General features: G+C 63.9%; 55 protein-coding genes and 1 other RNA gene (2 of these 56 cut by a window edge). 26 read left to right on the forward strand and 30 right to left on the reverse strand.

Going from position 1 to position 55,315, the window contains the following annotated elements:
* From ACLIJ1_RS06435 to ACLIJ1_RS06460, 6 genes are all read left to right on the forward strand, one after another.
* Positions 1–1,836 carry the 3' portion of a sarcosine oxidase subunit alpha family protein gene (locus ACLIJ1_RS06435; RefSeq protein ID WP_411364642.1) on the forward strand. Its footprint begins 1,176 nt before the window's first position, so 1,836 of the gene's 3,012 nt are visible here — the last part of the coding sequence; the start codon falls outside the window, past its left edge; it ends in the stop codon at positions 1,834–1,836.
* Positions 1,829–2,416 carry a sarcosine oxidase subunit gamma gene (locus ACLIJ1_RS06440; protein WP_411364643.1) on the forward strand — a complete coding sequence of 196 codons (588 nt, stop codon included), beginning with the start codon at positions 1,829–1,831 and terminating at the stop codon, positions 2,414–2,416. Before ACLIJ1_RS06435 ends, ACLIJ1_RS06440 begins: the two co-directional genes overlap by 8 nt.
* 589 nt (positions 2,417–3,005) lie before the next feature.
* Positions 3,006–3,320, forward strand: a complete 315-nt coding sequence (locus tag ACLIJ1_RS06445; protein ID WP_411364644.1) for a VanZ family protein — start codon at positions 3,006–3,008, stop codon at positions 3,318–3,320.
* Between the two features lie 4 nt (positions 3,321–3,324).
* Entirely contained in the window at positions 3,325–4,098 is a 774-nt protein-coding gene (aat, locus tag ACLIJ1_RS06450) for a leucyl/phenylalanyl-tRNA--protein transferase (RefSeq protein ID WP_411364645.1), read from the forward strand.
* A complete protein-coding gene (locus ACLIJ1_RS06455; RefSeq protein WP_411364646.1) occupies positions 4,095–4,835 on the forward strand; it encodes an arginyltransferase in 741 nt (246 codons plus the stop codon). Before aat ends, ACLIJ1_RS06455 begins: the two co-directional genes overlap by 4 nt.
* 37 nt (positions 4,836–4,872) lie before the next feature.
* A complete protein-coding gene (locus ACLIJ1_RS06460) occupies positions 4,873–5,679 on the forward strand; it encodes an IclR family transcriptional regulator (protein WP_411364647.1) in 807 nt (268 codons plus the stop codon).
* A gap of 67 nt (positions 5,680–5,746) precedes the next feature.
* Here the strand turns inward: ACLIJ1_RS06460 and pbpG are convergent, their stop codons facing one another.
* The 6 genes from pbpG to ACLIJ1_RS06490 form a co-directional block, all read right to left on the reverse strand.
* Positions 5,747–6,970: a D-alanyl-D-alanine endopeptidase gene (gene pbpG, locus ACLIJ1_RS06465; protein WP_411364648.1), complete on the reverse strand. Its 1,224-nt coding sequence runs from the start codon at positions 6,968–6,970 to the stop codon at positions 5,747–5,749.
* A gap of 177 nt (positions 6,971–7,147) precedes the next feature.
* On the reverse strand, positions 7,148–8,689 hold the full coding sequence (locus ACLIJ1_RS06470; protein ID WP_411364649.1) for a 2-isopropylmalate synthase: 1,542 nt from the start codon (positions 8,687–8,689) through the stop codon (positions 7,148–7,150).
* 239 nt (positions 8,690–8,928) lie between these two features.
* Positions 8,929–9,738: a CDP-diacylglycerol--serine O-phosphatidyltransferase gene (gene pssA / locus ACLIJ1_RS06475; RefSeq protein WP_411364650.1), complete on the reverse strand. Its 810-nt coding sequence runs from the start codon at positions 9,736–9,738 to the stop codon at positions 8,929–8,931.
* 129 nt (positions 9,739–9,867) lie between these two features.
* Entirely contained in the window at positions 9,868–10,884 is a 1,017-nt protein-coding gene (gene ilvC, locus ACLIJ1_RS06480) for a ketol-acid reductoisomerase (RefSeq protein ID WP_411364651.1), read from the reverse strand.
* 110 nt (positions 10,885–10,994) lie between these two features.
* Entirely contained in the window at positions 10,995–11,486 is a 492-nt protein-coding gene (gene ilvN / locus ACLIJ1_RS06485; RefSeq protein ID WP_411364652.1) for an acetolactate synthase small subunit, read from the reverse strand.
* 119 nt (positions 11,487–11,605) lie between these two features.
* Positions 11,606–13,381 carry an acetolactate synthase 3 catalytic subunit gene (locus tag ACLIJ1_RS06490; protein ID WP_411364653.1) on the reverse strand — a complete coding sequence of 592 codons (1,776 nt, stop codon included), beginning with the start codon at positions 13,379–13,381 and terminating at the stop codon, positions 11,606–11,608.
* A gap of 244 nt (positions 13,382–13,625) precedes the next feature.
* Here ACLIJ1_RS06490 and ACLIJ1_RS06495 point away from each other — a divergent pair, with 244 nt between their 5' ends.
* Genes ACLIJ1_RS06495 through ACLIJ1_RS06505 form a run of 3 tightly spaced genes read left to right on the forward strand, consistent with a single transcriptional unit; the run spans position 13,626 to position 15,185 of the window.
* Positions 13,626–14,198: an RDD family protein gene (locus tag ACLIJ1_RS06495; protein ID WP_411364654.1), complete on the forward strand. Its 573-nt coding sequence runs from the start codon at positions 13,626–13,628 to the stop codon at positions 14,196–14,198.
* Entirely contained in the window at positions 14,195–14,584 is a 390-nt protein-coding gene (locus ACLIJ1_RS06500; RefSeq protein ID WP_411364655.1) for a diacylglycerol kinase, read from the forward strand. Before ACLIJ1_RS06495 ends, ACLIJ1_RS06500 begins: the two co-directional genes overlap by 4 nt.
* A gap of 13 nt (positions 14,585–14,597) precedes the next feature.
* Positions 14,598–15,185 (forward strand): TIGR00730 family Rossman fold protein, encoded by a 588-nt coding sequence (locus tag ACLIJ1_RS06505; protein WP_411364656.1) that lies wholly within the window; start codon positions 14,598–14,600, stop codon positions 15,183–15,185.
* Here the strand turns inward: ACLIJ1_RS06505 and ACLIJ1_RS06510 are convergent.
* From ACLIJ1_RS06510 to ACLIJ1_RS06520, 3 genes are all read right to left on the reverse strand, one after another.
* A complete protein-coding gene (locus tag ACLIJ1_RS06510; RefSeq protein ID WP_411364657.1) occupies positions 15,182–15,520 on the reverse strand; it encodes a P-II family nitrogen regulator in 339 nt (112 codons plus the stop codon). The two genes, ACLIJ1_RS06505 and ACLIJ1_RS06510, sit on opposite strands and share 4 nt — an antisense overlap.
* A 70-nt stretch (positions 15,521–15,590) precedes the next feature.
* The gene (locus tag ACLIJ1_RS06515) at positions 15,591–16,484 is read right to left on the reverse strand and encodes an ion transporter (protein WP_411364658.1); all 894 of its coding nucleotides are present in this window, start codon (positions 16,482–16,484) and stop codon (positions 15,591–15,593) included.
* Positions 16,485–16,506: 22 nt separating this feature from the next.
* Positions 16,507–18,195, reverse strand: a complete 1,689-nt coding sequence (locus ACLIJ1_RS06520; protein WP_411364659.1) for an NAD+ synthase — start codon at positions 18,193–18,195, stop codon at positions 16,507–16,509.
* On the opposite strand from ACLIJ1_RS06520, the gene ACLIJ1_RS06525 reads away from it, so the two are divergent.
* The 6 genes from ACLIJ1_RS06525 (at position 18,194) to ACLIJ1_RS06550 (ending at position 21,844) form a co-directional block, all read left to right on the forward strand.
* Positions 18,194–19,426, forward strand: a complete 1,233-nt coding sequence (locus ACLIJ1_RS06525; RefSeq protein ID WP_411364660.1) for a GNAT family N-acetyltransferase — start codon at positions 18,194–18,196, stop codon at positions 19,424–19,426. The two genes, ACLIJ1_RS06520 and ACLIJ1_RS06525, sit on opposite strands and share 2 nt — an antisense overlap.
* Before the next feature lie 133 nt (positions 19,427–19,559).
* Positions 19,560–19,877 carry a hypothetical protein gene (locus ACLIJ1_RS06530; protein WP_411364661.1) on the forward strand — a complete coding sequence of 106 codons (318 nt, stop codon included), beginning with the start codon at positions 19,560–19,562 and terminating at the stop codon, positions 19,875–19,877.
* The gene (locus ACLIJ1_RS06535; protein ID WP_411364662.1) at positions 19,868–20,332 is read left to right on the forward strand and encodes a bactofilin family protein; all 465 of its coding nucleotides are present in this window, start codon (positions 19,868–19,870) and stop codon (positions 20,330–20,332) included. The genes ACLIJ1_RS06530 and ACLIJ1_RS06535 overlap by 10 nt, the downstream gene beginning before the upstream one ends.
* Positions 20,329–20,916 carry a bactofilin family protein gene (locus ACLIJ1_RS06540; protein WP_411364663.1) on the forward strand — a complete coding sequence of 196 codons (588 nt, stop codon included), beginning with the start codon at positions 20,329–20,331 and terminating at the stop codon, positions 20,914–20,916. The genes ACLIJ1_RS06535 and ACLIJ1_RS06540 overlap by 4 nt, the downstream gene beginning before the upstream one ends.
* Before the next feature lie 7 nt (positions 20,917–20,923).
* Complete coding sequence (locus tag ACLIJ1_RS06545) at positions 20,924–21,436, forward strand: hypothetical protein (RefSeq protein WP_411364664.1); 513 nt, start codon at positions 20,924–20,926, stop codon at positions 21,434–21,436.
* A gap of 3 nt (positions 21,437–21,439) precedes the next feature.
* On the forward strand, positions 21,440–21,844 hold the full coding sequence (locus ACLIJ1_RS06550; RefSeq protein WP_411364665.1) for a bactofilin family protein: 405 nt from the start codon (positions 21,440–21,442) through the stop codon (positions 21,842–21,844).
* 94 nt (positions 21,845–21,938) lie between these two features.
* Here ACLIJ1_RS06550 and ppa read toward each other — a convergent pair whose 3' ends face one another.
* Complete coding sequence (ppa, locus tag ACLIJ1_RS06555) at positions 21,939–22,475, reverse strand: inorganic diphosphatase (protein WP_411364666.1); 537 nt, start codon at positions 22,473–22,475, stop codon at positions 21,939–21,941.
* 302 nt (positions 22,476–22,777) lie between these two features.
* On the opposite strand from ppa, the gene ACLIJ1_RS06560 reads away from it, so the two are divergent.
* Positions 22,778–25,264, forward strand: coding sequence for a sodium-translocating pyrophosphatase (locus ACLIJ1_RS06560; protein ID WP_411364667.1), 2,487 nt, complete (start codon positions 22,778–22,780; stop codon positions 25,262–25,264).
* A gap of 51 nt (positions 25,265–25,315) precedes the next feature.
* Here the strand turns inward: ACLIJ1_RS06560 and ACLIJ1_RS06565 are convergent, their stop codons facing one another.
* Entirely contained in the window at positions 25,316–25,909 is a 594-nt protein-coding gene (locus ACLIJ1_RS06565; protein ID WP_411364668.1) for a TetR/AcrR family transcriptional regulator, read from the reverse strand.
* 107 nt (positions 25,910–26,016) lie between these two features.
* Here ACLIJ1_RS06565 and ACLIJ1_RS06570 point away from each other — a divergent pair, with 107 nt between their 5' ends.
* The 4 genes from ACLIJ1_RS06570 (at position 26,017) to glp (ending at position 29,932) form a co-directional block, all read left to right on the forward strand.
* Positions 26,017–26,841 carry a metal-dependent hydrolase gene (locus tag ACLIJ1_RS06570; protein WP_411364669.1) on the forward strand — a complete coding sequence of 275 codons (825 nt, stop codon included), beginning with the start codon at positions 26,017–26,019 and terminating at the stop codon, positions 26,839–26,841.
* A 63-nt stretch (positions 26,842–26,904) separates the two neighbouring features.
* Positions 26,905–28,020: a GTP 3',8-cyclase MoaA gene (gene moaA / locus ACLIJ1_RS06575; protein WP_411364670.1), complete on the forward strand. Its 1,116-nt coding sequence runs from the start codon at positions 26,905–26,907 to the stop codon at positions 28,018–28,020.
* A 2-nt stretch (positions 28,021–28,022) separates the two neighbouring features.
* The gene (gene mobA / locus ACLIJ1_RS06580) at positions 28,023–28,658 is read left to right on the forward strand and encodes a molybdenum cofactor guanylyltransferase MobA (RefSeq protein ID WP_411364797.1); all 636 of its coding nucleotides are present in this window, start codon (positions 28,023–28,025) and stop codon (positions 28,656–28,658) included.
* The gene (gene glp, locus ACLIJ1_RS06585; protein ID WP_411364671.1) at positions 28,655–29,932 is read left to right on the forward strand and encodes a gephyrin-like molybdotransferase Glp; all 1,278 of its coding nucleotides are present in this window, start codon (positions 28,655–28,657) and stop codon (positions 29,930–29,932) included. Before mobA ends, glp begins: the two co-directional genes overlap by 4 nt.
* An 18-nt stretch (positions 29,933–29,950) precedes the next feature.
* Here the strand turns inward: glp and ACLIJ1_RS06590 are convergent, their stop codons facing one another.
* The 6 genes from ACLIJ1_RS06590 to ACLIJ1_RS06615 form a co-directional block, all read right to left on the reverse strand.
* Positions 29,951–30,814, reverse strand: a complete 864-nt coding sequence (locus ACLIJ1_RS06590; RefSeq protein ID WP_411364672.1) for an alpha/beta fold hydrolase — start codon at positions 30,812–30,814, stop codon at positions 29,951–29,953.
* A gap of 104 nt (positions 30,815–30,918) precedes the next feature.
* Positions 30,919–31,377: a methyltransferase family protein gene (locus tag ACLIJ1_RS06595; protein ID WP_411364673.1), complete on the reverse strand. Its 459-nt coding sequence runs from the start codon at positions 31,375–31,377 to the stop codon at positions 30,919–30,921.
* Positions 31,377–34,469 carry an efflux RND transporter permease subunit gene (locus ACLIJ1_RS06600; protein ID WP_411364674.1) on the reverse strand — a complete coding sequence of 1,031 codons (3,093 nt, stop codon included), beginning with the start codon at positions 34,467–34,469 and terminating at the stop codon, positions 31,377–31,379. The genes ACLIJ1_RS06595 and ACLIJ1_RS06600 overlap by 1 nt, the downstream gene beginning before the upstream one ends.
* 20 nt (positions 34,470–34,489) lie before the next feature.
* Positions 34,490–35,815, reverse strand: coding sequence for an efflux RND transporter periplasmic adaptor subunit (locus ACLIJ1_RS06605; RefSeq protein ID WP_411364675.1), 1,326 nt, complete (start codon positions 35,813–35,815; stop codon positions 34,490–34,492).
* A 133-nt stretch (positions 35,816–35,948) separates the two neighbouring features.
* Positions 35,949–36,383: a ribonuclease HI gene (gene rnhA / locus ACLIJ1_RS06610; RefSeq protein ID WP_411364676.1), complete on the reverse strand. Its 435-nt coding sequence runs from the start codon at positions 36,381–36,383 to the stop codon at positions 35,949–35,951.
* Positions 36,384–36,410: 27 nt separating this feature from the next.
* Positions 36,411–37,223 (reverse strand): class I SAM-dependent methyltransferase, encoded by an 813-nt coding sequence (locus ACLIJ1_RS06615; RefSeq protein ID WP_411364677.1) that lies wholly within the window; start codon positions 37,221–37,223, stop codon positions 36,411–36,413.
* Positions 37,224–37,291: 68 nt separating this feature from the next.
* Between ACLIJ1_RS06615 and gloB the strand changes: the two genes are divergently transcribed.
* Both gloB and ACLIJ1_RS06625 read left to right on the forward strand, forming a co-directional pair.
* Entirely contained in the window at positions 37,292–38,065 is a 774-nt protein-coding gene (gloB, locus tag ACLIJ1_RS06620) for a hydroxyacylglutathione hydrolase (protein ID WP_411364678.1), read from the forward strand.
* 4 nt (positions 38,066–38,069) lie between these two features.
* Positions 38,070–39,827 carry a transglycosylase SLT domain-containing protein gene (locus ACLIJ1_RS06625; RefSeq protein WP_411364679.1) on the forward strand — a complete coding sequence of 586 codons (1,758 nt, stop codon included), beginning with the start codon at positions 38,070–38,072 and terminating at the stop codon, positions 39,825–39,827.
* Positions 39,828–39,845: 18 nt separating this feature from the next.
* On the opposite strand, the gene ACLIJ1_RS06630 is transcribed toward ACLIJ1_RS06625, so the two are convergent.
* The 5 genes from ACLIJ1_RS06630 to dnaX form a co-directional block, all read right to left on the reverse strand.
* Positions 39,846–40,781: an ABC transporter substrate-binding protein gene (locus tag ACLIJ1_RS06630; RefSeq protein WP_411364680.1), complete on the reverse strand. Its 936-nt coding sequence runs from the start codon at positions 40,779–40,781 to the stop codon at positions 39,846–39,848.
* Positions 40,782–41,067: 286 nt separating this feature from the next.
* Complete coding sequence (locus tag ACLIJ1_RS06635; RefSeq protein ID WP_411364681.1) at positions 41,068–41,472, reverse strand: MAPEG family protein; 405 nt, start codon at positions 41,470–41,472, stop codon at positions 41,068–41,070.
* A 36-nt stretch (positions 41,473–41,508) separates the two neighbouring features.
* Entirely contained in the window at positions 41,509–42,114 is a 606-nt protein-coding gene (recR, locus tag ACLIJ1_RS06640) for a recombination mediator RecR (RefSeq protein ID WP_411364682.1), read from the reverse strand.
* A 20-nt stretch (positions 42,115–42,134) separates the two neighbouring features.
* Complete coding sequence (locus tag ACLIJ1_RS06645; RefSeq protein ID WP_411364683.1) at positions 42,135–42,467, reverse strand: YbaB/EbfC family nucleoid-associated protein; 333 nt, start codon at positions 42,465–42,467, stop codon at positions 42,135–42,137.
* A 48-nt stretch (positions 42,468–42,515) separates the two neighbouring features.
* Entirely contained in the window at positions 42,516–44,465 is a 1,950-nt protein-coding gene (dnaX, locus tag ACLIJ1_RS06650) for a DNA polymerase III subunit gamma/tau (RefSeq protein ID WP_411364684.1), read from the reverse strand.
* A 65-nt stretch (positions 44,466–44,530) separates the two neighbouring features.
* Between dnaX and ffs the strand changes: the two genes are divergently transcribed.
* An RNA gene (gene ffs / locus ACLIJ1_RS06655) (signal recognition particle sRNA small type) lies at positions 44,531–44,627 on the forward strand.
* Between the two features lie 115 nt (positions 44,628–44,742).
* On the forward strand, positions 44,743–46,440 hold the full coding sequence (locus ACLIJ1_RS06660; protein WP_411364685.1) for a DUF6538 domain-containing protein: 1,698 nt from the start codon (positions 44,743–44,745) through the stop codon (positions 46,438–46,440).
* Between the two features lie 837 nt (positions 46,441–47,277).
* On the opposite strand, the gene ACLIJ1_RS06665 is transcribed toward ACLIJ1_RS06660, so the two are convergent.
* The 4 genes from ACLIJ1_RS06665 to ACLIJ1_RS06680 form a co-directional block, all read right to left on the reverse strand.
* Positions 47,278–47,685, reverse strand: coding sequence for a hypothetical protein (locus ACLIJ1_RS06665; RefSeq protein WP_411364686.1), 408 nt, complete (start codon positions 47,683–47,685; stop codon positions 47,278–47,280).
* On the reverse strand, positions 47,682–48,254 hold the full coding sequence (locus tag ACLIJ1_RS06670) for a Bro-N domain-containing protein (RefSeq protein WP_411364687.1): 573 nt from the start codon (positions 48,252–48,254) through the stop codon (positions 47,682–47,684). The genes ACLIJ1_RS06665 and ACLIJ1_RS06670 overlap by 4 nt, the downstream gene beginning before the upstream one ends.
* Before the next feature lie 56 nt (positions 48,255–48,310).
* Positions 48,311–48,541 (reverse strand): hypothetical protein, encoded by a 231-nt coding sequence (locus ACLIJ1_RS06675; RefSeq protein ID WP_411364688.1) that lies wholly within the window; start codon positions 48,539–48,541, stop codon positions 48,311–48,313.
* 242 nt (positions 48,542–48,783) lie between these two features.
* Positions 48,784–49,383: a recombinase family protein gene (locus tag ACLIJ1_RS06680; RefSeq protein ID WP_411364689.1), complete on the reverse strand. Its 600-nt coding sequence runs from the start codon at positions 49,381–49,383 to the stop codon at positions 48,784–48,786.
* Positions 49,384–49,580: 197 nt separating this feature from the next.
* On the opposite strand from ACLIJ1_RS06680, the gene ACLIJ1_RS06685 reads away from it, so the two are divergent.
* Together ACLIJ1_RS06685 and ACLIJ1_RS06690 are read left to right on the forward strand one after the other, a co-directional pair.
* Complete coding sequence (locus ACLIJ1_RS06685; protein ID WP_411364690.1) at positions 49,581–50,465, forward strand: competence protein CoiA family protein; 885 nt, start codon at positions 49,581–49,583, stop codon at positions 50,463–50,465.
* A 525-nt stretch (positions 50,466–50,990) separates the two neighbouring features.
* On the forward strand, positions 50,991–52,007 hold the full coding sequence (locus tag ACLIJ1_RS06690; RefSeq protein ID WP_411364691.1) for a hypothetical protein: 1,017 nt from the start codon (positions 50,991–50,993) through the stop codon (positions 52,005–52,007).
* 354 nt (positions 52,008–52,361) lie between these two features.
* Here the strand turns inward: ACLIJ1_RS06690 and ACLIJ1_RS06695 are convergent, their stop codons facing one another.
* The 4 genes in view from ACLIJ1_RS06695 to ACLIJ1_RS06710 are tightly spaced (at most 56 nt apart) and all read right to left on the reverse strand, a layout consistent with a single transcriptional unit that may run on beyond the window.
* Positions 52,362–53,498: a DegT/DnrJ/EryC1/StrS family aminotransferase gene (locus tag ACLIJ1_RS06695; protein ID WP_411364692.1), complete on the reverse strand. Its 1,137-nt coding sequence runs from the start codon at positions 53,496–53,498 to the stop codon at positions 52,362–52,364.
* The gene (locus tag ACLIJ1_RS06700; protein ID WP_411364693.1) at positions 53,495–54,331 is read right to left on the reverse strand and encodes a Gfo/Idh/MocA family protein; all 837 of its coding nucleotides are present in this window, start codon (positions 54,329–54,331) and stop codon (positions 53,495–53,497) included. The genes ACLIJ1_RS06695 and ACLIJ1_RS06700 overlap by 4 nt, the downstream gene beginning before the upstream one ends.
* A 15-nt stretch (positions 54,332–54,346) precedes the next feature.
* Positions 54,347–55,117 (reverse strand): hypothetical protein, encoded by a 771-nt coding sequence (locus tag ACLIJ1_RS06705; protein WP_411364694.1) that lies wholly within the window; start codon positions 55,115–55,117, stop codon positions 54,347–54,349.
* A 56-nt stretch (positions 55,118–55,173) separates the two neighbouring features.
* Positions 55,174–55,315, reverse strand: partial view of a glycosyltransferase gene (locus tag ACLIJ1_RS06710; protein WP_411364695.1) — the end only. It continues 1,331 nt past the right edge of the window; 142 of the gene's 1,473 nt are visible here — the last part of the coding sequence; its start codon lies off the right edge, out of view; the stop codon is at positions 55,174–55,176.

Consider the following 55,315-nt stretch of genomic DNA (forward strand, 5'->3'; position numbering starts at 1 on the left):
GTCCAGGTGCATGCGCTGATGTCCGATGGCTCGCTGGGCCAGGCTTCGGCCCCGCTGACGTGTGACCTGCTGGCAGTCTCGGGCGGTTTCAGCCCGGTCATCCACCTGTTCTGCCAGTCGGGCGCCAAAGCGGTGTGGAACGACCAGAGCGCCTGCTTCGTGCCGGGCGCCTCGTTGCAGGCCGAGCGGTCGGCCGGCGCCTGCCGTGAGCCGATGAATATGGCGTCCTGTGCACTGGACGGCTGGCGTGCCGGCGCTGACGCGGTGCAGCTGGCAGGGTTCGCTGCGACCCAAGGCGCCGCGCCACAGCTGCTGGCCATCGACACCGGGAGCTTGCGTCCGCTGTGGGAGGTGCCGCACCCGGCGGGCACCAGCCGTGCGCCCAAGAAGTTCGTCGACTTCCAGAACGACGTGGCGGCCAGCGACATCCACCTGGCGGTGCGCGAAGGTTTCGAGTCGATCGAGCACGTCAAGCGCTACACCGCGATGGGCTTTGGCACCGACCAGGGCAAGACCAGCAACATCAACGGCATGGGCATCGCGGCGCAGCTGCTGGGCAAGTCGATTCCCGAGGTGGGCACCACCACCTTCCGGCCCAACTACACGCCGGTCACATTCGGTCTGCTGGCCGGCGGAGAGCTGGGCGACCTGTTCGATCCGATCCGCACCACCGCCATCCACGACTGGCACACCGCGCACGGCGCGCTGTTTGAAGACGTGGGGCAATGGAAGCGGCCCTGGTACTACCCGCAATCGGGCGAAGACCTGCACGCGGCCGTGCGCCGCGAATGCCTGGCAGTGCGCAACGCAGTGGGCACCCTGGACGCGTCGACCCTGGGCAAGATCGATATCCAGGGCCCCGATGCCTCGGTGCTGCTCAACTGGATGTACACCAACGCCTGGAGCAAGCTCGAAGTGGGCAAGTGCCGCTACGGCCTGATGCTCGACGAGAACGGCATGGTGTTCGACGACGGCGTGACCGTGCGCCTGGGCGAGAACCACTACCTGATGCACACCACCTCGGGCGGCGCGGCGCGGGTGCTGTCCTGGCTGGAACGCTGGCTGCAGACCGAGTGGCCGCACCTCAAGATCTACCTGACCAGCGTCACCGACCACTGGGCCACCACGGTGGTGGCCGGGCCGAAGGCGCGCGCGGTGCTGGAGAAGATCTGCCGCGATGTGAACTTCGATGAAGCCGCCTTCCCGTTCATGAGCTACCGCGAAGGCACGGTGGCCGGTGTAGCGGCGCGCATCATGCGCATCAGCTTCTCGGGCGAACTCAGCTACGAGGTCAACGTACCTGCCAGCCAAGGCCTGGCGGTCTGGGAAACGATCCAGGCGGCGGGCGCCGAATTCGGCATCACGCCCTACGGCACCGAGAGCATGCACGTGCTGCGGGCCGAGAAGGGATACATCATCGTTGGCCAGGACACCGACGGGTCGATGTCGCCGGTCGACCTGGGCATGGGCGGCATGGTCGCCAAGACCAAGGACTTCCTGGGCAAGCGCTCCCTCAGCCGCAGCGACACCGTGCGCACCGATCGCAAGCAGCTGGTCGGCTTGCGCACGACCGACCCGCAGCTGGTCCTGCCCGAAGGCGCGCAGATCACGGACACCGAGTTCAAAGGGCAGACGCCCCACCCCATGCTCGGGCACGTGACCTCCAGCTACATGAGCCCGATCCTCGGCCACTCCATCGCGATGGCGGTGGTCAAGGGCGGACACCACCGCATGGGCGACACCGTGGTGATTCCGCTGCGCGATGGCCGCAACGTCACCGCCACCATCTGCAGCACCGTCTTCTTCGACCCGCAATCGGAGCGCCAGCATGCCTGAGACCCTGACCCGCAAGGCCCACCAGATGCCGCCGCCCGCCGTTGTCGCAACGGGCCAGCCGCTGCTGGCCCGCCAGACCATCGTTGGCCTGCTGAACCTGCGTGGGAACCCGGAAGATGCCGCCTTCCTGGCGGCGGTGGAGCAGGCCCTGGGCATGCAGCCACCGCTGGTCGCCTGCACCACCATCACCGTTGGTGACCTGCGCATCATCTGGACAGGTCCCGACGAATGGCTGGTGGTGGCCCCCCACGGCCAGGAAGCGGCACTCGCGGCCAGGCTTCGCACGGCCCTGGCCGGACAGCATTGCGCCGTCACCGATGTCAGCAGCGGCTTCTTTCAGGTCGGCCTCTGTGGGCCCCGGGTGCGCGACACCCTCGCCCAGGGTTGTCCGATGGACCTCCACCCCCGCGCTTTCCCGGCCCATCGTGCGGTCGGCACACATTTCTACAAGGTCGGACTGACGCTGTGGCTGACTGCGGAACACGACCGGTTCCAGATGCTGGTGCGCCGCAGCTTCATCGACCACTTCTGGCAATTGATCGACCACGCCAGCCTGGAAAGCGGTCGCACCGACTTCTGATGCGCCTCCAGGTGCTCCGGTCGGTCGAGATCTCCGTCGGGCCTTGATGCCGTCAAGGAAAGAGTCGGTTTGGTTGCCCGGTCTCGGGCTCACTTCCGAGTCTTGTTCACGCACAATGCAATAGCCGAACGATCACACCCACGGCGGTAGCCACCTCATGGGCGACCTTCTCTGGTTACAGACCGAACGCTCCACCGCCTCCGTGAGCTCTCAGGTCAAGCGTCCAGGTTCATGCAGGGAAGTTGGGGCCACAAGCTGGTAGTATTTCTGCACCCCGTCGGTGCCGCCGTGTTTGCGATGTTGTTGGTGCTCAGGCCTTCGGTCGAGTTCGGCTAGCTTCTTCCCACCGCTTGATTTTTATGGAACAAGGTCGGTGGCCGACCCGGGTTCGTATTGAGGTTCGCCACCTGTCAATTCGCAGGTCCCTGGTTCGAGTTCTGGTCGGGGGCCAAAACTCGAGAAGCACTTAGGTCATCAGATCTAAGTGCATTTTTCTTTGGTCTTCTGGTCGTGAGCTGAGTCCATGCCGTTCCAGTCACTCTTCGCTTCTAGGCTCGCCCTCACTGCTTTCTGGGGCGCTTGTGCGACCGTGGGCCTGCTGTCGCTCACCCCTGTGGAGAACCTGCCGTCCCAGATCTTCGACATCTGGGACAAGGCCCAACACGCGGCAGGCTTCGCCGCACTGGCGTTTATCGGCCGGGTGGCCTATCCACTGCGCCTGCGGCGACTGCTCATCGGACTGCTGTTCTATGGAGCGCTGATCGAATTGGCCCAGTCAGCCACAGGTTGGCGATACGGCGATGCCAACGACTGGCTGGCCGATGCGGTCGGCATCGTGATCGGCGTGGGATTGTTCCAGCTGCTTTTTCCGGTGATCCCGCAACAGACAGGCGACGCACAATAGGTGCATGTCCACCACGCCCACGTTTGGTCAGAAACTGCCCTGGTTGGAGCCGGGAGACCGGTTTCCGTCCGTTGAACAGGCGTGGGGAGAGCAGGCGCCTGCACCAGGGCTGCTCGCGGCCGGTGGTGACCTCTCGGTGGCGTCCCTGACCGACGCATACCGCCACGGCATTTTTCCCTGGTATGGCGCAGGCCAGCCAATCCTCTGGTGGAGCACCGATCCACGCATGGTGTTGCGGCCGCAAGCGTTCAGGTTTCATCGCTCGCTCAGAAAAAGCATCCAGAAGCTGCGGTCGGACCAGCGCCTCGACATTCGCTTCGACCACGATTTCGAGCGTGTGATCCGGGCGTGCGCCAACGCTTCACGCAAGGGCCAGAGTGGGACCTGGATCCTCCCGGCCATGGTCCAGGCCTACATTCGCCTGCACAAGGCGGGCTTCGCACACAGCGTGGAAACCTGGGTCGACGGTGAACTGGTGGGCGGGCTGTATTGCGTGAACGTCGGTGCCATGGTGTTCGGCGAGTCCATGTTCAGCCTGCGCAGCGACGCATCCAAGATGGCGCTCTCCGCGCTGGTGGCTTTCTGCCTGGCGTCTGGCATCCCTTTGATCGACTGCCAGCAGGACACACCGCACCTGACCTCCATGGGGGCGAGCCTGATGCCCCGCCACGCCTTCTGTGAACACCTGCGCCAGACCGTCGCCCATCGGCCACCTGCGTGGAAGTTCGAGCCCGTATACTGGAATCAACTCATCCCCGACGACGACGCCAGAGCGTGACGCACCTCAAAGAACTTCCGCTGCAGGCGTTGCAGTTCTACGCCACAGCGCCCTACCCCTGCAGCTATCTCGCGGGCCACCTTGCGCGCTCCCAGGTGGCGACCCCCAGTCACCTGATCCACAACGATGCGTATTCGGATCTGGTGACCATGGGCTTTCGGCGCAGTGGCATGTTCACCTACCGACCGCACTGCGACGGCTGCCAGGCCTGTGTTCCCTTGCGCATCCCGGTCCACGGCTTTGTACCCACGCGCAGCCAGCGGCGGGCCCGCCAGCGCCACGCAACGCTGGAAACACGGGTGCTCGGCCTGTGCTTTGTCCCCGAACACTACGAGCTGTACCTGCGTTACCAGAACAGCCGGCATTCGGGCGGCGGAATGGACCAGGACAGCATTGACCAATACAGCCAGTTCCTGCTGCAAAGCAGGGTCAACTCGCGGCTGGTGGAGTTCCGCGAACCATCCAGGAACGGCGAGCCACCACGGCTGGTCATGGTCTCCATTGTCGATGTGCTTAGCGACGGCTTGTCTGCCGTGTATACCTTCTATGCACCCGACGACGCAGGCGCCAGCTACGGTACGTATTGCATCCTCTGGCAGATTGAGCAGGCACGTCTGCTCGGGCTCTCGCATGTGTACCTCGGCTACTGGATCGCCCAGAGCCCGAAGATGAGCTACAAGGCGGCGTTCGGGCCGCATGAGGTGTTGCGCGACAGTGTGTGGACGCCGGGAATGTGATTTCATCTCGTAAAATAGCCGCAAACTGATTGCGGCCATGACAAAACGATCCGATTCCCTGCCCACCACCCCAACCGTCCAGGTCATTGAACGCATGTTCAACCTCCTGGAGGTCCTCGCTTCAAGAGAAGAACCGGTCTCTCTGAAGGAAATCAGTGAAAAGACCGGTCTGCACCCCTCGACCGCCCACCGCATTCTCAACGACCTGACCATCGGGCGTTTTGTGGACCGCCCCGAGGCTGGCAGCTACCGTCTTGGCATGCGGCTGCTGGAACTGGGAAATCTTGTCAAGGCCCGTCTGAGCGTGCGTGACGCCGCGCTCTCGCCCATGCGGGAACTGCACAAACTGATCCAGCAACCCGTCAACCTGAGCGTGCGCCAGGGCGACGAGATCGTCTATGTCGAGCGCGCTTACAGCGAACGGTCCGGCATGCAGGTCGTTCGCGCCATTGGAGGTCGCGCTCCGTTGCACCTGACCTCCGTCGGCAAACTGTTCCTCGCGGCCGATGAACCCCAGCGCGTGCGCGCCTACGCCACCCGTACCGGGCTGGCAGGCAATACACGCAACAGCCTGACTCAGTTGGCAACGCTGGAGCGTGAGCTCCAGCAATGCCGTCAGGCAGGACTCGCACGCGACAACGAAGAACTTGAACTGGGCGTGCGTTGCATGGCTGCAGGGATTTACGACGACCAGTGCAAGCTGGTGGCCGGCCTATCCATCTCGGCCCCGGCAGATCGCATCGACGAGAACTGGGTGCCCAAGCTGCGCACCACCGCTGCAGAGATATCCATTGCGCTGGGATGTCCCAGAGGATTTGCAGCCCAGCCAGCGGCTCCACGCTGAGCTGGTAATGGAAAACGGCCCCCATGGGCCGTTTTTATTATGGAATGCAATGGGCTTGGCGGAAAACTCAACCTTGGGGCCGAACAGCAGCCTGCTGGTGAGGGCTCTGCACTTCCACCCAGCGCTTGACCCGTTCGGCATCCTGGGCACGTCCCAACTTGCCGGTGGCGTCCAGAAACACCATGATCAGCTGGCGACCGGCCACCCGGGCCTGCATCACAAGGCATCGGCCTGCCTCGCTGATGTAGCCGGTCTTCTGAAGCCCGATGTCCCATTCAGGGTCCCTGATCAGCCCATTGGAATTGCGGAACTCCAGGGTACGGGTTCCCAGATCCAGTTGATGGCTGGGTGACGTCGACAGGCTTCTCAGAATCGGGCGGTGGTAAGCCACCGACACCAGCGTCGCCAGATCGCGTGCGCTGGATTGGTTCTGGCTAGAAAGGCCGGTGGGATCCACATAGTGGGTGTCGCGCATGCCGATTTCCCTGGCCTTCGCATTCATCATGCGGACAAACTGGTCCAGTCCACCAGGATAGGTGCGGCCCAGCGCATGGGCCGCACGGTTCTCACTGGACATCAGCGCCAGATGCATCATTTCGCGGCGGGTGAGCGTGGTGCCCACCGCCAGACGCGATCGGCTGCCCTTGAGGGTATCGATGTCGTCGGACGAAATCGTGATCTGTTCGTCCAGGGGCAGGTTCGCATCGGTCACCACCAAACCGGTCATGAGCTTGGTCAGAGAAGCAATCGGCAGCACCGCCGCATCGTTCTTGCTGAACAGCACTTCATTGGTTTGCTGGTCTACCACCAGCGCCACACTGGAATTCAGATCCAGTGGGTCATTGGCAGAACGCAGGCCCATGCGCTCGCCGTTGGACGAGCGAGGTTCGACAGCCATGGCCTGCATCACGGGAGCAGCCCGGTGGTGAGCCACCAGACGCATTGCACTGCGGTCCGCCCTGGTTTTCGCGACAGGCACATCGCGCGTGGCGTTGCGCGATTTTGCCAATCGGGTGGATGCTTTGTTTCCAGACTGGCGGGCGAGCTTGTCGGTCTCGCGACGGGCCTTGGCCGACACGGCGTTGGACCTCCGCGAATCCTTGGTCTTGGCGACGGCAGAAACGTCGCGGCTCTTCTTGCGAACCACCAACTGAGGTTGCGCCTTGCGACCAGTCTTTGCCGAGTTCTTCTCCCGCGCTTGCACTGCCACCGGAAGCGCCAGCGACGCAAGGATCACGACCGTTGCAAAACCTTGCAAGATTGTGAAAAAGCGTACACGGGGGAAACTCATTGACTCAACTCCAGAAAACAGCGTTTGATGCAGTGAAGTATAGGTCGATGCAAAATAACTAGCAATATCAAACGTTTGTAAAGCTTTCCTCAGTGAACGCCGGAACAACCCCAAAAAGAAGGTGCAATTCCAGCGTCCACCCGAAAATACGTTTACAAGTGCTTGATTTGAAAAGGCTCAACCTTGTGCAGACACGCGGTCAGCTTGACTTTGCAGCTTGTTCAGCGCGCTCAGATAAGCCTTGGCCGAAGCCACAACGATGTCCGGGTCCGCACCGACGCCGTTGACAACGCGGCCGCCGTGTTGCAGGCGCACGGTCACTTCACCCTGGCTTTCGGTCGAACCACTCGTGATGGCGTTGACCGAATACAGAACCAACTCTGCCCCGCTTTTGACGTGGCTTTCGATGGCCTTGAGTGAAGCGTCCACCGGACCGTTTCCGTCCGATGCGCCGCGAATTTCCTTGCCCTCGATCGTGAAGACAACTTCAGCATGCGGACGTTCCCCGGTTTCGCTGCGCTGGGACAGGGAAACCAGTCCGTACCGTTCCTTTTCGGTGGTGACGCTCTCATCGCTGCACAGCGCGAGGATGTCCTCGTCGAAGATCTCGCTCTTGCGATCAGCCAGTTCCTTGAAGGCGGCGAATGCGGTATTGATCTCGCTTTCCGACTCCATCTCGATGCCCAGTTCCTGCAAGCGCTGTTTGAAGGCGTTGCGACCACTGAGTTTGCCAAGCACGATCTTGTTGGCGCTCCAGCCCACGTCCTCGGCCCGCATGATTTCGTAGGTATCACGTGCCTTGAGCACGCCGTCCTGGTGAATGCCAGACGCATGCGCAAAGGCATTGGCACCGACCACGGCTTTGTTGGGCTGCACCACGAAGCCTGTGGTCTGGCTGACCATGCGGCTGGCGGGCACGATCTGCGAAGTGTCGACGCCAACGTCGAGGTTGAAGTAGTCGCGTCGCGTCTTGACCGCCATCACGATTTCCTCCAGCGAACAGTTGCCGGCACGCTCCCCGAGGCCGTTGATCGTGCATTCCACCTGCCGGGCACCACCGATCTTCACGCCGGCCAGCGAGTTCGCGACCGCCATGCCCAAGTCGTTGTGGCAGTGCACCGACCAGATGGCCTTGTCAGAGTTCGGGATCCTCTCCCGCAGTGTGCGGATGAAATCGCCATACAGCTCGGGCACCGCATAACCCACGGTGTCAGGAATGTTGAGGGTGGTTGCCCCCTCATTGATCACAGCTTCCAGAACGCGACACAGGAAATCAATATCGCTGCGGTAGCCGTCTTCCGGGCTGAACTCGATGTCCTCCACCAGGTTGCGCGCAAATCGCACCGACTGCTTGGCCTGCTCAAACACCTGATCGGGTGTCATGCGCAGCTTCTTCTCCATGTGCAGCGAACTGGTGGCGATGAAGGTGTGGATACGTGCGCGGTTGGCACCACGCAAGGCTTCAGCCGCGCGGGCAATGTCGCGATCGTTGGCACGTGCCAGCGAACACACCGTGGAGTCCTTGATGGTGTTGGCGATCGCCTGCACGCAATCGAAGTCACCGTTGGAGCTGGCCGCGAAGCCCGCTTCGATCACGTCGACTTTCAGGCGCTCCAGCTGGCGTGCAATGCGCAGCTTCTCGTCCTTGGTCATGGACGCGCCCGGCGACTGTTCGCCGTCTCGCAAGGTGGTGTCGAAAATGATCAACTTGTCGCTCATCTCAGTTCTCCGGTGTGTGGCCTCGTGGACCACTCTTGAAAAAACCCGCAGTTCCAAAACAAACGGCCCGCTGCGGGTGCAAACGGGCCGTTGTGCTGGAAAACGCGCGCGCTATTCCGCCTGCCCGTGAAGGACACCCAGTAGTAGCGCGAACGAAATGCGATTCATGGCAGGCAATGTAGCACAAAGGTGGCTCTGCACGGATAGAGGAAATCCATGCCCTTGATTGGCATGAGACGTTACTCGTGCAGTCCCCGCTCCTCGGGCTCATCGGTCGAGGTGCTGATCACGCTGGTGGGGCGCCCCTTGGCCTTGCGCCACAGGTAGATGACATAGCCGGACAGTCCGTACAGAACAAACACGCCAAACAGCACCGTTGGAGGATGGATGTTGATCACGGCGATGCCGAGCGCCACCAGAACGATCGCCGCGAACGGCACACTCTTCTTCAGGCTCAGGTCCTTGAAGCTGTAGAACGGCACGTTGGTCACCATGGTCAGGCCAGCGAAAAGGGTAATGGCAAACATCGGCCAGACCAGATCTCCCCTGACCAGTTCCAGTTCATTGGCGAGCCAAATGAAGCCCGAAACCAATGCCGCCGCCGCTGGCGAAGGCAGGCCCTGAAAATAGCGCTTGTCGACTACGCCCGTGTTGACGTTGAAGCGGGCCAGGCGCAAGGCCGCGCAGGCGCAATAGACAAAAGCCGCTATCCAACCCCAGCGGCCGACATCCTTGAGTACCCAGACGTAGGCGACGAGTGCGGGCGCTGCGCCGAAAGACACCATGTCCGACAGCGAGTCCATCTGTTCGCCGAAGGCGCTCTGCGTATTGGTCATGCGGGCCACCCGCCCGTCCAGGCTGTCGAGCACCATGGCCACGAAGATGCCGACCGTGGCAAGGTCAAAGCGGCCATTCATCGCCATCACGATGGCGTAAAAGCCGCCGAACAGCGCTGCCAGCGTGATCATGTTGGGCAACATGTAAATGCCCTTGGGCCGGCGCACTTGGCCTGGAACGTTGTCGATGATGGGATCGGATCCGTCGTGCATGGATGAAGTCGCCTGACCCCTGAAGAGGGGCCGAAGCTGGCAGTGTAAGGGCTGGGGCTTCTGGCGCCAAAACGGACAAAGGCCACCGGAGTGGCCTTTGCTTTGCCAGCGGCCGCGAGGCCGCCTGGATCAGTTGCGGGTCTGGTCGACCAGCTTGTTCTTGGCGATCCAGGGCATCATGGCGCGCAGCTGGCCACCGACCACTTCGATCTGGTGATCGGCGGTGTTGCGGCGGCGGGCCGTCATGCTCGGATAGTTCAGGCGGCCTTCCTGAATGAACATCTTCGCGTAGTCACCGTTCTGGATGCGCTTGAGGGCGTTGCGCATGGCAGCACGCGACTGCTCGTTGATGACTTCCGGACCGGTCACATACTCGCCGAACTCCGCGTTGTTGGAGATCGAGTAGTTCATGTTGGCGATGCCGCCTTCGTAGATCAGGTCAACGATCAGCTTCAGTTCGTGCAAGCACTCGAAGTAGGCCATCTCAGGTGCATAGCCGGCTTCGACCAGGGTTTCGAAGCCCATCTTCACCAGCTCGACGGCGCCGCCGCACAGCACGGCCTGTTCGCCGAACAGGTCGGTTTCAGTTTCTTCCTTGAAGTTGGTCTCGATGATGCCGGCCTTGCCGCCGCCGTTGGCCATTGCGTAGCTCAGGGCGAGGTCGCGGGCCTTGCCTGACTTGTCCTGATGGATTGCCACCAGGTGAGGCACGCCGCCACCCTGGGTGTAGGTGTTGCGCACGGTATGGCCGGGGGCCTTGGGAGCGACCATCCAAACGTCCAGATCGGCGCGGGGCACGACCTGGTTGTAATGAACGTTGAAGCCGTGTGCGAAGGCCAGCGAAGCGCCTTGCTTGATGTTGGGGGCGACGTTGTTGCTGTAGACCTCGGCGATCTGCTCGTCGGGCAAAAGGATCATGACGACGTCAGCGGCCTTCACGGCGTCGTTGACTTCCATCACGGTCAGGCCGGCCTTGCCGACCTTGTCCCAGGATGCGCCACCCTTGCGAAGACCAACCACGACCTTCACGCCGCTGTCGTTCAGGTTCTGAGCGTGGGCGTGGCCTTGCGAGCCGTAGCCGATGATCGCGACGGTCTTGCCCTTGATCAGGCTCAGGTCACAGTCTTTGTCGTAGAAAACTTTCATGTTCAATCCTCTTTGGAATGTTGGTCTACCGTTCGTTCACGAGCCCGTCGAAGGCCCTCGACGGACCCAGCCCGAACGGTGCACTGGCTGAGCCCGAAAAACCCGCAATCTTAAACGCGAAGAATGCGCTCCCCGCGACCAATGCCACAGGAACCGGTGCGGACGGTTTCCAGAATCGCGGATCGGTCGATGGCTTCCAGGAAGGCGTCGTTCTTGCCCTGGTCGCCGGTGAGTTCGATGGTGTAGCTCTTCTCGGTCACGTCGATGACGCGGCCACGGAAGATGTCGGCCATCCGCTTCATTTCCTCGCGCTCCTTGCCCACGGCGCGCACCTTGACAAGCATCAGCTCGCGCTCGGTGTAAGCGCCCTCGGTCAGGTCCACGACCTTGACCACTTCGATCAGCCGGTTCAGGTGTTTGGTGATCTGCTCGATCACGTCGTCCGAACCCGTGGTCTGGATCGTCATGCGCGAAAGCGACGGATCTTCCGTGGGAGCCACGGTCAGCGATTCGATGTTGTAGCCACGCGCCGAGAACAGGCCCACTACGCGGGAGAGAGCGCCTGCTTCGTTTTCGAGCAGGACAGCGATGATGTGTTTCATGATGAAGATTCCTCTTTTCTGAGCCCTCCCCTGCGCACGGTAATGCGCAGGCTTGGCTGCAAATAGATTCGTCGGAGGACGCCAGCCCGGCTCAAGCCGGGACGGCGTCCGGGAAAAGGTCAGAGTTCTTCCGAACCCAGCAGCATCTCGGTGATGCCCTTGCCAGCTTCAACCATCGGCCAGACGTTCTCCGTCGGATCGGTGCGCACGTCGATGAAAACCGTGCGGTCCTTGATGCTGCGTGCCTCGCGAAGCGCGGCCTCCACGTCTTCAGGGCGCTCAACCAGCATGCCAACGTGGCCGTAGGCCTCGGCAAGCTTGACGAAGTTGGGCAGCGCATCCATGTAGCTGTGGCTGTAGCGGCCCTGATAGATCAGTTCCTGCCACTGGCGCACCATGCCCAGGTAGCGGTTGTTGAGCGACAGCACCTTGACCGCCGTGCCATATTGCTGGCAGGTGGACAGTTCCTGGATGTTCATCTGGATCGAGCCTTCGCCCGTGATGCACCAGCAGTCGGCCTGTGGCTTCGCGAGCTTGATGCCCATGGCGTACGGCAGCCCCACCCCCATGGTGCCCAGGCCACCGGAGTTGATCCAGCGGCGCGGCTCGTTGAACTTGTAGAACTGCGCGGCAAACATCTGGTGCTGGCCCACGTCCGACGTGATGTAGCAATCGTCGTCTTTGGTCAGGTTCCAGAGCGTCTCCACCACCATCTGCGGCTTGATGACCTGCGTGTTGGCGCGGTCAAAGCGCAGGCAGTCGCGCGAGCGCCAGCCTTCAATCGTGTCCCACCATGCAGCCAGCGCCTTCTCGTCGGGCTTGGACTGGGCTTCCCTGATCATGTTGATCAGCTCGGTCAGCACGTCCTTGACGTCGCCGACGATCGGCACATCGACCTTGACCCGCTTGGCGATGCTCGACGGGTCGATGTCGATGTGAATGATCTTGCGCTCCACCGAAGCGAAGTGCTTGGGGTTGCCGATCACGCGGTCGTCGAAACGGGCGCCCACTGCCAGCAGCACGTCGCAGTTCTGCATGGCGTGGTTGGCCTCGTAGGTACCGTGCATGCCCAGCATGCCCAGGAACTTTCGGTCGGTGGCCGGGTAGGCGCCCAGACCCATCAGTGTGTGGGTGACCGGGTACCCCAGCAGATCCACCAGCGCGCGCAGTTCGGGAACGGCATTGCCCAAAAGCACGCCGCCACCGGTGTAAATGTAGGGACGCTTGGCGTTGAGCAGCAGCTGCAGCGCCTTGCGGATCTGCCCGCCGTGTCCTTTGCGCACCGGGTTGTAGGAGCGCATTTCCACGGTCTCGGGATAGCCGGACCACGGAGCCTTGTTGAACGACACGTCCTTCGGGATGTCGACGACCACCGGGCCGGGACGCCCCGTGCGCGCGATGTGGAACGCCTTCTTCATCACGTCGGCCAGATCGCGCACGTCCTTGACCAGGAAGTTGTGCTTGACCACAGGGCGCGTGATGCCGACCGTATCGCACTCCTGGAACGCGTCGGAGCCGATGGCTGCCGAGGGAACCTGGCCGGTGATGACCACCAGGGGAATGCTGTCGGTGTACGCCGTGGCGATACCTGTCACGGCGTTGGTGACGCCTGGACCCGAGGTCACCAGTGCGACGCCGACGTCGCCCGTGGCGCGCGCATAGCCGTCGGCTGCATGGACCGCTGCTTGCTCGTGGCGAACCAGCACATGCTGGATGCTTTCCTGCTTGTACAGCGCGTCGTAAATGTAGAGAACGGAACCGCCGGGATAACCCCAGATGTACTTCACGCCTTCGGCTTGCAGGGCGCGCACCATGATCTCGGCGCCCATGAGCTGTTCGGTGGCGGGGGTCTGGCTGGCGGCAGCCGCGGCCAGTTCGGCCTTGTTGATTTCCATGATGAACCTTTCGAGAATTTCTCTGACGAAATACCTTGGGTGCCCCTTCGCCAGCTCTTGTGAAGCGGCGTCAGGACTTGAGGCCAAAGGACATGAGCGGACACATACCCCGCCGGACCTTGACCCGTTTGCCTTTTTGAATTGCAGCCTTGCATTATCGCACTGCAACAAGGCTTCAGACAAAATCGATGCGGATTCGTTGTTCCAGCCTTGGGGTTGATGGCCAGTGCGGATGCGACAATCCATGAACGATTCCGTGCGCGATCCGATGTCCGACACCTCTTCCAACGCTTCCAGTCTTCTTTCGCTGGTGGCTCCACCCCTGATGCGCCGCATGGCGGCCTGGCTCTACGAAGGCATGCTGCTTTTCGGCGTTGTCTTCATTGCCGGTTATCTGTTTTCCGCACTGACCCAGACCCGGCATGCACTGGACAACCGCCACTGGCAGCAAGCATTTCTGTTTATCGTCTTCGGCGTCTACTTCGTGTGGTTCTGGTCCAAGGGGCAAACCCTGGCCATGAAGACCTGGCACATCCGGGTGGTGGACGCCTCCGGTCAACCGCTTTCCCAACCAAGAGCACTGGTGCGTTACCTGCTCTGCTGGTTGTGGTTTCTGCCGCCGCTGGCGGTCGCAGGCTTGTTTGGCCTTCCCGGCGGCGAGCTGGCGGTGATCATGATCGGCTGGGTGCTGTTCTGGGCCCTGCTCTCCCGTTTCCACGCCCAAGGGCAATTTGTTCACGACGCCCTGGCGGGGACCCGCCTGGTGCACCACAAGCCTGCGGCGACTGGCCGGCGGGCCAAGTTCTGGCACCCATGAACTCACGAGAAGCGACCGACGCACAAAAGCAGCGCCGTGGCCTCAGCCGCATGTGGCACGCCTTCGGATATTCGCTGGCAGGACTTCGTGCGGGCTGGCGGGAAACCGCGTTCCGGCAGGAGGCTCTTGCGGCGATCGTATTGGTTCCGCTGGCGTTCTGGGTCGGTCGCAGCTGGACCGAAGTGAGCGTGCTGTGCGGCACCGTGCTGATCGTGATGATTGTCGAGCTGCTCAATACCGGTGTCGAATCGGCCATCGACCGCATCGGTCCGGAATGGCACGAGCTGTCCAAACGCGCCAAGGACATGGGCAGCGCCGCCGTGTTGCTGAGTCTGCTGCTGTGCGCGGGCACCTGGCTGGCAGCGATTGCCAGCCGCTGGATCTGAACCGAGTGAACCCATGAACACCCCTGCTTTTTCCCTTTGCGTCTATTGCGGCTCACGGCCCGGAGCCAATCCTGCGTTCAGCACTGCCGCCAAGGCCGTTGGTGAATGGATCGGCCGACACGGCGGTCAGCTCGTCTACGGTGGCGGCCACAACGGGCTGATGGGTCAACTGGCCGACGCGACGCTGGCCAGCGGCGGCCGTGTGGTCGGCATCATCCCCAAGGCGCTGGTGGAACGGGAGTGGGCGCACAAGGGCTGCAGCGAGCTGCATGTGGTGGACACCATGCACGAACGCAAGCGCATGATGGCCGAGCGGGCCGACGCCTTCCTGGCACTGCCTGGCGGCATCGGCACTTTTGAGGAATTTTTCGAGGTCTGGACCTGGCGCCAGCTCGGCTACCACGACAAGCCCGTGGGCCTGCTCAACGTGGATGGCTATTACGACGGGCTGATGAGCTTCATCGCCCACAGTGTCGACCAGCAATTCATGGGGCCTTGGCAGACAGAACTGATTCGCGTCGGAGCCGACTGGGAGCGCTTGCTGCCCGAACTGGTGCAGGCCGGCGGCGTGACGCCTGCCGACCGCCTGGACCGGGTTTAGACCGCGGTCTCGTCTTCTTCGCCGGTGCGGATGCGCACCACGCGCTCGACCGGGGTCACGAAGATCTTGCCGTCGCCGATCTTGCCGGTGCGTGCGGCGCGCACGATGGCGTCGACACAGCGGTCGACATCGGCCGACTTGACCACCACTTCCAGCTTCACCTTGGGCAGGAAGTCCACCACATATTCCGCGCCACGATAGAGCTCCGTGTGGCCCTTCTGGCGACCAAAACCCTTGACCTCCGTCACGGTCAGCCCGGTCACGCCCTGTTCGGCCAGGGCCTCCCGCACTTCTTCGAGCTTGAACGGTTTGATGACGGCGGTGATCTGCTTCATGCGGTTGTCTCTATGAGGACCAATGGGAGGGCTACGCAAAACTGTATCACGCACCTGCCGCCGATCTGCTCTACGGGCCTTCGTCAGACTGGTAAGGCGGCAATGCTGCGCCGCAGTGCATGCAGAATCGTGCTTCGGGCAGGTGCTCTTCGGTCAGGCATTCGTGGCAGGTGCGTGTGGTGGCGGCCCTCTTCTGCCGCCCAACGTTGCTCATTTCGACCGTCACGATGCCTGTGGGCACGGCCAGGGTGCCCCAGCCCAGCAGCATCATCACGCTCGCGATGAACCGACCCGTGGTGGTGACCGGCGAGATGTCGCCGTAGCCGACGGTGGTCATGGTGGTCACCGCCCAGTAAATCGAGGTGGGAATGCTGGTGAACCGGTTCTCAGGTCCTTCCACCACGAACATCACGGTGCCCATGATCACCGTGACGATGACCACGAACGAGAGAAAGATGAAGATCTTGCGTGCGCTGTAACGGATGGCCAGCAGCAGGCTGCGGTATTCACTGACGTAGGCGCTCAGTCCGAAGATGCGGAACACCCGCAGCAGGCGCAGCACCCGCACATCGATGAGTGCATGCATGCCCGGAAACAGCACCGCCAGATAGGTCGGAAGCAGCGACAGCAGATCGACGACGCCGAAAAAGCTCTTGGCATATCGAGCGGGGTGACGCACGCAGACCAGCCGCAACAGGTACTCGACCGTGAAGATTGCCGTGAACACGATCTCAAGCACACGGAACACATCCCCGTGACGCACATGGAGGTCAGCAACGCTGTCGGCCATCACCACTGCCACGCTGAGCAGAATCAGCAGCAGCAGCGACACGTCAAAGGCCTTGCCAGCCCGGGTGTCGGCTTCGAAGATGACTGTGTAGAGCTTCTGCCGCCACCCCGTGAGCGGTTTGCCCAGACGCTCCTGCTGTGCCTGTTTGAACGCGGTGGAGCCCGAATCTTTCATAGAGGGCAACTTTCCACAACCATCATGCACGGTACTTGCTTGTGATCGGATAGCGCCAGTCCTTGCCGAAGCTGCGGTGGGTGACGCGGATGCCGATCGGCGCCTGGCGGCGCTTGTATTCGTTGATGCGGATCAGCCGCACCACCTTGTCGACGTCTGCCTGCGGGTAACCCTCAGCCACGATTTCGGCCGGGCTGCGGTCGTTTTCCATGTAGCGCTCGATGATGGCATCGAGCACGGCATATTCCGGCAGGCTGTCCTGGTCCTTCTGGTCCGGCCGCAACTCGGCGCTGGGCGGGCGCGTGATGATGCGTTCGGGAATCGGGTTGGCGCCGGTACCGTACGGATCGTGCGCATTGCGCCAGCGCGCCAGAAGGAACACCATGGTCTTGGCCACGTCCTTGATGACGGCGAATCCGCCAGCCATGTCGCCGTAGAGCGTGCAGTAGCCGGTCGCCATCTCGCTCTTGTTTCCGGTGGTCAGCACGATGGAACCGAACTTGTTGGACAGCGCCATCAGCAGGGTGCCCCGGATGCGAGCCTGCAGATTTTCCTCGGTGGTGTCCTCCTGTCGGCCCTCGAACAGCGGCTGGAGGGAGTCCTTGAACGCCTCGAATTCCGTGCCAATCGCGATCTCGTCGTAGCGCACCCCCAAGCGCGCGGCCATGTCGCGCGCGTCGATCCAGGAGATGTCCGCCGTGTAGGGCGACGGCATCATGACCGCGCGCACCTTGTCCTTGCCTAGTGCATCGACCGCGATCGCCAGCACCAGGGCCGAGTCGATGCCACCCGACAGTCCCAGCAACGCTCCGGGAAAACCGTTCTTGCCCAGGTAGTCGCGCACGCCCAGCACCAGAGCGTGCCACAAGTCGGCTTCCTGGCTGTGGGGACGATCAACGTCTGCAGCGATGCGCCAGTCGGCACCCTCGCGCCTGAAGCTGACGGTGAACAGCGCCTCTTCGAAACTGATGGCCCGCCCGACCAGGGAGCCCGCGGCGTCGAGCACGAAACTGCGGCCTTCAAACACGATCTCGTCTTGCCCGCCCACCAGGTGGGCGTAGACGATTGGCAGACCCACTGCCAGGGCGCGTTCACGCATCGTCGCTTCCCGCTCCCCGCCCTTGCCCGTATGAAAGGGTGAGGCATTGATGATCGCCAGCAGGTCGGCGCCAGCGGCCTTGGCGTCCGCTGCCGGAGCATCGAACCAGGCGTCTTCGCAGATCAGCAGACCCACGCGCACCTTCTGCCCATCGGTTCCCTCCACGTCGAACACACAGGGCTGCTGGCCCGGCACAAAGTAGCGGCGCTCGTCGAACACCTGGTAGTTGGGCAACTCGCGCTTGGCGTAGGTGTGCGTGATGCGCCCCTCGTTGATCACGCTGGCCGCATTGAAGAGTCCTGCCACGGACACGCTGCGGTTGCGCCGACCGGACGAATCCAGCCGAGCCGGATGACCCACCACGATGTGCAGGCCTTTGAGGTCTGCGGTCTCGGCCACCAGCCATTTGAGTGCATCATCACAGGCGTCGATGAACGCAGGCCGCAGGAAGAGGTCTTCGGCCGCATAGCCACACAAGGCGAGTTCCGGCGTCAGCAGCACGGCAACACCGAGGGCATGGGCGCTGCGCGCCGCATCGGCGATGCGACGGGCGTTGCCCGCCATGTCACCCACCACGAAATTGAGCTGGGCCACACAGATCTTGAGCGTCATGGAATCGGAAGAACGGAAAGAGACGGCGAGGACTGGCGGGGCGAACGGGGAGCTCGCAGCAGCCTCGGGCGGGGCGTCGGACGATTATGTCATCCGGGTATTGGATTCGCCCGAGCGGATCCCCGCCGATGCATGGAACGCACTGCTGGCCTTGCAGGGCGATGCCAGCCCCTTCATGCGACACGAATACCTGTCCGCAATGCACGACAGCGGCAGCGCCACAACCCGGACGGGCTGGCAGCCCCGCTTTCTCACGTTGTGGCGCGGTGACGTCCTACAAGCTGCCTGCCCACTGTTCCACAAGGCGCATTCGTACGGTGAGTACGTGTTCGACTGGGCCTGGGCCAATGCCTACCGCCAGCATGGTCTGGACTACTACCCCAAGGGTCTGGTGGCAGTACCGTTCACGCCAGTGCCTGGGCCCCGGCTGCTGGCGAGGGACGCCAATGCCCGTGCAGCACTGGTCCAGGCGCTTCTGGAACACGCAGGGTCCGAGCAGCTGTCGTCGATGCACCTGCTTTTTCTGTCTGATGCAGATGCCCAAGCCTGTGCAGACGCAGGACTGATGCTGCGGCACACCGTGCAGTTCCACTGGACCTCCACGGGGCTCGGGACCTTCGACGGGTTTCTGGCCACTCTGCAACAGGAAAAACGCAAGAAGATCCGGCAGGAGCGGCGCAAAGTCGCCGATGCCGGCGTGCGGTTCCGGCACGCACAAGGGAAAGACATCTCCGCGGCCGACTGGAACTTCTTTTACCGTTGCTATGAGCGCACCTATCTGGAGCACGGCAACCCGCCCTACCTCAGCCGCGACTTCTTTGTCCGGATGGCCGAGACCATGCCCGAACACTGGTTGCTCTTCATTGCGGAGCGAGACGGCCAACCCATGGCCGCCAGCCTGATCGGCATCGACTGTGAGCAGGGCGTCGCCTTTGGACGTTATTGGGGCGCGCTGGAACGGGTGGACTGCCTTCACTTCGAGGCCTGCTACTACCAGCCGCTGTCCTGGTGCATCGAACACGGCTTCCGGCGTTTCGAAGGCGGCGCCCAGGGGGAGCACAAGATGGCGCGGGCGCTGATGCCGGTACGCACCACCAGTGCGCACTGGCTGGCCCATCCGGCCTTCGCGGAGGCGGTAGAACGCTTTCTCGAACACGAAGACCAGGAGATCCACGGGTACCTGGAGCATCTGTCCAGCCGCAGTCCGCTGAAACCAGGCGTTGGCCTGTGACTTCGCCATCGCCGACAATGTGTTGTGCAAAGGCTCTCTCCAGGAGCACTTTCATGCCACAAGTCACGGCGTGCAACCCATTGGGGTGCGTCCATTCGTATTATTTGGTTACAAGTTCTTTACAATTGTGCTCATGGATCAAGCCGACGCCTTTTTTACGCAGACCGTCGTCGGTGCGCCTTTCACCGCCCTGCTCGGCCGACGCCGCTCACCCGGACAGCCCAGTCCCGAGGGGCTGAACGTACAGTTGGCCACTGGTGAACACCAGCTCACCCGGCTCTGGCGTGACTGGATCGTGCTCAGCCACGCCTGTGACCCTGTCGGTCAGCCGCGTTCGCGGCCTGGCAAGCTGCGTGGGCTGCTTGAACGGCATGCACTCTGGCTGGCCGTCCTGGGCCTGACCTCGCTGCTGGTGACGGCCGCCATCTGGGGGGTCTTGCTATGGAAATGAAGCTGCCTCAGGACACGTTGACCATCGACCCCATCGCCATGAATGTGGTGAACCGGGTTGCGGCCGGCTGCCGGCTCGATGGGGAGCTGCAGTTTGATGGTGGACTGCTGGTCCAGGGAGAGATTTCAGGGCAGATCCGGGTCAACGGTCGACTGATCGTCTGGAAAGGTGGTGTGGTGCGCGGCACCGTGCGCGTGAACGGAGACTTCTACCTGTTCGGCCAGCTGGGCGCGCACGACGCCTCGGCGCAGGACACGCAACTCGAATGTGTGGGCATGGCCTATGTCGCCCAGACAGGGATTTCGACTGGAACCCTGATGGCCAAACGGTTACAGCTGTACGAGGGCGCGGATCTTCGCGGGCCTTTCAAGACGCTAAAGTTGGGGGGCAGCCTGCCCATCTTGCACGACGTGCAACCCGAGCAGCCCTTGAGAGCACCCGGAAGCCGAACATGAAAGCACGCCGCTACATCCGCCCCGACCGCACCCACGAAGAGCCCTCAGAAACACCCTCCATGAACGACCAGAACCACTTTCCCGCCGTGCCCGGCCCGGTGCCGGACTACACACCCGACATGCCCCAGGCGCTGGAGGTCGATGTTGGCCGAGCCATGCCACCGGCCATGGCCGAAAACATTCCCATGCTGCAGTCCCAGGACAGCGGCCCGGCTCCGATCGACGCCACCGATGCCGCCAATGCACGCAGCATGCTGGCCGACGGCATCCACTTTGTCGGCAACGCCCTGTTGCGTGGTCCCTTCAGCGTGGCCGGCCAGGTGGACGGCAACCTGACCCAGGCCGACGGCATCCAGGTGTCGGTGGTTGTGACCGAAACCGGGCGTGTCAAGGGTGACATCACCGCACACAAGATCTCGGTCATGGGACACACCGACGGCGTGCTCGACTCCGGTCAGGGCGAAGTCTCGCTCCACGACTCGGCCAGCGTGCATGGTCTGGTGCGATACGGCCGCATCCAGGTCAATGGTGCAGACCTCAACGCGACGCTCGAACGGGTGGCGCCGGCACGGAAAGTGAACTGACGGCCTCATGCAGTGGCAAAGAAGCGAGGATCTGCCCACGCCGCACCCGACTCCGAAGTCCATTCCCGACTCGGATGCGGTGCGGCTGGCGGCGCTTCAAGCCAGCTGGAGCCGTGATCGCCGTGTCGCCCAGCGACGAATCGCCTGGCGCTGGACCACCTGGTATGCCCAACGTTATGCGCCGCATGTACTCGCTGGTCTGATGGTCCTGACCGGTTTCGCTCTCTATAAGGGTGTGCGCCCATCGTGGTCGTGGATGGCCCGCGATGCAGAGCAGCAGGCTTCGATGGAGGCGCCATCACCCCGCTACACACCTCCCTCGGTACCAACCTTGACAGCGCCCACCGAAGCCTCGCCCGTCCAACCTGAGGTCACGTCCCTCGACACCGACACACCGCTGGTTTTGCGCAACAGCCTGACGCTCGAACCCGGAACCACCCGTCCAGCGGCCGTTGCCGAAGCTTCTGCCGATACACTCTCTCTCAAACCCGAAAACTGGTTGCACAGCAAGGAGCCCTGATCCATGAGCCAAAACCCAGCGTCCACCCGCCTTGTCCCCGCCGAGCGCCTTTCCGCCATCACCAGCCTGATTGCCGAAGGTGCGGTGTTTGATGGCAACTTCCACACCAACCGCGACCAGGGCATCAAGGTGGACGGTCAGCTCAAGGGCAACATCACTTTTGAAACCGGCGGCACGCTCCACGTGGGCGCCACCGGCGTGATCGAGAACACCCGGCTTGAAGCCGACTACGTGTTCATCGAAGGCAAGGTGATCGGTACCGTGATCGCCCGCAAGGCGCTGGAAATCACCGGTTCGGCCACCCTGATCGGCGACGCCAGCTACGACGAGCTGATCGACATGCACCCCCGCGCCCGCGTCCGCGGAAAGATCGAATACCGCGGCGACATCGACGCCGTGCAGAACTGATCGGCCGCCGCCGTCCGCTCCAACAAAAAAGCCTGCCGGATTCCGGCAGGCTTTTTTGTTGGTCTGCGCAGCGACAACCTGCGCAGAGTCTCGATCAGGCCAAGGCCTTCTGGTATGCGGCGATGCCGTCCATGATTTCCTTGTGGGCGGCCTCGGGGCCTTCCCAGCCGCCGACCTTCACCCACTTGCCCTGCTCCAGGTCCTTGTAGTGCTCGAAGAAGTGCTCGATGGCCTTCAGGCGCATCGGGTTGAGGTCTTCGGGCTTGTTCCAGCGGCTGTAGAGCGACAGGATCTTGTTGGTCGGCACCGCCAGCACCTTGCCGTCTTCGCCGGCTTCATCGGTCATCTTCAGGATACCGATGGCGCGGCAGGGCACCACCACGCCGGGCATCAGCGGCACCGGCGTCACGACCAGCACATCCACCGGGTCGCCATCACCGGCGATGGTCTTGGGCACATAACCATAGTTGGTCGGGTAGTGCATCGCGGTGTTCATGAAACGGTCCACGAAGATCGCGCCCGATTCCTTGTCCACTTCGTACTTGATCGGATCGCCATTCATGGGGATCTCGATGATGACGTTGAACGCTTCGGGAACTTTGTCGCCAGGTTTGACGTTGTCGAGTGACATGGATTTTTCTGAGAGTTGATGGAAAACGGGAGGTCCTCTTGACGTGACTTGTCACGGACCTGACATGGGACGCGGCGATCGGGACCACCTGCGCTGGGGATTAACCCTGATTTTACTGATTCCAGCCTGACTTCCTGATGCAGATCAGTTCGCTTTTGAATCAATTCCCGCTACATTGGCCCCGTTGGCCAATCGCCCTGCTCCACCTCTGTGGTGCGTGACGGACGCGAGGAAGCAACGCAGCGGGGGCCTCCTCCAAGCGTTGCCCCCTCCAAGTCGAAACGAATGAGCAGGAGAAATCTATGGTTGGACAATCTGCGCTGATCTTTGCGCTGGTGTGTGGCCTGGTCGCCGTGGTCTACGGCTTCTGGTCCCGAAGCTGGATTCTTTCCCAGGACGCGGGCAACGCCCGCATGCAGGAAATCGCCGGAGCAATCCAGACCGGCGCTGCGGCCTACCTCGCCCGTCAGTACAAGACCATCGGCATGGTGGGCGTCGTGCTGGCCATTCTGATCGGTGTCTTCCTCAGTGCATCCACTGCCGTGGGCTTCGTGCTCGGCGCGGTGCTCTCGGGCGCCTGTGGCTTCATCGGCATGAACGTCTCGGTGCGGGCCAACGTGCGCACCGCGCAAGCCGCCACCAAGGGCATTGGCCCGGCGCTGGATGTGGCCTTCCGCGGCGGTGCCATCACCGGCATGCTGGTGGTGGGCCTTGGTCTGCTGGGTGTCGCGGGTTTCTTCTGGTACCTGCTGGGCACCGGGCCTTCCGGTACCGGGGCAGAACTGGGCAAGCTGCTCACCCCGCTGATCGGCTTCGCCTTTGGTTCGTCGTTGATCTCGATCTTCGCGCGACTGGGTGGCGGTATCTTCACGAAGGGCGCTGACGTCGGCGCCGACCTCGTGGGCAAGGTGGAAGCCGGCATTCCGGAAGACGATCCGCGCAACCCCGCCGTGATCGCTGACAACGTGGGCGACAACGTCGGCGACTGCGCCGGCATGGCCGCCGACCTGTTCGAAACCTACGCGGTGACGCTGATCGCGACCATGGTGCTCGGTGCCCTGATGGTCGCCGCAGCGCCCATGCAGGCTGTGCTGTACCCGCTGGTGCTTGGCGGCGTCTCCATCATCGCATCCATCATCGGCTGCTTCTTCGTCAAGGCCAGCCCAGGCATGAAGAACGTGATGCCGGCGCTGTACAAGGGCCTGGCGATTGCCGGCGTGCTGTCGCTGATCGCGTTCTACTTCGTGACGACGGCCGTGATTCCCGACAACGCCATCGCCGCCTCCGGCAGCCAGATGAAGCTCTTCGGCGCTTGCGCCGTGGGTCTGGTGCTGACCGCCGCACTGGTCTGGATCACCGAGTTCTACACCGGCACCCAGTACGCACCGGTGCAGCACATCGCACAGGCGTCCACCACTGGTCACGGCACCAACATCATTGCTGGTCTTGGCGTGTCCATGCGCTCGACCGCCTGGCCGGTGCTGTTCGTCTGTGTCGCCATCATCGTGGCCTACGCGCTGGCCGGCCTGTACGGCATCGCCATCGCCGCCACCTCCATGCTGAGCATGGCCGGCATCGTGGTCGCGCTGGACGCCTATGGCCCCATCACCGACAACGCCGGTGGCATCGCCGAGATGGCCGAATTGCCCAGCAGCGTGCGCGACATCACCGACCCGCTGGACGCCGTGGGCAACACCACCAAGGCCGTGACCAAGGGCTATGCGATCGGTTCGGCCGGCCTGGCCGCACTCGTGCTGTTCGCCGACTACACCCACAAGCTGGAGGCCTACGGCCACCACATCAGCTTCGACCTCTCCGACCCGATGGTGATCGTCGGCCTGTTCATCGGCGGCATGATTCCTTACCTGTTCGGCGCCATGGCAATGGAGGCCGTTGGCCGCGCCGCTGGCTCGGTGGTGGTGGAGGTACGCCGCCAGTTCAAGGAGATCAAGGGCATCATGGAAGGTACGGCCAAGCCCGAGTACGGCCGCGCTGTCGACATGCTGACCACCGCCGCCATCAAGGAGATGGTGATCCCGTCGCTTCTGCCGGTGGTGGTGCCAATCCTGGTCGGCCTGTTCCTCGGTCCGAAGGCGCTGGGTGGTTTGCTCATGGGCACGATCGTGACCGGCCTCTTCGTGGCGATCTCGATGTGTACCGGTGGCGGGGCCTGGGACAACGCCAAGAAGTACATCGAAGACGGCCACCACGGCGGCAAGGGCAGTGAAGCCCACAAGGCGGCCGTGACCGGTGATACCGTCGGCGACCCCTACAAGGACACTGCCGGCCCGGCCGTGAACCCGCTGATCAAGATCATCAACATCGTGGCGCTGCTGATCGTGCCGCTGCTGCCCTTGGCGGCCGGTTCCGGAAGTTCGGGCGCACATGAGGTACCGGCCCCAGCGGCCACGGCCCCGGCCGCAGCGCCCGCGGCGGCACCTGCCGCTGCGGTTCCCGCCGACGGCGCCTCGGTCGCTGTCGAAAACGGTGTGGTGAAGTTCTACTTCGCCAGCGGCAAGGCCGACGTGGCGGCCGAAGGCAGCAAGGCGCTGGAACAGATCGTGGCAGGCATCGCCGGTGGAAAGAAGGCCGTGATCAGCGGCTTCCACGATGCGTCCGGTGATCCCGCCAAAAACGCCGAGCTTGCCAAGGAGCGCGCCCAGGCTGTGGCGGCCCTGCTCAAGGCGGCCGGCGTGGCCGACGACAAGGTGGAGCTCAAGAAGCCTGAGCAGATGCAAGGCGACGGCCCGGCCCATCTGGCCCGGCGGGTCGAGGTCAGCCTGAACTGATTTACAGACTTCCCGCTGTCAGCCCCGTGAGTCCACCTTGCGGGGCTTTTTTCATTCATGAACCGGTCGGGCCAGACGCAGCACCACTTCGCTGGCGGTGGACGTCATTTCCGGAAGTTTGGCCGCCTTGCCTTGTTCAACTGCTTGCAGGATCAGCTCATTGATACCGCCCACAGCGGCAAGCGCGAGGGCGAAATCGATGCGGCCCTCTTCCTCCGAGCGTGTGCCGCGGGCCAGCGTGGCCACCAAGAAGTCGGCCAGTTCGGTCATCACCGTGCGACGCGCCTGGGCACCCGCATCACCCAGGTGCTGGATCTCGACGAACAGGGTGCGCAACAACTCCGGGCTGGTCGCCATGTGCGTCAGGTAAGCGTTCAGCGCTTCCTTGAGCTGTTGCTGCCAGGGGCGGTCCGCCGCCACCGCAGTCTTGAGCGTGGTCAGCGCGCTCGCGCTGACTGCCCGGTACAGGGCGAGGAAGCACTCTTCCTTGCTCCCGAAGTGCTCGTAAAACGTGCGTTTGGAGACACCGGCTTCCCGCACCACGTCTGCAATCGTGACCGCCGCGAGCCCTTTTTCTGCCGCCGTGAATCCCATGGCTTGCAGCAGTCGGCGGCGGTGGTCGGCTCCAGGCTCGTTCGGTGGCATGGCGCGATCTTAGACGGCGCACGGGGCTTTCCCACTTGACGCAAGCGTTCATCGGAACGAACATCGCGCATCTGGTACCAATTGGTACCGTGCCATTTTCATTCACCATGACCGCACTCGTCGTCCGCCGCCTCCTGATCGATCTGGACAAACCTGTCGCCCGGCACTGGTGCCAGAACGACGCCTTCCTCACAGCATGGTTCAACGCCCTGTCGATGAGCTTTCCGATCGGGGAGCAGTTCTTCATCGACGCTGTCCGCAACGGCTTCAAGTCTCTGCCCGCCGAAAAACAGGAACGCTTTCGCGACGAGGTGCAGGGGTTTGTCGGCCAGGAAGCCACGCACCGCCGCATTCACGGCCTGTTCAACGCCCAGATCGAAAAGCACGGCCTGCACAACCATTGGGAACCACGCGCGCGCCAGCGCCTGGCGCTGCTTGAAGGCGGCGACGTGCGACACAGCGTCGCCATCACGGCCGCCAACGAGCATTTCACTGCGCTGTTCGCCGAATGGATGCTGTCGCACCCCGATCTTCTGGAGCGCAGCGACCCGCGCCTGAAAACCCTCTGGCTCTGGCACAGCGCGGAAGAAGCGGAACACAAATGCACCGCGTTCGACATCTACCAGGCACTCGGCGGAAGCCACGCCTGGCGCGTGAGGTGGATGCGCCGGGTAACGGTCATCTTTCTGAGCGACGCCTTGCGGCAAACCGTGAGCAACCTGCGCGCGGACGGCACGCTGTGGCGCTGGTCCACCTGGCGCAGCGCTGCCCGCCACATGCTCGGACGCGATGGCCTGTTGCGGTCCAGCTATGGCGCATGGAAGCGCTACTTCCGCGAAGACTTCCACCCTGACCAGCAGGACAGTGGCCTCTCGGCACGTTGGCTGTCCGACAACGAGCAGGCCTATACGCGCGTCGGCGCCACGGCCTGATTGCCCTTGCAGGGCGACGGCCCGTCGCCCTGAAGGATATGCAGCGTCCACCATAATCACGCCATGTCCGAACGCGTGATTCCCCTGGTCGACCAGCGACTGAAGATTCGTCCCGCCGTGGTGCCCGCCACACCAGTGGCCGCCAGCGGTTTGCTGGGCGACACACTCGGGCGCCCGCTGCGCGACCTGCGCATCAGCGTCACAGACCGCTGCAACTTCCGCTGCAGTTACTGCATGCCGAAGTCGATCTTCGACAAGGACTATCCCTACCTGCCGCACAACGCGTTGCTGAGCTTCGAGGAGATCACTCGGATCGCACGCGTGTTCGTGGCGCACGGCGTGCAGAAGATCCGGCTGACCGGCGGTGAGCCGCTGCTGCGCAAGAACATCGAGATCCTGATCGAACAGCTGGCGGAACTGCGCACGGTCGAAGGAAAGCCGCTGGACATCACGCTGACGACCAATGGTTCCCTGCTCGAACGCAAGGCCCGCCAGCTCAGGGAGGCCGGACTCAAGCGGGTGACTGTCAGCCTTGACGGGCTGGACGACGCGGTGTTCCGTGCCATGAACGATGTCGACTTTCCGGTGGCCGACGTGCTGCGCGGCATCGATGCGGCACACGAAGCCGGTCTCGGCCCGGTCAAGATCAACATGGTGGTCAAGCGCGGCACCAACGACCACGAGATCCTGCCGATGGCCCGGCACTTCAAGGGCCGCGGGGCCGTGCTGCGCTTCATCGAATACATGGACGTTGGCGCCACCAACGGCTGGCGCATGGACGAGGTGTTGCCCAGCGCCGAAGTCGTCAGCCGTATCCACGACGAACTCCCGCTGGTGCAGCTGGACCCCTCCGCGCCTGGCGAGACCGCCGAGCGCTGGGGCTATGCCGATGGATCGGGCGAGATCGGCGTGATCAGCAGCGTGACGCAGGCCTTCTGCAGCGACTGCAACCGGGCGCGCCTGTCGACCGAGGGACGCCTGTATCTCTGCCTGTTCGCGACCGAAGGCCATGACCTGAAACACTTGTTGCGCGGCGGCGCCAGCGACGCCGACCTTGCCAGCGCCGTCGCCGCCATCTGGCAGGGCCGCGACGACCGCTACTCCGAGCTGCGTGCCTCGCTGCCGCCCGACCAGGGCCAGGGCGCCCGCCGCATCGAGATGAGCTACATCGGAGGATGAGTGTGATCGGCCCCGGCGACATCACCGGTCTGGTCCTGGCCGGTGGACGCGGCTCCCGCATGGGCGGCGTCGACAAAGGCCTGCAGGACTTTCAGGGCGCACCGCTGGCGCTGCATGCGATGCGCCGGCTGCAGAACCAGCACGGGGGCCTTGTCGGCCCCTTGCTCGTCAATGCCAACCGCAACGCGGATGTCTACGAGACCTTTGGTGCACCAGTGTGTCAGGACACCATCGCCGATTTTGCCGGCCCGCTGGCGGGCTTCCTGGCCGGGCTGGCGAACTGCAAGACCCCCTTCTTGCTGACCGTGCCTTGTGATTCACCCCGCTTCCCGCTCGACCTGGCGCAGCGTTTGGCCGAAGCGGTACTGATCGAAGAGGCCGACATCGCGATGGCTTCGGCGCGGGAAGAAGATGGGCAGTACCGGGTGCAACCGGTGTTCTGCCTGATGAAGGTTTCGCTCCGGGACAGCCTGATCGCCTTCACAAAAGATGGCGGCCGCAAGGTCGACCGCTGGGCCGGATTGCACCGCACCGTCCATGTCGCGTTCGACCGCCCTACCGACGATCCCTTGGCCTTCAGCAACGCCAACACCCTGGACGAGCTGCGCTCGCTGGAAAACACCGACCCCATCCCATGAAGTCCATCGAACAGATTGCGGCCGAATTGCAGGGCTACGACCCGCAGGCCCTGAGCGCTGAACGCGTCAACGAATTCCTCGCGCAGCTGGTGGCGCCCATTCGCGAGGCCGAACACTGCGGGGTCTTCGATGCGCTGGGGCGGGTCCTGGCCGAAGACGTGGTCTCGCCGATCAGCGTGCCGCCACACGACAACTCGGCGATGGACGGCTTTGCCTTCGATGGCACCCAGCTGAATCCGGGGCAGGCGCTGGTCCTGCGGTGCCTGGGCACGGCATTTGCCGGACAGGCCTGGAGCGGGCAAGCCGGCGCCGGAGACTGCGTGAAGATCATGACCGGCGCCATCATGCCGCCAGGCATGGACACGGTGGTGCCACTGGAATTCGTGAAGGTCGATGGCGATCTGGTGAGCGTTCCTGCCGACGTGGTCCGCCCCGGCGACAACCGCCGTCTGCTCGGCGAAGACCTGATGGCCGGGCGGCCCGCCCTTCGCCAGGGCCAGGTGCTCGGTCCCGCCGCGCTGGGACTGATTGCCAGTCTTGGCCTGCCGACGGTGCCGGCGTACCGCCGCCTGAAGGTCGCCTATTTCTCGACCGGCGACGAAATCCTGAGTCTGGGCGACTCACCCCGCGAAGGCGCGGTCTACGACAGCAATCGCTACACGGTGTTTGGCCTGCTCACGCGCATGGGTCTGCAGGTGGTCGACATGGGCGTGGTCCGCGACGAGCCGCACGCGCTTGAAACCGCGTTCCGGCAGGCGGCACGCGAGGCCGACGCCATCATCACCAGCGGCGGTGTGAGCATGGGCGAAGCCGATCACACCAAGGCCATGATGAAGCAGCTCGGCGACGTGGCCTTCTGGCGCATCGCGATGCGGCCCGGCCGGCCGATGGCGGTCGGGCGCATTGTCGAGGACGGCAAGTCATCGATCCTGTTCGGTCTGCCGGGGAATCCGGTCGCGGTGATGGTGACGTTTCTGGCCTTCGTGCGCCCTGCCCTGCAGATCATGTCGGGTGCCGCCCCGACCGCACCGGTCCTGCTGAAAGCCCACAGCGCCGAGGCGCTGCGCAAGAAGCCCGGACGCACCGAATACCAGCGCGGCATCGTCACGCGCGAGGCGGACGGTTCGCTGCGGGTGCGCACCACCGGCAACCAGGGCTCGGGCGTGCTCAGCTCGATGGTCGAGGGAAACGGCCTGATCGTGCTGCACCACGGCCAGGGCAATGTGGCCGTGGGCGACGAGGTCGACGTGATGATGTTTGACGGCGCAATCTGACCTGCCTTGCCGCGCCGCTCAGCCGGGAAGCGCCTCCACCGAGGCCATGAAGGACAGGGCTTCGCGGTTGAACCGGTCTGCGCATTCGATCATGGGCGCGTGACCGCAGTCCTCCCAGACTTGCACGCGCACATCCGGCAGGCGCTTGCGCAGTACCTCGGCGTGTGCGCATGGCACGAAGCGGTCTTTCCCGCCCCAGATGACCAGTGATGGCGTGCGCATGGCTGGCATGGCTTCCTGCAGGGCACGCACCTGGGCCGGTTCAAAGCCCCCCAACCCGACAAAGCCGCGCAGGGTGCGCAAGAACGCTGCGTGCGCGCCAGGCTGGCCCGCCATCGCGCACTTTTCCCGGACCAGTTCGTCGGTGACGAAACGGTTGGGCTCGGCAAACGCCTTGCGCCACAACATGCGCGTGCCGATCGGATTCGGCCGCGTCAGGAGCTCGCCCAACCCCGGCACCGTCGCCAGCCGAAACTCCAGCAGCGTTGGCTTCTCGGCCATGCCCGCAGGATCGAGCAGCATCATCGACAGCAAGCGTTGCGGCGCGACCCGCGCACATTCGAGTGTCAGGCGACCGCCCAGCGAGTTGCCCGCCAGATGTACCTTTTCCAATCCCAATGCGTCCATGAAGCCGTGGATGAAACGGGTGAGACCCGGAATGTCATACGGGAAGTCCGCCGGCTTGTCGGTCAGGCCGTGACCCGGCATATCGAACGCAAATACCCGGTGGGTGTTGGCCAGTGAAGAAAGGTTGTGGCGCCACTCCAGCACCGAGCAGGCGATCCCGTGCAGCAGCAACACGGGCGTGCCGCTAGTGCCTTCCTGCCAGTAGCGGGTACGGATACCTTCGATCAGGATGTATCGGTCTTCGGGCAATGGCATGACAGAACAGTTGGGTTCAAGGTCTGCCGATGCTGCGCAGGGCCGCGTCCCCGGTCAAGCCGCGGACATCCCTGTTCCGCCGCGGCACACCCGCCCATGCCGGCTCAGAGCCAGCGTCGCACCCGACCCATGAAGGCGCGGTAGTCATCGCCGAACAGCTCCATCAGGACCCGCTCCTCGGGCAGGATCTGGAAGCGTGTGATGTAGAGCAGGAAGCCAAGTGGCCCCAGCAATGCCAGCCAGGACGGCAGCACCAGCGCCCAGGCTGTCAGCAGGCAGGCCATGCCAACGTACATCGGATTGCGGGTGAAGCGGTAGACACCGCCGGTCACCAGGGCAGAGGCCTTTTCCGGCCGCATCGGATTGACCGTGGTGCGCAGGGCGCGAAACGACAGCACGCCTGCCACGTCAAAGGACGCACCGGCCACCAGCAACAGCGCCACCGCGGCCCCTTGCATGCCGCCCGGCCAATGCGGCGTTGCCATTCCGGTACCCCACCACATCAGCACTGCGGTGATCAGAGCCACCAGCGGCGGCGGAATGCGGTGTTCGAGGAAGCGCATCACTTGGCGATCAGCACCTCGCCAGCCCCGGCGTGGGCGGGCGGATCGGCCGGCAGCACGCGGGAGCCGTGGTGCTTTCGCGCCAGCAGCATGTACATGGTCGGCACCACGAAGATGGTCAGCAGCGTGCCCAGACTCATGCCGCCAACGATGACCCACCCGATCTGCTGGCGGCTCTCCGCGCCCGCGCCAGTCGCCAGCGCCAGCGGGATCGCACCCAGCACCATCGCGCCGGTGGTCATCAGGATCGGGCGCAGTCGCAGCGCTGCGGCTTCAGTGACGGCGGCCAGCTTGTCCTTGCCATCTTCCCGCAGCTGGTTGGCGAATTCGACAATCAGGATGCCGTGCTTGGTGATCAGCCCCACCAGGGTGATCAGCCCGATCTGGCTGAACACATTGAGCGTGCCTCCCGTGAACTTCAGCGCCAGCAGCGCGCCCAGCATCGACAGCGGCACGCTGAGCATGATGATGAACGGGTCGACAAAGCTCTCGAACTGCGCCGCCAACACCAGATAGATGAACAGCAGCGACAGGCCGAACACGATGGCCATCGAGCCCGACGAGTTCTTGAACTCCCGGCTCTGGCCGTTCAGGTCGGTGGTGTAGCCGGGTGGCAGCACCTCGCCCGCGATCCGGTTCATCTGGGCCAGGGCATCGCCCAGCGCCATTTCGGGCGCCAGGTTGGCCGTGATCGACGCGCTGCGGCGCTGGCCGAAGTGGTTGAGTTCGCGCGGAACCACCACCTCGCGCAGCTGCACCAGCGAGGCCAGCGGAATCATCGCGTCGTTGCGGCCTCGCACGAACAGGTGGTCAATGTCTTCCGGCGCGCTGCGCTGCGAGCTGGCCGTCTGTACCACCACGTCGTACTGTTCGCCACCGCGCTTGTAGCGAGTCACGATGCGTCCGCCGAGCATGGTCTCGACCGTGCGCGCAATCACGTCCACGCTCACGCCCATATCGGCCGCGCGTTCGCGGTCCACGTCCAGGCGGATCTCCGGCTTGTTGAGTCGCAGGTCGGTGTCGACCTGCACGAAGCCCGGCACCTTGGCCATTTCCTCCTGGAAGCGGCGCACCGCGCGCGAGAGGTTTTCGTAGCTGTCGGATGTCACGATCACGTAGTTGATCGGCCGCTCGCGAAAGCCCTGGCCCAGCGATGGCGGTGTGATCGGGAAGCCACTGATGCCGGGCAAGGCGCCGATCTTGGGCGTGATCTCGCGCGCGATCTCCATCGTGGTCCGCTGGCGTTCTTCCCACGGGAGCGCGCGCAGGAAGATGGTGCCCTGCGCCACGGTGGGGTTGCCCATGTTGCTGAAGATGCGGTCGAACTCGGGGTAGTTCTGGCCGATGCGCTCGATGGCTTCGGCATAGCGGCGCGTGTAGGCCAGCGTTGCGCCGTCGGGGCCGTTGACGTTGACCAGAATGACCCCGCGGTCTTCCATCGGCGCCAGCTCCTGTTTGGTCTGCTGCAGCAGCCACCAGCTGCCTGCGGCGCTGGCCACCATCACCGCCACCACCAGCCAGCGCAGGTTCAGGCTGGCCGCCAGCAGGCGGCTGTAGCCATTGGTCACGGACACCAGCACCCGTTCCATGCCACGGTCGAACCAGCCCGGGTTCGGGTTGTGCCGCAGCAGCTTGCTGCTCATCATGGGCGAGAGCGTCAGCGCCACAAAGCCAGAGACCACCACGGCGCCAGCCAGCGCCAGCGCGAACTCGGCGAACAGGCGCCCGGTGCGGCCCGGCGTGAACGCCAGCGGCGCGTACACCGCGGCCAGCGTCAGCGTCATCGCCACCACTGCGAAGCCGATCTCCTTCGCCCCCTTGATGGCTGCCTCAAAGGGTTGCATGCCTTCTTCGATGTGGCGGTAGATGTTCTCCAGCACCACGATGGCGTCGTCCACCACCAGGCCGATCGCCAGCACCAGCGCCAGCAGCGTCAGCGTGTTGATCGAAAAACCGAACAGTGCCATCAGCGAAAAGGTGCCGATCAGGCTGACCGGAATCGTCACCAGCGGAATGATCGAGGCGCGGATGGTGCGCAGGAACACGAAGATCACCAGCGCCACCAGCACCACGGCCTCTCCAATGGTCTGGTAGACCGCCTTGATCGAGCGGTCGATGAACACCGAGTTGTCGTTCGCCACGTCGACCGTGATGCCCGGCGGCAGGTCGGCCTTGACCTTTTCCATCAGCTGGCGCACGCCGGCGGAAAGCTCCAGCGGGTTGGCCGTGGCCTGACGGATCACGCCCAGCGACACTGAGTCGCGACCGTTGAGGCGCACCGAGCTGCGCTCGTCCTGCGGCCCCTGCGAAATGCGCGCCACGTCACCCAGCCGCACCGGCAGGCCGTTGACCGTCCTGATCGCAATCTCGCGGAATTGCGGCGGTGTCTGCAAATCGGTCGCGGCCGTCACGTTGAATTCGCGCTGGCTGCTCTCGATGCGCCCGGCTGGCACTTCAAGGTTGGAGCGGCGCAGCGCGTCCTCGACGTCCTGCACCGTGAGCCGGTAGGCCGCGAGGCGGTCCGGGTCGATCCAGATGCGCATCGAGTACTTGCGCTCGCCATACACCCGCACGTCGGCCGCGCCCGGTGCGGTCTGCAGCACCGGTTTGGCGATGCGGTTGGCCAGGTCGGACAGTTGCAGCGCGTTGTGCGTGTCCGAACTCAGGGCCAGCCAGATCACCGGAAAGGCGTCGGCCTCGACCTTGGCGATCACCGGCTCGTCGATGCCCTGCGGCAGGCGCTGGCGCACGCGGCTGACCTTGTCGCGCACGTCGGCAGCGGCCGAGTCGGGGTCGCGCTCGAGCTTGAAGCGCACGGTGATGTTGCTCTGCTCCTGCCGGCTGGTGGACGTGATGACGTCCACCCCTTCGATGCCGGCCAGCGAGTCTTCGAGCGTCTTGGTGACCTGCGACTCCATCACTTCGCTGGAGGCGCCGGCAAAGCGGGTCTGCACCGAGACCGTCGGTTCGTCGATCTTCGGGTACTCGCGCACCGTCAGTTCCTTGAACGACACCCAGCCGACCAGCAGGATCAGCAGCGACAGCACGCTGGCGAACACCGGCCGGCGGATCGATATTTCAGGCAGTTGCATGTGAGGCTCCTGCGCGGTGCTCAGCCGGCCGCGGGTTTGTTGCCACCGGCACCACCAGCGCCAGGGCCCGCGGGTGCGGCGGGTGCAGTGGGCGCACCGTCAGGCTTCGGCCCCGGTTGCCCGCCGCCCGCAGCCCCACCGCCGGGCTGGCCGCCGCCCTGCTTTCCGCCCGCGCCACCGGCCTTGGCCAAGTCGACCACGCGCACCGGCGTGCCATCCTTCTGCAGCCGTTGCTGTCCGGCGATCACTACCGTCTCGCCATCCTCGACACCGGAAACGATCTGCACCATCGGACCACGCCGCACGCCCAGCTGCACCTCCACACGGCGTGACACCAGCTTGGCCCCATCGCCCTCGCCCTGCTTGTCCAGCTTGACCACGAACTGCTTGCCGCCCTGGGGGACCAATGCCTCTTCGGGCACCACCAGTGCCGCATCGTTGGTCGAAAACACCGTGGTCACCCGGGCGAACATGCCCGGCCGCAGCTCACTGCCCGCCGACGGCGGCAGCGCCGCCCGCACGCCGATGGACCGGCCGTTGGCGTCCAGCAGTGGGTCCATCGCCTGCACCTTAGCGCTGTATTTCTTGCCCGGCAAGGCGTCGAGCTGCACCTGCACCGACTGACCGGTCGACAGCCGCGACTGGTAGCGCTCGGGCAGGCGGAAGTCCACCGTCAGCTGCGAGGTGTCTTCGAGATTGACCAGGTCGGCGCCGTCCTTGACGTAGTCGCCGAGGTTGATGTTGCGCAGGCCCACGGTGCCGTCGAACGGCGCCACGATCCGCATCCGCGAGAGGCGCGCCTGCGCCAGCGCCACCTGCGCCTCGGCCACCTGCAGCGCCGCGCGGCTTTCATCCAGCACGCGTTGCGCCACGAACGATTGCGCCACCAGCTCTTCATTGCGCTTGAGGTTGGCACGTGCAATCGACAGCTGCGCCTGCGCCTGGCTCAGTTCCGCCTTCTGCAGCACATCGTCCAGCTGCACCAGCAGCTGGCCCTTGCGAACATGGGAACCTTCGGTGAATCCGATTTGTGCAATGCGGCCAGCCACTTCAGGACGCAGGGTCACGCTCTGGCGCGACTTGAGCGAGCCGACCGCCTGCGCGTCATCCTGCAACGGCTGCGTCTTCACCTTGGCCACTTCGACGCTGGCCGGGCCGCCCTGACCCTGTCCGCCCGGGCCACCGGGCCCGCCAGGACCACCGGGCCCCGCAGGGCGGGCAGCTGCGCCCTCTGCGGGAGTGCCGGACGGCGGCGCGGGCGAGCGGTGCTGGTACCACCAGGCTCCTGCCGAAGCCAACGCCAGGCCGCTTGCCGCGACCCACAGGTAGATGTTCTTTTTTGCCATGTGTCCTGCGCCGAAGGATGAACCCGGCCCGCGCCAACGGACGCAGACCAGCGTGCAATGTATCAGCGCAGGGTTTGCTGCGTCGCAGCAGCCACCTGCGCCCCGCAGGACAACAGGCGCATTCAGCCAGCGTTCAGCCTGGCACGCCCCGGTTGGCCAGCGCGTCGGCGCGCTCGTTCCCCGGATCGCCCGCGTGGCCCTTGACCCAGTGCCACTCGACCTGGTGCACACCGTCGTGCACCAGGGTATCCAGCCGCTGCCAGAGGTCGGCGTTCTTGACCGGCTGCTTGGCGGCCGTCTTCCAGCCCTTGGCCTTCCAGCCGTGGATCCACTCGGTGATGCCTTTGCGCACGTACTCGCTGTCCAGATACACCGACACCTTACACGGCCGCTTGAGCGCGGCCAGTCCCTCGATCACCGCCATCAGCTCCATGCGGTTGTTGGTGGTCCCCCGCTCGCCGCCCCAGAGCTCCTTCTCATGCCCACCCGACTTCAGGTAGACGCCCCATCCGCCGGGGCCGGGATTGCCCTTGCAGGCACCGTCGGTATAGATCACCACGTGGTTCAAAACGCCATCTCTCCAGTTGTGCCGTGTTCAACGGCGATTCGTGATCGTGACCGGTGCGGTGCCGCCGGCACGCCGCGGCCGCCAGGCCGGACCCAGCAGACGCACACCGCGCACCCGCTTGACCGCCACAAAAAAATAGACCGAGCCAAAGATGGGCCACCAGCGCGCACCGGCCTTGTCCATCCAGGCGTACCGCTGCAACCACTTTTCGCTGTGCACCGCCGGCCGGTAGCAGCCGAAACGGTGCGACTCGACCTCGAAACTCAGCAGCCGCAACCAGTCGCGCAGACGCCCGGGGCCGATGAAGTCGCCCGCCTCGGGCAGGTACAGATCCGACATGCCGAAAAACCGAAGGCCCACCCGGCCAGCCAGGCGCGCGCGGCTCTGTTTCAGTCCCCACAGACTGTTCGGATTGAAGCCCGAAATCACCACCCTGCCTTCGGGCACCAGCACCCGCTCCACCTCCCGCAGCACGTGGTGCGGGTCGGCGCTCAACTCCAGCGTATGTGGAAGCACCACCAGGTCCAGGCTGGCTTCGGGAAACGGCAAGGCAGCTGCATTGGTCACCAGCGCCACCCGCAATGGCACGTCGGGGCCCGCAATCTCGGGCAACGCGATGTCGTCCGGCGCCAGATCCATCAGTTCCTCGGGCAAGGCCAGCCAACGGTGCGGCATGCGGTTGGCCGCCAGTGTCGAGAGCTCCGGCAGGCCCAGCTGTAGGGCGTTGTAACCAAAGAGATTGGTCACGGCCAGGTCAAACTGCGCCTGTTCCCACCCCAGCAGATACTGCCCGGGAGCGGTCCGGAACCAGTCGGTCAAACTTATAATTGGTGGATACATCGCGGGTGCTGTGCTACGGACCGGTACTCTACACGCCCCACTCCGGCCCGCTTAGCGGTCTCTGCGCCATGACCCTGTTTCCCGTCCCGGCCTTCAGCGACAACTACATCTGGGTCCTGCACGACGGGCACCGCGCGATCGCCGTCGACCCGGGCGAGTCCGAAGGCCTGCTGGCCTGGCTGAACTCCAACGACCTGCGGCTCGACACCATCCTCATCACCCACCACCACGGCGACCACACCGGCGGCGTCGCGGCCCTGCGCACGGCCACAGAAGCCAAGGTCTTCGGTCCGCACCGGGAAGCCATGCCCGAACCGCTGGTCCGCGTCGGCGGTGGTGAAGTGGTCGAAGCGCTTTGCCTTCGTTTTGAGGTCATCGACGTGCCCGGTCACACCGCCGGCCACATCGCCTACTGCTGCCCCGACGTGGATGGTGCCCCGCTGCTGTTCTGTGGCGACACCCTGTTCTCTGCCGGTTGTGGCCGCCTGTTTGAAGGCACGCCCGTCCAGATGCTGGATTCGCTGACCCGGCTGGCGGCCCTGCCCGACCAGGCACGGGTCTGCTGCACCCACGAGTACACCCTGTCCAACCTGCGTTTTGCGCTCGCGGTCGACCCGGACAACACCGCGCTGCAGGCCTATTCCGCGCAATGCCAGGACCTGCGCGCACGGAACCTTCCCACCCTGCCCAGCTCCATTGGGCTGGAGAAACAGATCAATCCATTCCTGCGCGCCCATGTGCCGGCGCTTGAGCGCTCGACCCGCGCGCACGACCCGCAAACCCTTCCCGGCTCCCTCGGCGTGTTCACGACGCTGCGGGCCTGGAAGAACGTCTTTCAGTGAATCCATGACCTCCGTGTCCCTGCTCCCTTCCGCCACTGCGCGCCCCTCCCGTACCTGGCGATCCCTGGTCATGGTGGCTGTGGCGCTGGCCCTGGCTGCCTGTGCCAGCGCCCCGCCGCCCCGTCCAGCCGCCCCAGCAGTCGCCACGCCCAAGCCGGTGGCGCCAGTCGCGCCCGCGCCTTCGGCGCCCCAGGTGCGCGCCGAATTGCCACCCTACGCCCCATTGAGCGAGATCGCCACCGCGTCGGCCGTTCCACCACCCGTGACCATGCTGGCCGCGCCGCTGGACATCTGGGACCGCATCCGTCGCGGCCTGGCGATGCCCGATCTGGAGAACGACCTGGTGCGCGACCGGGAACAGTGGTACGCCGCGCGTCCCGACTACTTCCAGCGCATGACGGAGCGTTCCAGCCGTTATCTGTTCCACATCGTCGAAGAGATTGAGCGCCGCAACATGCCGATGGAGCTGGCCTTGCTGCCCTTCATTGAAAGCGCCTTCAACCCGCAGGCAGTCTCCAGCGCCCGCGCGGCCGGCATGTGGCAGTTCATGCCCGCCACCGGCGAGTCTTTCGACCTCAAGCAGAACGTGTTCCGCGACGACCGCCGCGATGTGCTGGCCTCCACCCGCGCCGCGCTGGACTATCTGGAGCAGCTGCATGCCCGTTTCGGTGACTGGCACCTCGCGCTGGCGGCCTACAACTGGGGCCAGGGCAATGTGAACAAGGCGGTCACGCGCAACCAGGCGCAGGGCCTGCCGACCAGCTACACCGACCTGAACATGCCGCAGGAAACGCGCATGTACGTGCCCAAGCTGCAGGCCGTGAAGAACCTCGTTGCGCGCCCCGAAGCGTTCAATGTGCAGCTGCCTTCCATCGGCAACCACCCGTTCTTCGACACGGTGACCATCGAGCGCGACATGGACGTGGCCGTGATTGCCACGCTGGCCGCGGTGAACGAGCGCGATTTCCGGACCCTCAACCCGTCGATCAAGCAGCCGGTGGTGATGGCCGCCGGCACGCCCAACATCCTGCTGCCGTGGGACAACGCCAAGGTGTTCGAGGACCGACTCAAGACCTTCAAGGGGCCGCTGGCGACCTGGACCGCCTGGACCGCCCCAGCCACGCTCAGCGTCGCCCAGGTCGCTGACCAGGTCGGCATGAGCGAGTCGGAACTGCGCGAGGTCAACAACATTCCGCCGCGCATGAAGGTCAAGGCCGGCTCCAGCCTGCTGGTGCGCCGCAGCGGTGCGCGCGACCGCGATGTCAGCGAGTTCGTGGCCGACCACGCCCAGCTGAGCCTGACGCCCGACATCATCCTCAAGCGCTCGGTGGTGAAGGCCCGCAAGGGAGACAACCTGGCCAGACTGGCGCAACGCTATGGTGTGAGCGCTGCCAGCGCCGCCGGCTGGAACAACATGTCGGTCAACGAGCGCCTCAAGCCAGGTCAGCGCGTCACCCTCATGCTGGCGCGTCCGGCGACCATGGCCGCCGCTGAGCCGCGCAAGGCCGGCCGGGCGCAGGCCCGCGAAGTCGCCGAGCGCGAACCTGCGGACCGCCCGGAAGCCCGTGGCGCCAAAGGCCGCAAGGTGGCCGCCCAGCGCGAGAGCAAAGCCGAGAAATCCAAACCGGGTCGCAAGTCGCCGGCCGCGGCGGTCGCCAAAGGTGGCGGCAAGTCGGGAGGGAAAGCTGCGAAAGCCCCTCGCGGCGAGGTCAAGGTTGCTGCAGCCAGCAGCAAAACCGGTCGCAAGTCCCGCCGCAATTGAAGCGGCACCCAGGAAGCTTCAGGCCCTGAAACGGGCCTTGGCCTTGAGGGCCATGGAGTTGGTGAACGTCTGGGCGAGATCGACCTGCCGCAACGGTGACGCATCGTCAAAGCGCGACAGCACACGCGCCATCGTGTTGGGCCCGGCGTCCGGCATCACGCCGTCGGTGGACCAGCCTTCCCGCGCCCGGCTGAACGCCGCCAGGTACAGCGCCCGGTCGCCGTGGAAGTACGACTCGGGCACTGTGCGGTTGATGTCAGAGGGGCCAGCCGTCTGCAGCCACTTCAGTGCCCGCACCATGGCATCCACCATGGCCTGACATTCGGCCGGGTGGCTGGCCAGGTATTCGGAGGACACGCTCAGACAGCCGGCGGGCATTGGCCCGCCAAACACCTCGGCGTTGCCGCGCACCGTGCGGGTGTCGGCCACCACCCGCAACTCGCCGGACTGCTCCAGCTCGGTGATGAGGGGGTCGGTGTAGCAGATCGCGTCCACCAGGCCATTGCGGAAGTTCGCCAGTGCCGCGGTCGGACTGCTCAGCGGCACATATTGCACCGCGTCGGCCGGCAGCCTTGCCGCCGACAGCAAGGTCTGCGTCATGCGGTGGCTGCCCGATCCGATGGCGGTCACCGCCACCTTGTGCCCCCGGAGGTCGCGCAGGTCGCGGAATCCGGGCATCGCCTTGCGAGACACGCCCAGCACCAGCTGTGGCGCCCTGCCCTGCACAACGATGGAAGGATACGTTTCACCCCTTGCGCGCAACGAAACCACCGAACCGTAGGTACCGGAAAGCGCCTGGACACCGCCAGTGAGCAGCGCCTGCAGGGCGTGTCCGGGTTCCGGCATTTCCCGAACCTGGACATCGAGTCCTTCTGCAGCGAAGTAGCCCAGCCGTTCGGCCACGGTCAGCGGCAGATAGCAGAAGGCCGACCGGTTTTCGACTGCGAGTGCCACGCGGGCAAATGGCGCACGCACCGGAGTCGGCGGCACAAGGGGTTTCACCTCGGCCCGCGCTGCCGCGAGTGCGGACCCCAGCAAGCCGGAGGCCACGCACCGCGTCCACTCACGGCGATTCCACATGCGAGAACCCTCTCTGATCCCTGATTTGTATGAGCTTCAGAGATTAGCGAAGGCAACGACGGCGCGCATCGGGTCGATTCCCGAGCGGGTTTCCACCGACGCGATTTGCAAGTCGATGTAACCGTCCGTGCGGGCACGGATGGCGACTCCCGCGTGCGGATCAGATGAACAGGATGGCGATGTTGATCGCGAGTGCCAGTGTCCAGGCCGTGCTACGCAGCGTGGCCATGTCGGCCAGGTAAAACAGGATGTAAATCAGTCGCAGCAGCACGTACAGGAAAGCCATCAGGTCCAGCCGCATCTGGAACGCGCCGTGCTGGTGGGCGATGATCACCGCGCCAATATAGAACGGCATAGCCTCGAAACAGTTGGCTTGTGCAGCGTTGGCTCGGGCACGCCAGCCGCCCTGCCTCGCCATCCACGCGCGCGGATCGTGGTTGTCGTAGCCGCCGTCCCTGCGGGGCTTCGCAAACATGCCCCATTTGGCGAGCGCTGCGCAGCCGATCGGCAGCAGCGCAACGACGATCACCGTCCAGTAGGCCACGGTCAGTCCGGCATAGGTCATGAATGCACCTTGAAAAGAAAACGGTGGCCGTGCGGCTCAGCGCCGGTCCACCAGGGCGTGGGCAATCGTGCCCAGGTCGACGTATTCGAGCTCGCTGCCCACCGGCACACCGCGCGCCAGACGGGTCACGTTGACACCGCGCGACTTCAGTCCCTGCGCAATCACATGCGCCGTGGTTTCGCCCTCGGCGGTGAAGTTGGTCGCCAGGATCACCTCGCGCACCACCCGCCCACCAGCCGCGACCGCATCGATGCGCTCGAACAGCTTCTGCAGGCCAATCTCGCGCGGTCCGACACCGTCCAGCGGGCTGAGCTTGCCCATCAGGACAAAGTACAGCCCCTTGTAGGCACCGGTGCGCTCCATCGCCGCCTGGTCGGCGGGCGTCTCCACCACACAGAGCTGGCTGCGGTCGCGTCGCGGGTCGTCGCAGGTCGGGCAGATGTCGTTCTCGGTGAAGGTATGGCACATCGCGCAGTGCTTCACCGAGCTGCAGGCGTGTTGCAGCGCCTGCGACAGCCGCAGCGCGCCTTCGCGGTCGTGCTGCAGCAGATGAAACGCCATGCGCTGCGCCGATTTCACACCGACGCCGGGCAGGCAGCGCAAGGCCTGCACCAGCAGTTCCAGCGAATGGGTTTCGGCCACGCCGTCTCAGGCTGTGTGGATCAGAAAGGGAACTTCATGCCACCGGGCAGGCCCGGCATGCCGGCGGTGAGCTTGCCCATCTTTTCCTGCGAGGTCTCTTCGGCCTTGCGCACGGCGGCGTTGAACGCGGCCGCCACCAGGTCTTCGAGCATGTCCTTGTCGTCGGCAAGCAGGCTGGGGTCGATGGTGATGCGCTTGACGTCGTGCTTGCAGGTCATCAGCACCTTGACCAGACCGGCGCCGGATTCCCCGGTGACCTCGATGTTGCCCAGCTCGTCCTGCGCCTTCTTGAGGTTTTCCTGCATGGCCTGCGCCTGCTTCATCAGGCCGGCGAGTTGTCCTTTGTTGAACATGGTTTTCCTTGGGTTGGATGCTTGATTGAAAGGGGTCTGTGTTCTGGCTCAGGCCACGGTGGACCTGAGCGTACCGGGCACGATTTTGCCGCCAAAGTCGCGCACCATCGCCTGCACGAACGGGTCGTCGCGAATGATTTGTTCGGCCTCGCGCTGGCGGCGATTCGCTTCGGCCGCATTGCGCAGCGCCGCCGAATCACTCACCGGGCCGATCTCGACCGACAGCCGCACGGGATGGCCTTGCGACTGCAGCGCGGTGGCCAGCCGCTCGCGGGTGCTCGCCTGGTTCAGCGACTCACGCTCGACGCGGAGCATCCACTGGCCGTCGTCGCGCGCGACCAGCTGCGACTGCAGCGCCAGCTCACGCACCAGCGCGCTGACGACCTCGGCCTTGATCATCTGCTGCACCAGCGCGAACCAGAAGTCGCCTTCTGCAGTGATCACCGGCTCCGGCAGCCGCACGGGCTCGGACGGATCACGCATCTGCTCGACGCGCGGCGACAGGCTCGCCTCGCGCACCGGGATCTCGACCACACGGCGCGAGGTCTGCACGCCCTCTTCCGGCGGCTCGACCATTGCTTCCTCGGGCTCGTCGACCCAGGGAGGACCGTCGATGTCGGCAGGTTCTTCGGGTACCACGCGGGCTGCCGGAGTTGCGGCCGAGGCCGCTACCTGGGCAGGAGCAGGCGCGCTCATTGCGGTCACCGCCGGCTGCGGCGTTTGCACACTCGATGCCGGCACGACCGCAGGTGCAGCCACAGTCGTGACAGACTTTGCAGCCACTGGGACCGGAGGTACCGCAGGCGCAGCCACCACGGCGCCAACCGGTGGAGCGACCGGCTCAGGCCCGGATTTCAGTGTTTTTTTTTCCGGCGCGGCGCTGGCGGCGCCGGTCGGCTTGAACGCCAGCAGCCGCAGCAGCACCATGGTCAGCGCCGCGTATTCGTCGGGCGCCAGACCCAGCTCGCCGCGTCCGTGCAGGCACAGGCTGTAGAGCAACTGGGTTTCGTCGGCCGGCAGCGCATGCGCCAGCCGCACGATCTCGGGTGTGTCCGGATCGTCCGAAGACTGCAGGGCTGCACGCTCGGGCACCGCCTGCAGCACGGCCATGCGCTGCAGCAGCCCCGTCATTTCTTCCAGCGTCGAGGAAGCGCTCAGGCCGTTGCTGCGCAGCGTCTCGACCGTGTCGACCACCGCTGCGCCATCGCTTCGCGCCAGGCCGTCGATCAGGCGCAGCACGTGCGAGCGGTCCACCGCACCCAGCATCTGGCGCACCGTGGTCTCCAGCAACTGCCCACCACCGAAGGCGATCGCCTGGTCGGTCAGCGACAGCGCGTCGCGCATCGAGCCCCGCGCGGCGCGAGAAAGCAACCGCAACGCCTGCACCTCGGCCGGCACCTGTTCGGCCGCCAGGACCTGACCCAGGTGATCCTGCACCGTCTCGGGCGCCATCGGCCGCAGGTTGAACTGCAGGCAGCGAGAGAGCACCGTCACTGGCACTTTCTGCGGATCGGTCGTGGCCAGCACGAACTTCAGGTATTCGGGCGGCTCTTCCAGGGTCTTGAGCATCGCGTTGAACGCGTGCCCGGTGAGCATGTGCACTTCGTCGATCATGAAGACCTTGAAGCGGCCTTGCACCGGCTTGTAGACCGCCTGCTCCAGCAGCGACTGCACCTCGTCGACGCCGCGGTTCGAAGCCGCGTCCAGCTCGGTGTAGTCGACGAAGCGGCCCGCATCGATGTCGGTGCAGGCCTGACAGACGCCACAGGGCTCGGCGGTGATGCCGCCCTGCCCGTCGGCGCCCAGACAGTTGAGCGACTTGGCCAGGATGCGCGAGACCGTGGTCTTGCCGACGCCACGCGTACCGGTGAACAGGTAGGCGTGGTGCAGACGTTGTGTCGTCAGGGCATTGGAGAGCGCCTGCACCACGTGCTGCTGCCCCACCATTTCTGAGAAGCGGCGCGGACGGTATTTGCGGGCCAGGACGACATAGGACATAGGCCGCTGATTCTAAAGGTCACCCCAGAGCGAAAAGGACACACGCATCGCCTACAATCGACGGTGACGGGCCTTCCCGCATGGTAAAGCGGCCAACCGGGTCAGGTGGGGAACCAAGCAGCCCTAACTGTGGAGCCAGTGCCGGGGTCAAGGCTCGTCACCTTATTCAGAAAATCCGTAATCGGATCAATAAGCTAAGCCAAATCAAGGGCTTACGCGTCTTCCGCTGTATCACTTTCCTGTGTCACTTCCCCAACACTTGAGCAAGGGAAACGACATGGCGAAGCCCCCGGGCTGCTATCAGCGTGGGTCCATTTGGTACGTCAAGATCATCATTCCGGCGCCGCTCGTGGAGACCTACGGGCGGGACCGCGTTGTGCTCTCTCTGGGCACCAGCGACCGCAAGGAAGGTTACCGCTTTGCGAACCTGAAGCGGGCCGAATGGGATGCCGACTTCGCGGCCAAAGAGGCGGCACTGAACGCCGTCCCAGCGGTGGCGATCACGCCCGACATGGGCGCCCTGCTGGCCGATCTGGTCCGCGCCCAGGTGCTGGCCGATGATGACCGCGTGCGCCATGACGTGGGGTTGCTGGCGGAGATGGTCCACATCCGTGGGGAACTCAAGCGCCGAGCACGCAACGGGCTCTACATTCCCCGGTGGGACCTGCCGGAGCCCCGGATAGATGACCTGAGCGGGGCCACGGAAGATGAGCGGCGGGAACTGGCCGATCTGAATGCCTACCTTGACGGAAACGTGGCGCTGGCCCTTGCTGCCGGGAACCTCAAGGCCGTGCTCCCACTGGTCCAATCACATGCTGCGTCGCTGGGTGTGACCTTCGATGCCCAGACGCCCGGCGCCCGGGAGGCCCTGCGCTTGTGCCTTCAGGCGTACCGACAGGCGCATCACGAGTTGACGCTGCGCGATGCGGGGGCCGTGGTTCCTACGCCCGTGGTCGCTGCGAAGCTACCCGCCCCGGCGCCCTCCTCCAAGACCCTGCGGGATGTGTTCAAGCGGTGGGAGGTCTCAGGTGACAAGCCACGCAAAGCGGACACGATCAGGGCCATGGAACGGGCGTTGAAGCAGTTCGAGGGGCGGCACCCAAAGATGACGCTTGAGGGCATCACGCGGGACATGGGCGACCGCTACAGGGCATGGCTCCGTGAACAAAGCAAGACTCCCAAGACCGCCCGGGACCGCCTCACGGCCATCAAGTCGCTGCTCAAGTACGCACACCGAGAACTCGAATGGACCCAGCGTCACACGTGGGAAGGCTTGGACATCAAGGCCAAGACCACCAACAAGCGCCGCCCGCTCCAGGACGCGGAGTTGGTGACGCTGTTCGGGTCAGAGGTCCACACCGCGTACAAGCTGCCCCGGGATGCGAAGGCCGGGCGTGACGCCGCCTACTGGGTGCCGCTGCTGGGCCTCTTCACGGGCGCCCGCTTGGGGGAACTGTGCCAACTCACCCCCGCTGATGTCCAGACTATCGAGGGCGTCCCGGCAATCACGATCACAGAGGAAGGCGGCGACAAGACAGTGAAGACCGACGCCGGTACGCGGGCGATCCCGCTGCACCCTGAGTTGATCCGCTTGGGCTTCTTGAACTACGCCCAGCGCATGAGGGACCAGCGGGCCGCCTCACTGTGGCCTCGAATGAGTCTTCGCAAGGACAAGCCAAGCGATTACTTCGGTCGCTGGTTCCTGCTGCTGCGTGAGTCTGTGGGTCTTCAGGGGGCAGGCGGCGTCACGTCCCACTACTTCCGCCACACCGTCCGCACAGTGATGCACCGCGCCGGAATGTCCGAAGCGACCATGGACCGGATCACAGGGCATGAAACACCCGGCAGTGTGGGCACTAAGACCTACACGCATTGGGGACTGGCGCAGTTGGTCCCGGCCGTTGAAGCCATCCGTTACCCGTTCCTGACCCTGCCTGTAGTGTCCCCTGACGCGGCCCCAAGCACGACCCCGTAGAGCCCTCAGAACGGGCACAGACCGGGGCGCTGAGCGGGTGCTGAGGGGTGAGTGGCAATAGCCCGACGATCTACCGGATACTGACCGCCACTCAACTGTTTGCAACCTACGTTATGGACCGTGAACACAACGGCGCACGCTACACGACCCTCATGGCTAGCGACCTAGAGCGCGACGGGATGGGGCTGGAATTGCAGTGGACGACAGGCGGCCCACACACAACCGTTGCGGAGGTCTTCTACTCAGACGCCAACGGTGCGTGGACGCTCAACACCTTTGATTGCGACGTTTCCCTAGAACTCATTGAAGAGTTGATCGCGGAGGCACGGCGCCGCCTTCCTCCTATCGGAAGCGGGCGCTAAGCGAGCCACCGGCGCGGCCCCCGCAGAGGCACCAGAACGGGCATAGACGGGGCGCTGAGCGGGTGCTGAGGGGCAGGCATCCCCGGGGTCTGAAAACGCCTCTGCGGGGCTGTGCTGGCCGTACCCAAAACAGATACCGAGGGACGAGGTTTCCCGTGTGGAAAGACCATGAATGCAGCCCCCAGCAACACACCTGAAAGTCACTACCGCCCCCCGCTCTGATGGACTGAGGGGGCCACGGTAGATCGCTTCAGGTGGGCTGAGGGGGCATCGTCGTCATGGTGAATTCATGGTCTTCCATCGCGAGCGACACAACTGAAGGGCGCCGGCTGGGTCTTGCCCCGTTGGTTGGGCGGTGGCGCCAGCCGCGCACCTTCAGTTGAATCTCATGGCTCTTGGCTCATGGATATTGGTTTATGGATCATGAATCATGGATGCCTTAGCGAAACGAAAGCGACCAATAACCGGCCGGTTTTCAGAAGTCGCTCACTGCGCTCGCTGGTTGGTCGGATGGCAATGCATCCCCCTTCTTCGGGCGCCCGCCTCGCTTGCCGTTCAGGCGGTTGATTTCCGCCTTCCGGATTGCCTCCGCAGACTCGCGTACCTGCACCTCGTCAAAGACCGCTCCGTCTGGGGTGACTCGCAATAGGTCAAGGGTGATCAACGTTTCCAGCAGCGTAGCGTCGGCATGGTCAGGGGTTACGCGCAGTCGTAGCTTGAGCGTGTCCAGCGGCATCGTGCAGCCTTCAACACGCCATAGGACGCTCCGGGCTGCATCGAACATGCCTCGCTCCGCGTAGGTCAGGCGGGCCGTTCGGGTGTCGTGTTCGGCCCAGTTGAACGGCATGTAGGGAAGTCGGCTGTTCAGTGAAGTTGCGCTCATGCCACGTCCCTGAAGTTGGTACGGAGGCTCTTGCCCCTCAGCAGCGCAAAGCCTGAAGACTGGGCGTCGCGCTCTTCAAGGGCCAGCAGACCCCGGCGCTCTTTCACTTCCATGGCCTGAGCGGCAATCTCGCGGGTGGCCTGCTGGTGCGCCTGAAGTTCCCCGGCAGTGGCCGCCCGGTGTGCGTGTTCTTCGCCCCGGATGTATGCACCATCCTCAGCGATGGCCGGCAGGACCACGGACGTGACCCAATGCTGAAAGGCGCGGGCCGCTGGCTTGCGGCTCTGGAATGCGAGGGCGTAGAGGCCTGACCTGTTGACCGTCACGAAGTCTTGACGGCCGCCGGGGGTGGACAGTTTTGTCCTACCCTTGTCCGTGGCGTTCACCCGCTCAAGTGCGCGTGACGGCTTGGTGATGTCCAGCGCCTCGCACACATCGCGGGCGACCCAGTACGTTTGCCCGTTCTGGTCGGTGGTCGTGCGGATGTGATGGTTCCTGCCGTCGTGGTCAAAGACAACGGTCGGCAACGGGGCCGGGGCTGCGGTGGTCGGAAGTTGGTTGGTGTTCATGGTGTGTGCTTTCGCTGTGTGATTCGTCCCCTTGGCTCAAGGCTCGGGGCGGTAGGTCAGTTGGTGGGCGTGCTGCCGAAGTGGCCCGCTAGGTGCTCGTTCAGAAGCCGCTCAAGGGCTTGGCTGTTGGTCATGCGGGCGCCCTCGCGGCGCTCATAGGCCCGCTGCATGGCCTTGAGGTGGTCGAAGGCATCGACGCTCAGGGCGTAGCTACGGATCACGGGCGGGGCCGCATAGGTGGGGCTGGCGGGGTTAGGCGCGGGGGCCTTGGTGCTGGTCTGGTTCATGGTGCTTTCGCTTTGGAACGGGCAAAGAAAAACCCGCGAAGCGCCGGGTGGCACTGTCGCGGGTCGTCGTGGTGGAAGAGAGGCGCCGGGGCGCGTCCCCCTATTGGGCTACCTATATTTTTGGCTCCGTGTGGCGGGCCTCTCCGGACTGCCCCGAACGCACCCTGAACGGGTCACTTCGGGTTGTCCTGGCGGCGGCCTGCCGGGGCTCGGTCGGAAGCCTAGCTCCTATTGGGCATGTTTTATGTCGGGGCGGCGCTCAGGTGCGCGTAGAGGGTCGTTCGGGAGATGCCAAGCTGCTCCGCGATCTGTGCTTTCGGCTTGCCCTCAGCGACTAGGCGGCGCAGTTCGGCGACCCCGGCCGCATCAAGCGACGGCTTCCGACCCTTGTACACGTCGCCCTTGGCCTTGGCGATGGCGATGCCCTCCCGCTGGCGCTCAAGGATCAGCGACCGCTCGAACTCCGACACCGCGCCCAACATCTGGAGCATGAGCTTGTTCATAGGCGAATCGTCCCCGGTGAACGTCATGCCTTGGGTCACGAACGACACCGTAACGCCTCGCCCAGTGAGCCCCGTCACGATGCTCTCTAGGTCCCTGAGCGACCGCGCCAGCCGGTCCATGCTGTGGACCACCACGGTATCGCCATCCCGCACGAATTCGAGCATGGCCTGAAGCTGGGGTCGCTGGGTGTCTTTGCCGCTGGCCTTGTCCGTATAGGTCCGGTCAACGGCGATGCCGTCAAGCTGCCGGGCCTCGTTCTGGCCGGTGCTGCTGACACGGACATAGCCGACCGTCTGGCCTGCTGGGGGTTGCTTCGGGGTCCGGGTGCGGGTGGTCATGGTGTCGGTGTCCTGTGTTGACTGTTCGGAATAAGTCTAAAACCCTTTCCGGAATTTGTCAATAAATACCGAAATAGACCCTATCCGAACACCTTTCACGGGCTCCGGATGTGTTCGCTTTGGGTGTACCTTAAGCGGACGGCAAGCTTGACAGGTGGGAGATTGGCAACTAACCGCGCCACCTGATACAAAACGCCATGGACAAGACTAAAAGGGAAAAGCTTGCACAGAAGGCTAGGGAGCGAGAAGCCGAAGAGGTAGGCTGCGGCGGCCTTCTGAGAGGTATTGCCCGAAACCTCCACACTGGTGACGAATGGGAAGCGGAAGTCGCACACAAGATTGACGGCCCCTTCTACTGCCCACAGTGCTTTTCAGACGTAGTGATTCGCAAGTGTGCTGAGAAGGTCGATCACTTTGCGCACAAAGCCCGCGTCAGTCCGGTACTTGGACCGAAATCCAAGCACCTCCATGATGCCTGCGCCGTGGAGTTTCGCGATGCCATTGGCGCTCGTTATCCCGACAAACGGTGGGAAAAAGAGCGCCCTATTCCGGCAAGCCAAAAGCGGAAAATTCCGATGCTCGTCCCAGACGTGAGCGGCAGGATGGGCGATATAGCCGTGGCGATTGAAATCCAAGTCAGCGCCATGACGCTTCCTAAGTTGCTCAAAAGAACGCGGGACTACGCCCGCAGGGGCATCAATTTGGTTTGGGTTGTGCCTCTGTCAAAGCCGCTAGGTTCGGACCCCTTTCGCCCACGCCTGTACGAAAGGTATCTGCACAGTATCTTTTTCGGAAGGGTGTACTACTGGTGGCCCGGGCTCGGCGCGAATGTTTGGCCCGTTCATTACGGTCCAGCGCAGAGAATGCTGGAGTACAGAGAGTGGCGACAAGATGGAGAGGACCGATCCTCTGGCGGCTATGAAGTGACGTACAAAGTGATCAGAACGCCGGTCTACGGCCCGCTCCTAAACTTATGTGATGACTTCAAGGCAGTTGCACGCAAATCATTTACACCAGACAACGAACGCAAGGCTGTACCAGCTTGCCTTATCTGGCACGACACACTCCCTCAGTGGTGGTGACGACTTCTAGCCACTCGCCAGTCCCTTGCAATTAGCCACCACCGATTCATGTTCGTTGACGCCTTCGACCTGACTGCCGCTATCGCCACCTCAACCTGCCCCCGCTGCCGTGTCGTGGGATTGGTCCTTACTGACGCCGGCACGGTGGTCGCCACGCCCCCGGCTGACCGACATCAGGCCCGCATGATCATTGACCCTAGCGTGCCCGCTCGGTGCCCCGCTTGCGGCCTCGCGATGGAGTGGCCGGGCTGCTGCGAGTGACCTGCCTCGCGGGCTCGATATCGGGGGCACCAAAGGGCGCGGAACGGGGCCACGAGGGGGGCCGGGGGCTGAGGGCGGCACGGGGGGAGCCGATTCGTCGGGACTGATCGAAGGTCCTCGCGAAAATCTGCGGCAAATTTTGGGGTTACGGGGGTCAAGGAGTTTGGATAGCATTGTGGGAGTGCGAAGAATTTCCGCCAATTTTCCAACCCCAGAAGGCACGTGTATTATCGTCCAGGTCAACTCAATCACTTGCAGATCAATATGCAAACCCCTTTGACATTTTCCCAGATAACATCAATGGCTAGCGCATTCGACTGGCTCGCTCAAAACCCTGCGCTTGCCGCAGGCTTAATTGCAGGCGTGGTCGCCCTCTCAGTCGGCCTCCTAACATTTACCGGGGTACTTCTTAGTAACAGCCACGCAATGAAGCGACAGGTGAGGCAGCTTCAACACGATGCAATGCAGTCATTGCGAAACCGAGAACATGCCAGCAGACAGGCTGACCTAAATAGAGAACATGCCGCCGATCAGGCACGAATCGAAAGGCTTACGACACTCCGCCGCGAAGTCTATCTAACAGCTGTTCCTGAACTAGTCAAGGCGCAGGGTTTCTTGGCTCGTTTAAGCAAAGTGGACATCACAGACCTAGCTCAGCTTTCACCCCTAGAGGGCTTGGCGATTGCGGCTAGCAAAATCTCAGTAGTGGGCTCACAGCCAACCGCCCTGAAAGCTCGAAGACTCTCAAGCCGCTACGGCGAAACGTTCTTGAAGGGGGTCGGCCTGCTGAAAAGCGTTCCCTCCTTAAATGCAAATATCCGACTCTATCAGAATCTCTACGATCAATCCCAATCCGAGATCAACAGAATTCTGAGCTCGATAACCCAACTCAACGAAACAAACACCTGCACGCCTGAAATAGCGGAAGGCCTAAACAGGTCTTTCGGAATTCAAATCGAAAACTCCAAAAAACACTCGACTGCACTAACACAGGCAATCCAAGAAAACAACAAGATTGGCCTAAACTACTCAAAAGAACTGCTAAATGAGCTCAGCCAAACCTCCCACGAGGTAGACGAGTTGCTTTGTTTAATTAGAGGAGAGCTTGGACTGCCGACTGATTTGGCTGAATTCCGAACTCAGTCGGCTGAAGCCCAAGACCGAATTAGGACTGTATTGATAGGCCTTGGTGTCGGATTCGAGGCGGTGGCACCCAAGCCTTTACCCAGCGCAAGCGACCCCGTAGAAGCCCAGCGCCCAGACCTCCAACCCAGCCTCTGAACGTGCCCCCGAAGTCATCCCGAACGGTTGCCCATCGGGGCGGTTCACGAACACCTCGCGGCCGCCGAAGCGGATGAAAAGGCTGGAGCCGGTGAACTCGAAAACAGAAGTGCGGAGCGTGAGGCTCATAGGGTCCTTGTGGTTGGTCTGCCAAAGCGGAAGGACTTCAGCATCAAGGCACCCCGAGAAAATTACAAGCGCGGGTCCGAGACTGTCAGGACTCCGGGACTGTCGCGCAAGCGAGAACAGACCTATGATGACCGGCAAACTGTGTCACCGGACTGTATCACTTTGGACGATTGCTACCCTTGTAAGTTGTTGATTTGATTGGATATTTTCCGAAATCGGGTGATGTCAAGGCTCGTCACCTTTTTCATTCTGCTGTCCTTCGACAGCCTGCCGCACGGCAGCAATCACCCTCTCCACCTCGACGTCCTGCATGCCCGGAAAGATCGGCAATGCCAGCGACTGGCGGGCGTTCGAACTGGCGATGGGCAGATCCATCGCTCCGAACCGGGCCAGCCATGCCGGCTGTTCGTGGATGGGCCGCTCGTAGTAGATCTTGGTGTCCACCCCGGCCGCCGCGAGGCGAGCCTGCAGATCGTCCCGCTGTGCGCAGCGCAGCACAAAATAATTCCAGGCGTGCCCTTCCCGGTCTGCAGGCAGGACGATGTCTGGCAATCCGGACAGCCCCGTGAGATACCGGCGGGCGATAGTCTGGCGGCCAGCCAGCCAGGTATCCAATTGCTCCAGTCCGATCTGCAGCACCTCGGCCTGCAGCGCATCCATCCGGCTGTTCAGTCCCACATCGGCATGTGCCAAACCCTGAAGACCGTGGTTGCGCAGCGACCGCGCGCGATTGATCAAGTCAGCGTGCGGACTGCCCAGCGCGCCAGCATCGCCGGTCGCACCCAGGGTCTTGGTCGGGTAGAAGCTCATGGTGCCCAGATCGCCCCAGGCGCCAGCGGGCACCCAGCCCCGTGTCTCTGACCAGGCGCGCGCGCCCAGCGCCTGGGCGGCGTCCTCGACCATCGGGATGCCTCGCTCGCGGCACAGTGCGGCGATGCCGGGCAATGCACTGGCATCGCCAAACAGTGGCACGGCCAACACGGCCCTGGTTCGCGGCGTCAGGCGCGCCGCGACTTGCTGCGCACCGGCGATGAAGTCATCGGTCGCGCAGTCGCACAGCACCGGCACCGCACCGACCCGCACAACAGCCTCAAAACAGGCGAAGAAGGTGTAGCCCGGCAAGACGACTTCGTCACAGGGTTCGAGATTCAGCAGACGCAGTGCGAGCACCAGGGCATCGGTGCCCGAGTTCACGCCGACCACCCCGCCCAGCCCCAGCCTCTGGGCCAGCGCGGTTTCGAAGCGTTGCACGGATGGCCCGAGGATGTAGTTGCCGCTGCCCAGCACACGGCTCCACGCGGTGATCACCCGTACTGAAGCCTCCGGCTCCTGCCAGGGACTGCGAAAGAACGGCACCCTCATAACTTGGCCACGATGGCCAGCGCACGGCGCACCGCAACGGCGCCGGCCTGCGCATCGGCCAGCGGCGATTGCTGGCCGCGCAGCATGTGGTCAAAGGCGGTGTACTGCCGCGTCAGTGCATCGGACTGGTTCAGTTCGGGCGGATTGGACAGGGCCAGCTCGTTCCAGCTGGTGTCGTCGCTCCATCCCATGGACGCCAGGGACACGTCCGCACCATGGCGGGCATGAAGGTCCACCTGCGTTCCACCCACCCGCGCCTGCACGTGCACGCCATCACCTTGAGCTCTGACATCAAGAACCACAAAAGGCTCATCGTCGCTGATTCGCAAGAGGTAAGACGCCAGGTCAAGGTCGTGCACCATCAGGTCCAGCACCACCGAGCGGGCCGTGCCAGGCAGGCGCGACTGGCGATGGAAAACCAGCCTGCTGGGCGTGCGCTCCCAGGGCCGCTCGATCAACGCCGTGTTGAAGCGCTCGATGTGGCCGGTGAAGAGGTGCCGGCCGGTCAGACGAACCGCGTCGAGCATGGTGTCGATGTCCCGCTCGCTCTCGGCCATGGGCTTTTCAACCAGCACATCGATGCCCCTTCGCATCAACGCCACGGCCAGGTCTGCGTGGGTGTGTGCGGGCGTGACCACTGCGGCGGCCTGTACCCCCCCGGGCAATGCATCAATTGAAGCGGCGACTGCAAAGCCCTGCGCCTGTGCAGCCTCGCGCGCCTGCAGGTCGGGGTCGACCACGCACACCACCTCGAAGGCCGGATGCGCCAGGGCACGCAGGGCATGTATCCGCCCGAAGCGGCCAAAGCCCAGGATGGCGAGGCGTGTGCACATGCTCATCGTCAAGCTTCAGCCCGGGTGGCCCACGACGGTGACCATATCCAGCAGGTGCCGAGCGCGGATCACATCCTTGTAGATGCCTGCGACCTTGCGCTCCTCGCCCACCCGCTCGAAATGCGGCATGGTGTCGGGCAGGCGCCCGTCCTCATAGGGCGTTCTGGCAGCGGGATAGAGGCACTCGCGCCCGAAAGCCTGCGTGCCAAACGTGTCGAACATGGTCTGCACCTCGCCCAGCAGCACCGGGCTGCAGCGCCGGGCATAGTCCAGCACCTGCTCCAGCTTCTGCTGCAGCTCGGCCTCTGTCAGGCGCACCTCGATCTCGACCTGGCCCTCACGCGCCGGATCGCAGGGATGCCCCACCAGCGGAATCTCCAGGTTGCGCACGCTGCGGCCCGCCTCTCGCAAGCGCGAGACCAGCCGGTTGGCCAGAACCCGGCAAAGGTCGTGCGACGGGTTGTAGCCTTCGGCCTCATCCGCCACCACGGTATCGATGCCGGCGTCCATCGCTGCTTCGGTGAGGTCGTCGAGCCAGGTCTGGAAGGGCGAAGCCCCGGTACCCAGGAGAGCCTGGTAGACCACTGCGTCGGACACCGGCCTGAGCCAGTCGCTGCGCACGTCCAGGCCCCAGGCGTCCAGCATGTGCCGGCTGTCTTCCAGGCGGGGCTGGCCAATGGACCCGTCTCCGCTGGTGAGCATCACGACCTCGGGGCGCACCTGCTGGACCCACTGGAAGACCCGCAGTTCGTGTCCGGGATGGGCGATCAGGAGAAGGGGCTTCATGGCGTTTGGCGTTGGTGGACGTTGAGATTGGTTGAACGGTGTACAGGCTTTGGCGCTCAACGGCCCGGTTTCAGCCGGGAAACGAGCCAGCGCAGGGGGGCCGTCATCCGCCAGGACGTGCTCGCACGCAATTCCTGTACCTGTCGTTCGAGCGCGTCCGCCCGTTCGCTGGCCTGGCGCAGTGCCAGCACCTGTCGG

Source organism: Hydrogenophaga sp. RWCD_12 (genome assembly GCF_046604225.1).
GTDB lineage: Bacteria > Pseudomonadota > Gammaproteobacteria > Burkholderiales > Burkholderiaceae_C > Hydrogenophaga.

What these genes read in the sequence shown, in the direction of transcription:
- glp (WP_411364671.1), top strand. Translation starts at nt 28,655, where the DNA reads ATGAAGTCCATCGAACAGATTGCGGCCGAATTGCAGGGCTACGACCCG.
- ACLIJ1_RS06515 (WP_411364658.1), bottom strand. Translation starts at nt 16,484, where the DNA reads ATGAAAGATTCGGGCTCCACCGCGTTCAAACAGGCACAGCAGGAGCGT.
- moaA (WP_411364670.1), top strand. Translation starts at nt 26,905, where the DNA reads ATGTCCGAACGCGTGATTCCCCTGGTCGACCAGCGACTGAAGATTCGT.
- aat (WP_411364645.1), top strand. Translation starts at nt 3,325, where the DNA reads ATGTCCACCACGCCCACGTTTGGTCAGAAACTGCCCTGGTTGGAGCCG.
- ilvN (WP_411364652.1), bottom strand. Translation starts at nt 11,486, where the DNA reads ATGAAACACATCATCGCTGTCCTGCTCGAAAACGAAGCAGGCGCTCTC.
- ACLIJ1_RS06600 (WP_411364674.1), bottom strand. Translation starts at nt 34,469, where the DNA reads ATGCAACTGCCTGAAATATCGATCCGCCGGCCGGTGTTCGCCAGCGTG.
- ACLIJ1_RS06690 (WP_411364691.1), top strand. Translation starts at nt 50,991, where the DNA reads ATGCAAACCCCTTTGACATTTTCCCAGATAACATCAATGGCTAGCGCA.
- ACLIJ1_RS06680 (WP_411364689.1), bottom strand. Translation starts at nt 49,383, where the DNA reads ATGACCACCCGCACCCGGACCCCGAAGCAACCCCCAGCAGGCCAGACG.
- ACLIJ1_RS06470 (WP_411364649.1), bottom strand. Translation starts at nt 8,689, where the DNA reads ATGAGCGACAAGTTGATCATTTTCGACACCACCTTGCGAGACGGCGAA.
- ACLIJ1_RS06500 (WP_411364655.1), top strand. Translation starts at nt 14,195, where the DNA reads ATGAACTCACGAGAAGCGACCGACGCACAAAAGCAGCGCCGTGGCCTC.
- ACLIJ1_RS06490 (WP_411364653.1), bottom strand. Translation starts at nt 13,381, where the DNA reads ATGGAAATCAACAAGGCCGAACTGGCCGCGGCTGCCGCCAGCCAGACC.
- gloB (WP_411364678.1), top strand. Translation starts at nt 37,292, where the DNA reads ATGACCCTGTTTCCCGTCCCGGCCTTCAGCGACAACTACATCTGGGTC.
- ACLIJ1_RS06705 (WP_411364694.1), bottom strand. Translation starts at nt 55,117, where the DNA reads ATGAAGCCCCTTCTCCTGATCGCCCATCCCGGACACGAACTGCGGGTC.
- ACLIJ1_RS06550 (WP_411364665.1), top strand. Translation starts at nt 21,440, where the DNA reads ATGAGCCAAAACCCAGCGTCCACCCGCCTTGTCCCCGCCGAGCGCCTT.
- ACLIJ1_RS06685 (WP_411364690.1), top strand. Translation starts at nt 49,581, where the DNA reads ATGGACAAGACTAAAAGGGAAAAGCTTGCACAGAAGGCTAGGGAGCGA.
- ACLIJ1_RS06535 (WP_411364662.1), top strand. Translation starts at nt 19,868, where the DNA reads ATGGAAATGAAGCTGCCTCAGGACACGTTGACCATCGACCCCATCGCC.
- ACLIJ1_RS06635 (WP_411364681.1), bottom strand. Translation starts at nt 41,472, where the DNA reads ATGACCTATGCCGGACTGACCGTGGCCTACTGGACGGTGATCGTCGTT.
- ACLIJ1_RS06560 (WP_411364667.1), top strand. Translation starts at nt 22,778, where the DNA reads ATGGTTGGACAATCTGCGCTGATCTTTGCGCTGGTGTGTGGCCTGGTC.
- ACLIJ1_RS06665 (WP_411364686.1), bottom strand. Translation starts at nt 47,685, where the DNA reads ATGAGCGCAACTTCACTGAACAGCCGACTTCCCTACATGCCGTTCAAC.
- ilvC (WP_411364651.1), bottom strand. Translation starts at nt 10,884, where the DNA reads ATGAAAGTTTTCTACGACAAAGACTGTGACCTGAGCCTGATCAAGGGC.
- ACLIJ1_RS06495 (WP_411364654.1), top strand. Translation starts at nt 13,626, where the DNA reads ATGAACGATTCCGTGCGCGATCCGATGTCCGACACCTCTTCCAACGCT.
- ACLIJ1_RS06530 (WP_411364661.1), top strand. Translation starts at nt 19,560, where the DNA reads ATGGATCAAGCCGACGCCTTTTTTACGCAGACCGTCGTCGGTGCGCCT.
- ACLIJ1_RS06525 (WP_411364660.1), top strand. Translation starts at nt 18,194, where the DNA reads ATGGAATCGGAAGAACGGAAAGAGACGGCGAGGACTGGCGGGGCGAAC.
- ACLIJ1_RS06545 (WP_411364664.1), top strand. Translation starts at nt 20,924, where the DNA reads ATGCAGTGGCAAAGAAGCGAGGATCTGCCCACGCCGCACCCGACTCCG.
- pbpG (WP_411364648.1), bottom strand. Translation starts at nt 6,970, where the DNA reads ATGAGTTTCCCCCGTGTACGCTTTTTCACAATCTTGCAAGGTTTTGCA.
- ACLIJ1_RS06565 (WP_411364668.1), bottom strand. Translation starts at nt 25,909, where the DNA reads ATGCCACCGAACGAGCCTGGAGCCGACCACCGCCGCCGACTGCTGCAA.
- ACLIJ1_RS06510 (WP_411364657.1), bottom strand. Translation starts at nt 15,520, where the DNA reads ATGAAGCAGATCACCGCCGTCATCAAACCGTTCAAGCTCGAAGAAGTG.
- ppa (WP_411364666.1), bottom strand. Translation starts at nt 22,475, where the DNA reads ATGTCACTCGACAACGTCAAACCTGGCGACAAAGTTCCCGAAGCGTTC.
- ACLIJ1_RS06570 (WP_411364669.1), top strand. Translation starts at nt 26,017, where the DNA reads ATGACCGCACTCGTCGTCCGCCGCCTCCTGATCGATCTGGACAAACCT.
- pssA (WP_411364650.1), bottom strand. Translation starts at nt 9,738, where the DNA reads ATGCACGACGGATCCGATCCCATCATCGACAACGTTCCAGGCCAAGTG.
- ACLIJ1_RS06615 (WP_411364677.1), bottom strand. Translation starts at nt 37,223, where the DNA reads ATGTATCCACCAATTATAAGTTTGACCGACTGGTTCCGGACCGCTCCC.
- ACLIJ1_RS06700 (WP_411364693.1), bottom strand. Translation starts at nt 54,331, where the DNA reads ATGTGCACACGCCTCGCCATCCTGGGCTTTGGCCGCTTCGGGCGGATA.
- ACLIJ1_RS06670 (WP_411364687.1), bottom strand. Translation starts at nt 48,254, where the DNA reads ATGAACACCAACCAACTTCCGACCACCGCAGCCCCGGCCCCGTTGCCG.
- ACLIJ1_RS06590 (WP_411364672.1), bottom strand. Translation starts at nt 30,814, where the DNA reads ATGCCATTGCCCGAAGACCGATACATCCTGATCGAAGGTATCCGTACC.
- ACLIJ1_RS06595 (WP_411364673.1), bottom strand. Translation starts at nt 31,377, where the DNA reads ATGCGCTTCCTCGAACACCGCATTCCGCCGCCGCTGGTGGCTCTGATC.
- ACLIJ1_RS06605 (WP_411364675.1), bottom strand. Translation starts at nt 35,815, where the DNA reads ATGGCAAAAAAGAACATCTACCTGTGGGTCGCGGCAAGCGGCCTGGCG.
- ACLIJ1_RS06440 (WP_411364643.1), top strand. Translation starts at nt 1,829, where the DNA reads ATGCCTGAGACCCTGACCCGCAAGGCCCACCAGATGCCGCCGCCCGCC.
- ACLIJ1_RS06625 (WP_411364679.1), top strand. Translation starts at nt 38,070, where the DNA reads ATGACCTCCGTGTCCCTGCTCCCTTCCGCCACTGCGCGCCCCTCCCGT.
- ACLIJ1_RS06540 (WP_411364663.1), top strand. Translation starts at nt 20,329, where the DNA reads ATGAAAGCACGCCGCTACATCCGCCCCGACCGCACCCACGAAGAGCCC.
- ACLIJ1_RS06675 (WP_411364688.1), bottom strand. Translation starts at nt 48,541, where the DNA reads ATGAACCAGACCAGCACCAAGGCCCCCGCGCCTAACCCCGCCAGCCCC.
- ACLIJ1_RS06520 (WP_411364659.1), bottom strand. Translation starts at nt 18,195, where the DNA reads ATGACGCTCAAGATCTGTGTGGCCCAGCTCAATTTCGTGGTGGGTGAC.
- ACLIJ1_RS06645 (WP_411364683.1), bottom strand. Translation starts at nt 42,467, where the DNA reads ATGTTCAACAAAGGACAACTCGCCGGCCTGATGAAGCAGGCGCAGGCC.
- ACLIJ1_RS06460 (WP_411364647.1), top strand. Translation starts at nt 4,873, where the DNA reads ATGACAAAACGATCCGATTCCCTGCCCACCACCCCAACCGTCCAGGTC.
- dnaX (WP_411364684.1), bottom strand. Translation starts at nt 44,465, where the DNA reads ATGTCCTATGTCGTCCTGGCCCGCAAATACCGTCCGCGCCGCTTCTCA.
- ACLIJ1_RS06660 (WP_411364685.1), top strand. Translation starts at nt 44,743, where the DNA reads ATGGCGAAGCCCCCGGGCTGCTATCAGCGTGGGTCCATTTGGTACGTC.
- ACLIJ1_RS06695 (WP_411364692.1), bottom strand. Translation starts at nt 53,498, where the DNA reads ATGAGGGTGCCGTTCTTTCGCAGTCCCTGGCAGGAGCCGGAGGCTTCA.
- ACLIJ1_RS06505 (WP_411364656.1), top strand. Translation starts at nt 14,598, where the DNA reads ATGAACACCCCTGCTTTTTCCCTTTGCGTCTATTGCGGCTCACGGCCC.